General features: G+C 69.1%; 54 protein-coding genes and 2 pseudogenes (1 of these 56 cut by a window edge). 28 read left to right on the top strand and 28 right to left on the bottom strand.

What is annotated here, in order from left to right:
* The 7 genes and pseudogenes from GVY64_RS29330 to GVY64_RS29300 form a co-directional block, all read left to right on the top strand.
* Positions 1-742, top strand: a pseudogene (locus tag GVY64_RS29330) (lytic transglycosylase); the annotation flags it as partial.
* 113 nt (positions 743-855) lie between these two features.
* On the top strand, positions 856-1,719 hold the full coding sequence (locus tag GVY64_RS29325; protein ID WP_159848399.1) for a lytic transglycosylase domain-containing protein: 864 nt from the start codon (positions 856-858) through the stop codon (positions 1,717-1,719).
* Between the two features lie 19 nt (positions 1,720-1,738).
* Positions 1,739-2,875, top strand: a complete 1,137-nt coding sequence (locus GVY64_RS29320) for an Mrp/NBP35 family ATP-binding protein (protein ID WP_063024056.1) — start codon at positions 1,739-1,741, stop codon at positions 2,873-2,875.
* 19 nt (positions 2,876-2,894) lie between these two features.
* Positions 2,895-3,215, top strand: coding sequence for a DivIVA domain-containing protein (locus GVY64_RS29315; protein WP_063024054.1), 321 nt, complete (start codon positions 2,895-2,897; stop codon positions 3,213-3,215).
* The gene (locus GVY64_RS29310; protein ID WP_442939644.1) at positions 3,182-3,805 is read left to right on the top strand and encodes a DNA-3-methyladenine glycosylase I; all 624 of its coding nucleotides are present in this window, start codon (positions 3,182-3,184) and stop codon (positions 3,803-3,805) included. The genes GVY64_RS29315 and GVY64_RS29310 overlap by 34 nt, the downstream gene beginning before the upstream one ends.
* A 141-nt stretch (positions 3,806-3,946) precedes the next feature.
* Positions 3,947-4,114 carry a DUF3117 domain-containing protein gene (locus tag GVY64_RS29305; RefSeq protein ID WP_011211259.1) on the top strand — a complete coding sequence of 56 codons (168 nt, stop codon included), beginning with the start codon at positions 3,947-3,949 and terminating at the stop codon, positions 4,112-4,114.
* A complete protein-coding gene (locus GVY64_RS29300; RefSeq protein WP_236567325.1) occupies positions 4,115-5,005 on the top strand; it encodes a putative RNA methyltransferase in 891 nt (296 codons plus the stop codon).
* Here GVY64_RS29300 and glgA read toward each other — a convergent pair.
* On the bottom strand, positions 4,992-6,146 hold the full coding sequence (gene glgA / locus GVY64_RS29295) for a glycogen synthase (RefSeq protein WP_159848441.1): 1,155 nt from the start codon (positions 6,144-6,146) through the stop codon (positions 4,992-4,994). The two genes, GVY64_RS29300 and glgA, sit on opposite strands and share 14 nt — an antisense overlap.
* 137 nt (positions 6,147-6,283) lie before the next feature.
* Here glgA and glgC point away from each other — a divergent pair, with 137 nt between their 5' ends.
* Positions 6,284-7,498 (top strand): glucose-1-phosphate adenylyltransferase, encoded by a 1,215-nt coding sequence (gene glgC, locus GVY64_RS29290; RefSeq protein ID WP_159848396.1) that lies wholly within the window; start codon positions 6,284-6,286, stop codon positions 7,496-7,498.
* A gap of 10 nt (positions 7,499-7,508) precedes the next feature.
* On the opposite strand, the gene GVY64_RS29285 is transcribed toward glgC, so the two are convergent.
* From GVY64_RS29285 to GVY64_RS29275, 3 genes are all read right to left on the bottom strand, one after another.
* The gene (locus GVY64_RS29285; protein WP_159848393.1) at positions 7,509-7,739 is read right to left on the bottom strand and encodes a hypothetical protein; all 231 of its coding nucleotides are present in this window, start codon (positions 7,737-7,739) and stop codon (positions 7,509-7,511) included.
* A gap of 234 nt (positions 7,740-7,973) precedes the next feature.
* A complete protein-coding gene (locus GVY64_RS29280) occupies positions 7,974-8,207 on the bottom strand; it encodes a hypothetical protein (RefSeq protein ID WP_159848390.1) in 234 nt (77 codons plus the stop codon).
* A 76-nt stretch (positions 8,208-8,283) separates the two neighbouring features.
* Positions 8,284-8,916 carry an O-methyltransferase gene (locus GVY64_RS29275; RefSeq protein WP_416382904.1) on the bottom strand — a complete coding sequence of 211 codons (633 nt, stop codon included), beginning with the start codon at positions 8,914-8,916 and terminating at the stop codon, positions 8,284-8,286.
* A gap of 284 nt (positions 8,917-9,200) precedes the next feature.
* On the opposite strand from GVY64_RS29275, the gene sigE reads away from it, so the two are divergent.
* The 9 genes from sigE to GVY64_RS29230 all read left to right on the top strand — a co-directional run bounded on the left by sigE (position 9,201) and on the right by GVY64_RS29230 (position 16,367).
* Positions 9,201-9,860, top strand: coding sequence for an RNA polymerase sigma factor SigE (gene sigE, locus GVY64_RS29270; protein ID WP_228829790.1), 660 nt, complete (start codon positions 9,201-9,203; stop codon positions 9,858-9,860).
* A 61-nt stretch (positions 9,861-9,921) separates the two neighbouring features.
* Positions 9,922-10,320: a hypothetical protein gene (locus GVY64_RS29265; RefSeq protein ID WP_159848387.1), complete on the top strand. Its 399-nt coding sequence runs from the start codon at positions 9,922-9,924 to the stop codon at positions 10,318-10,320.
* A gap of 10 nt (positions 10,321-10,330) precedes the next feature.
* A complete protein-coding gene (locus GVY64_RS29260) occupies positions 10,331-11,869 on the top strand; it encodes a trypsin-like peptidase domain-containing protein (RefSeq protein WP_159848384.1) in 1,539 nt (512 codons plus the stop codon).
* Positions 11,870-11,902: 33 nt separating this feature from the next.
* Positions 11,903-12,319, top strand: a complete 417-nt coding sequence (gene tatB, locus GVY64_RS29255) for a Sec-independent protein translocase protein TatB (RefSeq protein WP_159848381.1) — start codon at positions 11,903-11,905, stop codon at positions 12,317-12,319.
* A gap of 52 nt (positions 12,320-12,371) precedes the next feature.
* Entirely contained in the window at positions 12,372-13,229 is an 858-nt protein-coding gene (locus GVY64_RS29250; RefSeq protein WP_159848378.1) for a hypothetical protein, read from the top strand.
* Between the two features lie 503 nt (positions 13,230-13,732).
* A complete protein-coding gene (locus GVY64_RS29245; RefSeq protein WP_159848375.1) occupies positions 13,733-14,275 on the top strand; it encodes a hypothetical protein in 543 nt (180 codons plus the stop codon).
* 22 nt (positions 14,276-14,297) lie between these two features.
* Positions 14,298-14,648, top strand: coding sequence for a hypothetical protein (locus tag GVY64_RS29240; protein ID WP_159848372.1), 351 nt, complete (start codon positions 14,298-14,300; stop codon positions 14,646-14,648).
* An 85-nt stretch (positions 14,649-14,733) separates the two neighbouring features.
* Entirely contained in the window at positions 14,734-15,807 is a 1,074-nt protein-coding gene (locus tag GVY64_RS29235) for an XdhC family protein (protein WP_159848370.1), read from the top strand.
* A gap of 224 nt (positions 15,808-16,031) precedes the next feature.
* Entirely contained in the window at positions 16,032-16,367 is a 336-nt protein-coding gene (locus GVY64_RS29230) for a hypothetical protein (protein WP_159848367.1), read from the top strand.
* 31 nt (positions 16,368-16,398) lie between these two features.
* Here GVY64_RS29230 and GVY64_RS29225 read toward each other — a convergent pair whose 3' ends face one another.
* The 6 genes from GVY64_RS29225 to dapE all read right to left on the bottom strand — a co-directional run bounded on the left by GVY64_RS29225 (position 16,399) and on the right by dapE (position 22,913).
* Entirely contained in the window at positions 16,399-17,337 is a 939-nt protein-coding gene (locus tag GVY64_RS29225) for a glucosyl-3-phosphoglycerate synthase (protein WP_159848364.1), read from the bottom strand.
* The gene (gene folP, locus GVY64_RS29220) at positions 17,334-18,218 is read right to left on the bottom strand and encodes a dihydropteroate synthase (RefSeq protein WP_159848361.1); all 885 of its coding nucleotides are present in this window, start codon (positions 18,216-18,218) and stop codon (positions 17,334-17,336) included. Before folP ends, GVY64_RS29225 begins: the two co-directional genes overlap by 4 nt.
* 156 nt (positions 18,219-18,374) lie before the next feature.
* Positions 18,375-20,144, bottom strand: a complete 1,770-nt coding sequence (locus tag GVY64_RS29215) for a long-chain-acyl-CoA synthetase (protein ID WP_159848358.1) — start codon at positions 20,142-20,144, stop codon at positions 18,375-18,377.
* Positions 20,145-20,158: 14 nt separating this feature from the next.
* Positions 20,159-20,719, bottom strand: coding sequence for a TIGR00730 family Rossman fold protein (locus GVY64_RS29210; RefSeq protein ID WP_442939643.1), 561 nt, complete (start codon positions 20,717-20,719; stop codon positions 20,159-20,161).
* Positions 20,713-21,522: a TIGR00730 family Rossman fold protein gene (locus tag GVY64_RS29205; RefSeq protein ID WP_159848352.1), complete on the bottom strand. Its 810-nt coding sequence runs from the start codon at positions 21,520-21,522 to the stop codon at positions 20,713-20,715. The genes GVY64_RS29210 and GVY64_RS29205 overlap by 7 nt, the downstream gene beginning before the upstream one ends.
* A gap of 287 nt (positions 21,523-21,809) precedes the next feature.
* Complete coding sequence (gene dapE / locus GVY64_RS29200; RefSeq protein WP_159848349.1) at positions 21,810-22,913, bottom strand: succinyl-diaminopimelate desuccinylase; 1,104 nt, start codon at positions 22,911-22,913, stop codon at positions 21,810-21,812.
* A gap of 344 nt (positions 22,914-23,257) precedes the next feature.
* Between dapE and dapD the strand changes: the two genes are divergently transcribed.
* Positions 23,258-24,205, top strand: a complete 948-nt coding sequence (gene dapD / locus GVY64_RS29195; protein WP_159848344.1) for a 2,3,4,5-tetrahydropyridine-2,6-dicarboxylate N-succinyltransferase — start codon at positions 23,258-23,260, stop codon at positions 24,203-24,205.
* A 96-nt stretch (positions 24,206-24,301) separates the two neighbouring features.
* Here the strand turns inward: dapD and GVY64_RS29190 are convergent, their stop codons facing one another.
* The 4 genes from GVY64_RS29190 to GVY64_RS29175 all read right to left on the bottom strand — a co-directional run bounded on the left by GVY64_RS29190 (position 24,302) and on the right by GVY64_RS29175 (position 26,777).
* The gene (locus tag GVY64_RS29190; protein WP_159848341.1) at positions 24,302-24,514 is read right to left on the bottom strand and encodes a hypothetical protein; all 213 of its coding nucleotides are present in this window, start codon (positions 24,512-24,514) and stop codon (positions 24,302-24,304) included.
* A gap of 56 nt (positions 24,515-24,570) precedes the next feature.
* The gene (locus tag GVY64_RS29185; RefSeq protein WP_159848338.1) at positions 24,571-24,798 is read right to left on the bottom strand and encodes a hypothetical protein; all 228 of its coding nucleotides are present in this window, start codon (positions 24,796-24,798) and stop codon (positions 24,571-24,573) included.
* A 121-nt stretch (positions 24,799-24,919) separates the two neighbouring features.
* On the bottom strand, positions 24,920-25,312 hold the full coding sequence (locus tag GVY64_RS29180; RefSeq protein ID WP_159848335.1) for a PPOX class F420-dependent oxidoreductase: 393 nt from the start codon (positions 25,310-25,312) through the stop codon (positions 24,920-24,922).
* Between the two features lie 46 nt (positions 25,313-25,358).
* The gene (locus tag GVY64_RS29175; protein ID WP_159848332.1) at positions 25,359-26,777 is read right to left on the bottom strand and encodes an acyl-CoA synthetase; all 1,419 of its coding nucleotides are present in this window, start codon (positions 26,775-26,777) and stop codon (positions 25,359-25,361) included.
* Positions 26,778-26,913: 136 nt separating this feature from the next.
* Here GVY64_RS29175 and GVY64_RS29170 point away from each other — a divergent pair, with 136 nt between their 5' ends.
* On the top strand, positions 26,914-27,765 hold the full coding sequence (locus GVY64_RS29170; protein WP_159848329.1) for an oxygenase MpaB family protein: 852 nt from the start codon (positions 26,914-26,916) through the stop codon (positions 27,763-27,765).
* Positions 27,766-27,873: 108 nt separating this feature from the next.
* Positions 27,874-28,581, top strand: coding sequence for a hypothetical protein (locus tag GVY64_RS29165; protein ID WP_236567324.1), 708 nt, complete (start codon positions 27,874-27,876; stop codon positions 28,579-28,581).
* Positions 28,582-28,588: 7 nt separating this feature from the next.
* On the opposite strand, the gene GVY64_RS29160 is transcribed toward GVY64_RS29165, so the two are convergent.
* Entirely contained in the window at positions 28,589-29,221 is a 633-nt protein-coding gene (locus tag GVY64_RS29160) for a TetR/AcrR family transcriptional regulator (RefSeq protein WP_159848323.1), read from the bottom strand.
* A 166-nt stretch (positions 29,222-29,387) separates the two neighbouring features.
* On the opposite strand from GVY64_RS29160, the gene GVY64_RS29155 reads away from it, so the two are divergent.
* Positions 29,388-30,251 (top strand): oxygenase MpaB family protein, encoded by an 864-nt coding sequence (locus GVY64_RS29155; protein ID WP_159848320.1) that lies wholly within the window; start codon positions 29,388-29,390, stop codon positions 30,249-30,251.
* On the opposite strand, the gene pruA is transcribed toward GVY64_RS29155, so the two are convergent.
* The 4 genes from pruA to GVY64_RS29135 form a co-directional block, all read right to left on the bottom strand.
* Positions 30,252-31,883, bottom strand: a complete 1,632-nt coding sequence (pruA, locus tag GVY64_RS29150) for an L-glutamate gamma-semialdehyde dehydrogenase (protein WP_159848317.1) — start codon at positions 31,881-31,883, stop codon at positions 30,252-30,254. It abuts the gene before it with no gap.
* Between the two features lie 103 nt (positions 31,884-31,986).
* Positions 31,987-33,075, bottom strand: a complete 1,089-nt coding sequence (gene dapC, locus GVY64_RS29145) for a succinyldiaminopimelate transaminase (RefSeq protein ID WP_236567323.1) — start codon at positions 33,073-33,075, stop codon at positions 31,987-31,989.
* Positions 33,076-33,101: 26 nt separating this feature from the next.
* A complete protein-coding gene (gene fdxA / locus GVY64_RS29140; RefSeq protein ID WP_014987978.1) occupies positions 33,102-33,425 on the bottom strand; it encodes a ferredoxin in 324 nt (107 codons plus the stop codon).
* Positions 33,426-33,743: 318 nt separating this feature from the next.
* Positions 33,744-36,359: a bifunctional FO biosynthesis protein CofGH gene (locus GVY64_RS29135; RefSeq protein ID WP_159848314.1), complete on the bottom strand. Its 2,616-nt coding sequence runs from the start codon at positions 36,357-36,359 to the stop codon at positions 33,744-33,746.
* Between the two features lie 269 nt (positions 36,360-36,628).
* On the opposite strand from GVY64_RS29135, the gene GVY64_RS29130 reads away from it, so the two are divergent.
* The 3 genes and pseudogenes from GVY64_RS29130 to GVY64_RS38115 form a co-directional block, all read left to right on the top strand.
* Complete coding sequence (locus tag GVY64_RS29130; protein ID WP_159848311.1) at positions 36,629-37,126, top strand: PH domain-containing protein; 498 nt, start codon at positions 36,629-36,631, stop codon at positions 37,124-37,126.
* Positions 37,123-38,736 carry a PH domain-containing protein gene (locus tag GVY64_RS29125; protein WP_159848308.1) on the top strand — a complete coding sequence of 538 codons (1,614 nt, stop codon included), beginning with the start codon at positions 37,123-37,125 and terminating at the stop codon, positions 38,734-38,736. The genes GVY64_RS29130 and GVY64_RS29125 overlap by 4 nt, the downstream gene beginning before the upstream one ends.
* A 45-nt stretch (positions 38,737-38,781) precedes the next feature.
* A pseudogene (locus tag GVY64_RS38115) lies at positions 38,782-39,486 on the top strand (amino acid permease); the annotation flags it as partial.
* 97 nt (positions 39,487-39,583) lie between these two features.
* Here the strand turns inward: GVY64_RS38115 and GVY64_RS29115 are convergent.
* The 6 genes from GVY64_RS29115 to typA all read right to left on the bottom strand — a co-directional run bounded on the left by GVY64_RS29115 (position 39,584) and on the right by typA (position 47,187).
* Positions 39,584-40,021 carry a hypothetical protein gene (locus tag GVY64_RS29115; protein WP_159848304.1) on the bottom strand — a complete coding sequence of 146 codons (438 nt, stop codon included), beginning with the start codon at positions 40,019-40,021 and terminating at the stop codon, positions 39,584-39,586.
* Entirely contained in the window at positions 40,018-40,176 is a 159-nt protein-coding gene (locus tag GVY64_RS37385) for a hypothetical protein (protein ID WP_195085919.1), read from the bottom strand. The genes GVY64_RS29115 and GVY64_RS37385 overlap by 4 nt, the downstream gene beginning before the upstream one ends.
* A 36-nt stretch (positions 40,177-40,212) precedes the next feature.
* Positions 40,213-41,682, bottom strand: coding sequence for an amino acid permease (locus GVY64_RS29110; RefSeq protein WP_159848301.1), 1,470 nt, complete (start codon positions 41,680-41,682; stop codon positions 40,213-40,215).
* A 102-nt stretch (positions 41,683-41,784) separates the two neighbouring features.
* Entirely contained in the window at positions 41,785-42,669 is an 885-nt protein-coding gene (gene mshB / locus GVY64_RS29105; protein WP_159848298.1) for an N-acetyl-1-D-myo-inositol-2-amino-2-deoxy-alpha-D-glucopyranoside deacetylase, read from the bottom strand.
* A complete protein-coding gene (locus GVY64_RS29100) occupies positions 42,666-44,444 on the bottom strand; it encodes an ABC transporter family substrate-binding protein (RefSeq protein WP_442939642.1) in 1,779 nt (592 codons plus the stop codon). Before GVY64_RS29100 ends, mshB begins: the two co-directional genes overlap by 4 nt.
* Before the next feature lie 844 nt (positions 44,445-45,288).
* Positions 45,289-47,187 carry a translational GTPase TypA gene (typA, locus tag GVY64_RS29095; RefSeq protein WP_159848292.1) on the bottom strand — a complete coding sequence of 633 codons (1,899 nt, stop codon included), beginning with the start codon at positions 47,185-47,187 and terminating at the stop codon, positions 45,289-45,291.
* A 231-nt stretch (positions 47,188-47,418) separates the two neighbouring features.
* Between typA and GVY64_RS37380 the strand changes: the two genes are divergently transcribed.
* Together GVY64_RS37380 and GVY64_RS29090 are read left to right on the top strand one after the other, a co-directional pair.
* Positions 47,419-47,595 (top strand): hypothetical protein, encoded by a 177-nt coding sequence (locus tag GVY64_RS37380; protein WP_085997124.1) that lies wholly within the window; start codon positions 47,419-47,421, stop codon positions 47,593-47,595.
* 50 nt (positions 47,596-47,645) lie between these two features.
* The gene (locus tag GVY64_RS29090) at positions 47,646-47,933 is read left to right on the top strand and encodes a 4a-hydroxytetrahydrobiopterin dehydratase (protein ID WP_159848289.1); all 288 of its coding nucleotides are present in this window, start codon (positions 47,646-47,648) and stop codon (positions 47,931-47,933) included.
* Between the two features lie 373 nt (positions 47,934-48,306).
* Here GVY64_RS29090 and GVY64_RS29085 read toward each other — a convergent pair whose 3' ends face one another.
* Positions 48,307-49,536, bottom strand: a complete 1,230-nt coding sequence (locus GVY64_RS29085) for a mannosyltransferase (RefSeq protein WP_236567322.1) — start codon at positions 49,534-49,536, stop codon at positions 48,307-48,309.
* A 321-nt stretch (positions 49,537-49,857) separates the two neighbouring features.
* Between GVY64_RS29085 and GVY64_RS29080 the strand changes: the two genes are divergently transcribed.
* Complete coding sequence (locus tag GVY64_RS29080; protein ID WP_159848285.1) at positions 49,858-50,658, top strand: Rv1157c family protein; 801 nt, start codon at positions 49,858-49,860, stop codon at positions 50,656-50,658.
* Positions 50,659-50,787: 129 nt separating this feature from the next.
* The gene (locus GVY64_RS29075; RefSeq protein ID WP_159848283.1) at positions 50,788-51,147 is read left to right on the top strand and encodes a hypothetical protein; all 360 of its coding nucleotides are present in this window, start codon (positions 50,788-50,790) and stop codon (positions 51,145-51,147) included.
* Positions 51,148-51,876: 729 nt separating this feature from the next.
* Here the strand turns inward: GVY64_RS29075 and GVY64_RS29070 are convergent.
* Both GVY64_RS29070 and GVY64_RS29065 read right to left on the bottom strand, forming a co-directional pair.
* Positions 51,877-52,590 (bottom strand): DUF1906 domain-containing protein, encoded by a 714-nt coding sequence (locus GVY64_RS29070; RefSeq protein ID WP_159848281.1) that lies wholly within the window; start codon positions 52,588-52,590, stop codon positions 51,877-51,879.
* Between the two features lie 180 nt (positions 52,591-52,770).
* Positions 52,771-53,625 carry the 3' portion of a hypothetical protein gene (locus GVY64_RS29065; protein WP_159848279.1) on the bottom strand. Its footprint extends 273 nt past the window's final position, so the window shows 855 of its 1,128 coding nt (coding positions 274-1,128); the start codon falls outside the window, past its right edge; its stop codon occupies positions 52,771-52,773.

The following is a 53,625-nucleotide window of genomic DNA, read 5'->3' as shown; positions in this document are numbered from 1 at the left end:
GCGGTACAACAACTCGATGGCGTACGCGGCGAATGTGCTGAGTTGGTCGGCGGCGTATCGGACGGGGGGTTCGCCGACGCAGGTGCGGATCTCGCCGGATCTGGTGGCACCGGGCACGCTCTCGCCGAGTCCGGACATGAGCGCGGTGCGTACCCAGACGCCGGCCATCGATCCGGACGAGCAGGCGCGGGCGGCGGGCCTGGCTCCGAGGCCGCGGCCGCGGCCTGCGCCGACCACGGTGATGATCACGATCCCGGGCCTGCCGCCGATCCCGTGCGGAATCTTCTGCCCGCCTCCACCGGTCGATCCGTGTGTGGGACAGGCGATTCCCGCACCGATGCCGTTCCCCGACCTACCAGGGACAGCGCGCGTACCACTAGCCCCGCAGCAGCCCTATGGCGCCGCACCGGCCCAGCCACCCGGCCCGGCCGGATCCGGCCCTGGAGCCAAGCCCGCCGATACCGGAACCGCCGGTCAGCCGGGCGCTCCGGACCAGGCGGCCGCCCGATGCGCACAGCCCGACACCACGCTCGCCACGACCGAATCCGTCCCGCTCCCTGGCGATCAGCCCGCTCCCGATGCCGCACCCCGGGGCGATACCGCGCCCGCCACCACCACACCGCCCACGCCGGAACCGGAACCGGTGCCCGACGCCGCGCCCACGCCCACGCCGCAACCCGGGATCACCCTGCCGTTCGGCATCGTCATCCCGCTTCCCGCCCCACCGGCTCCCCAGCAGTGATTCAAACCTGGTATCAGATCACGAAGCAGTAACAAAAAGATCTCGGATGCGGTAGCCTCTCCCCTGGTCCGTAACAAACGGCTCACAGCGAGTCATGGGAGGGTCACCACACCGTGGGGCGTCATCGAAAACAACCGCCTGCCACCGCCAGACGGAGTTCCGTCATCGCGTTGACCGGACTGGTTCCCGCCGGGCTGGTATCCGTCACGGCAGCCTCCGAGGTCGGCGACGCCGTACCCCTCGCAGCCGCGGTCCAGACGCCGGATGACCAGAGTGTCCAGGGCGCCCGGCCGCAGGCGGCCGCCGAGCCCGTCGCCGCGGCCGAATTCGTCGCACACGCCATGGCCAAGGCCGCGCCCACCGCGACACCGCTGGTGAAAACCGTTGCGCTGCCGAATGGCAGGCAACCGGCCGCGATGCCGGCCGGGCCGCTGGGCGTCCCCGGTGTGGCCGTCGCGGCGTACCAGAACGCGGAACGCGTCCTGGCGGCCGAGAACCCGGTGTGCGGCATGCCGTGGTCGCTGCTGGCCGGCATCGGACGGGTGGAGTCCACACACGCGTTCGGCGGCAAAGCCGACGCCGACGGCAATCCGCTGAGCCCGGTCTACGGCCCCGTGCTGGACGGCTCGCTCACCGGCAACCACGTCGTCCGGGACTCCGACGACGGCGCGCTCGACGGCCTGGACGGCTACGACCGCGCGATCGGGCCGATGCAGTTCCTGCCCGACACCTGGAAGCGCTACGCGGCCGACGGCAACGGCGACGGCATCGCCGATCCGCAGAACCTGTTCGACGCCGCTCTGACGGCCGGAAAGTACCTGTGCGACGGCGGCCTGAACATGCGCGACCTGGCGCAACAGTCCAAGGCGATCCTGCGGTACAACCACTCGATGGCGTACGTCGCGAACGTCATGGCCTGGGAGACTTCCTACAGCACGGGGGTCGCACCCCGGGCCGCGGACTTGCCCAAAATTTGACACGCCTAAAATTCCTGCCATGCCAGTCGTTACGGAATCGGATGTGCGGGGTGCCCTCGCGAAGGTCGACGACCCGGAGATCCGCAAGCCGATCACCGAGCTGGGCATGGTGAAAAGCGTCGTGATCGGCGCCGACAGCGATGTCCATGTAGAGATCTATCTGACGACGGCGGGATGCCCCCTGCGCACCGAGATCACGCAGCGGGTCTCCAAGGCCGTCGCCGACGTGCCCGGCGTGGGCGCCATCACCGTCGACCTCGATGTGATGGACGACGAGCAACGCACCGCACTGCGCAAGCAGCTGCGCGGCGACTCGGCCGATCCGGTCATCCCGTTCGCCCAGCCCGGCTCCCTGACCAGGGTCTACGCGGTCGCTTCCGGCAAGGGCGGCGTCGGCAAGTCCAGCGTCACGGTGAACCTGGCCGCCGCGATGGCCGCGCGCGGCCTGTCGGTCGGCGTGCTGGACGCGGACATCTACGGCCATTCCATCCCGCGGATGCTCGGCACCGACGCCAGGCCCACCCAGGTCGAGCGGATGATCATGCCGCCGATCGCGCACGACGTGAAGATGATCTCCATCGCGCAGTTCACCCAGGGCAACACGCCCGTGGTGTGGCGCGGCCCGATGCTGCACCGGGCGCTGCAACAGTTCCTCGCCGACGTGTTCTGGGGCGACCTCGACATCCTGCTGCTCGACCTGCCGCCGGGCACCGGCGATGTCGCGATCTCCATCGCGCAGCTGATCCCGAACGCCGAGATCCTGGTGGTCACCACCCCGCAGCCGGCGGCAGCGGAGGTCGCCGAACGGGCGGGCGCGATCGCGCTGCAGACCCGCCAGCGCATCGCGGGCGTGGTGGAGAACATGTCCTGGCTGGACCTGCCGGACGGCACCCGGATGGACCTGTACGGCTCCGGCGGCGGCCAGGCCGTCGCCGACCGGCTCACTCGCGCCGTGGGCGCCACCGTGCCGCTGCTCGGCCAGATCCCCATCGAACAGGCTCTGCGCGAAGCCGGCGACGAAGGCACCCCCATCGTGCTGCGCGATCCGGAGAACTCCGCCGCCAAGGCGCTGCTCGAAGTCGCCGACAAACTCGCCGTTCGCCGCCGCGGCCTGGCGGGCATGTCACTCGGCATCGACACCACCCGACACCTGTAACCCCGCATAAGCTCGTGCCATGCTCACCATGCTGCTGTACGTGCTGATCGTCGGCTTGGTCGCCGCGGTGCTGTTCCTGCTCGCCAGTGCGGTGTTCGGGCGGTCGGAGGAGCTCGGGCCGCTACCGGAGGGGACGACGGCCACCGTGTTGCCGGTGGACGGGATCACGGGGGCGGACGTGCGCGCGTTGCGTTTCCAGCAAGTGGTGCGCGGCTACAAAGCCGGAGAGGTGGATTGGGCGCTGGCGCGACTGGCCGCGCGGATCGATGAACTCCAGCACCAACTGGCCGAGGCGCAGGCCGCGCGGTGGCAGACACCGATCGCGCCGGAGTCGAAGTGAGCGCCCCCGCCGACGACGGGCTGATCCGCTGCGCTTGGCCACTGGACTCGCAGCTTTACCGGGACTACCACGACCACGAGTGGGGCAAGCCCCTGCACGGTGACGACGCCTTGTTCGAGCGCCTCTGCCTGGAGGCCTTCCAATCCGGCCTGTCGTGGCTGACCATCCTGCGCAAACGTCCGGCCTTCCGCGCGGCTTTCGCCGGCTTCTCCATCGAGCGCGTCGCGGAGTTCGGCGACGACGACGTAGCCCGGCTGCTGGCCGACGCGGGCATCGTCCGCAACCGCAGCAAGATCGACGCGGCGATCGCCAACGCCCGTGTCGCCCGCGATCTCGACGTCGGCTTGGACGAGTTGCTCTGGTCGTTCGCCCCGCCGCCGCGCCCACGCCCGCGCTCCGGCGCCGACGTGCCCGCGACCACCCCCGAATCCGTCGCGCTGGCAAAAGAATTGAAACGGCGCGGATTCCGGTTCGTCGGCCCCACCACGGCGTATGCGCTGATGCAGGCGACCGGAATGGTCGACGACCACCTGGCCGATTGCTGGGTGGGCAGCGACTCGCTCGACACGGGCCGACCGGTCACTTTTTGAACTCAGCTATCCGTCCACATCGGCGATAGGGAAGAATGGGACGGGTGTAGCTCGCCAAACGCCGGCGAGCTCACTGGTTGGTGACAACTGGAGTTCCAAGAAAGTGCGCAGCAGACCGCGCAGATCTGGAGGGAGCAGAGGATGGCGGCCATGAAGCCCCGCACCGGGGACGGTCCCCTCGAGGCAACCAAAGAAGGGCGTGGAATCGTGATGCGGGTTCCACTCGAGGGTGGCGGGCGTCTGGTCGTCGAACTCACGCCGGACGAGGCAGCGGCGCTCGGTGACGAACTGAAGAGCGTCACGAGCTGAGTGGCCCCGGCTGAGCACTCGGCTCTCGCCGTCGCGGCCGACGTCCTGGCTTGCCCGGAATGTTTGCGGGCACACCAGGACGCCGCGCCGCTCGCGCTCGAACCGCGAGATCGAGCACTGCGCTGCGGTAGCGGTCACAGCTTCGACATCGCCCGGCAAGGCTATGTCAGCCTGCTGACCGGTGCGTCGACCAAGATGACCGGCGACACCGCGGCCATGCTCGACGCGCGCGCCGCCTTTCAGAGCGAAGGCCACTTCGCGCCGATCGCCGACGCGGTGACGCACGCCGCCACGGCGCGCCGCTGCGACGGCCCGATGCTGGAGATCGGCGCGGGTACCGGCTACTACCTCGCCCGTGCGCTCGACGCCGCTCCCCCGGCGGTCGGCATCGGACTGGACGTGGCCAAACCCGCCGTCCGGCGGTGCGCGCGCTCCCACCCGCGCGCGGCGGCGGTGCTGGCCGATGCCTGGCGCGGGTTGCCGATCCGAGACGGCGCGCTGGCCTGCGTGCTCTCCGTCTTCGCCCCGCGCAATCCCGGCGAGATCGCCAGGGTGCTCGCGGCGGACGGCTGCTTCGTCGTCGTCACTCCCACCGAGCGCCATCTCGGAGAGCTGATCGAGCCGTTGGACATGGTCCGGGTCGATCCCGACAAGGACCGCAGGCTCGACGCCGCGATGGCGGGGCACTTCGAGCCGGTCGACCGGACGCTGGTGGAGTATCCGATGACGCTCACCGGAACCGATGTCGCGCACGTGGTCGGCATGGGCCCCTCCGCGCATCACGCGGCCGCGGGAGGTGAGCGTCTGGCGCCGCGGCCGGAGTCCGTCGAGGTGACCGCGTCCGTCGTCGTCGGCACCTACCGCCTGATCGCCGGATTCAGCCTTTCCTGACCGCGTCGTAGACGGCGACCGTGCGCGCGGCGATGCGCGACCAGTCGAATTCCGAGATCGCCCGCTCCCGCCCCGCGGCCCCCAGCCGCGCGGCCAGTTCCGGGGCGCCCGCCACCTCGTTCACGGCGGCGGCCAGCCCGTGTTCGTAGTCCTCCGCAGCGCCCGCGTCGTAGTGCACGAGCCGTCCGTTGCGGGCGTCGACCACCTCGGGAATGCCGCCCACGTCGGAGGCGACCACGGCGGTGGCGCAGGCCATCGCCTCCAGGTTGACGATGCCCAGCGGTTCGTACACCGACGGGCACACGAACAGCGACGCGGCGGCGAGGATCTGCCGGATCTGCTCGGTCGGCAGCATCTCGCGCACCCAGAACACGTCACCGCGCCGCTGCCGCAGCTCTTGGACCGCCGCGGTGACCTCCTGCGCCAGCTCGGGCGTGTCCGGCGCGCCCGCGCACAGCACGAGCTGGATGCCGGGGTCGAAGTGGCGGGCGGCGGCCAAGAGGTGGCCGACGCCTTTCTGGCGGGTGATGCGCCCGACGAAGGCGACGATGGGAAGATCCGCCCGCACGCCCAGCCGGTCGAGTACCGACGGCTCGTCACCGGTGACCGGGCCCGGATGCCAGACCGCGCCGTCGATGCCGTTGTGCACCACGTGGACCCGGTCGGGATCCACCGCGGGGTAGGCGTCGAGCACGTCGCGGCGCATGCCCTCGCTCACGGCGATGACGGCGTCGGCGTGCTCGACGGCGTTGCGCTCCGACCAGGACGACAGCCGGTAGCCGCCGCCGAGCTGCTCGGCCTTCCACGGCCTGCGCGGCTCCAGGGAATGCGCGGTGAGCACGTGCGGGACGCCGTAGAGCGTCGCGGCCAGATGCCCGGCCAAGCCGCTGTACCAGGTGTGCGAGTGCACCACGTCCACATCGCCCACCGCGTCGGCCATGCGGAGCTGGGCGGACATCATCTGCAGCGCGGCGTTGGCGGCGTAGAGCGACGGATCCGGTTGGTGGACCACGGCGTCGGCGCGGTCGACCCCCATGCAGTGCACGGTCACCTCGCACAGATGACGCAAATGCGCCGTCAGCTGCGTGACGTGCACCCCCGCGCCGCCGTACACCTCGGGGGGATACTCGCGGGTCAGCATCGCGACGCGAAGCCGGTCCCGCTCGTCGGAATCCACCGCCGAACGTCCGCCATCCGTGCCGAAACTCACCGGTTCAAAGTAGACGTTCGGCTCCGCGGCGGCCACTCACAGGCGTTCCACCCGGTAGTTTGGCAGGTGTGAGGAGCCAGCCGCACGTACTCGGGATCGTGCTCGCCGGTGGCGAGGGCAAGCGACTCTTTCCACTCACGGCCGACCGCGCCAAGCCCGCCGTCCCGTTCGGCGGCGCCTACCGCCTCATCGACTTCGTCCTCAGCAACCTGGTCAACGCGGGCTTCCTGCGGCTGTGCGTACTGACCCAGTACAAGTCGCACTCGCTCGACCGGCACATCTCGCAGACCTGGCGGCTGTCCGGTTTCGCGGGCGAGTACATCACCCCGGTGCCCGCCCAGCAGCGGCTCGGGCCGCGCTGGTACACCGGCAGCGCGGACGCGATCATGCAGTCGCTGAACTTGATCTACGACGAGGACCCGGACTACATCGTCGTTTTCGGCGCGGATCACGTCTACCGGATGGATCCGGAGCAGATGGTGCGCCACCACATCGATTCCGGCGCGGGCGTGACCGTGGCGGGGATCCGGGTGCCGCGCAGCGAGGCGAGCGCGTTCGGCTGCATCGACAGCGACGATTCCGGCCGCATCACGCAGTTCCTGGAGAAACCCGCGCATCCGCCCGGCACCCCGGACGACCCCAACGTCACGTTCGCGTCCATGGGCAACTACGTCTTCACCACCAAGGTGCTGGTGGACTCGATTCGGGCCGACGCGGACAACGCCGATTCCGACCACGACATGGGCGGCGACATCATCCCGGCCCTGGTCGCGTCCGGGCAGGCAGGCGTCTACGACTTCGCCGACAACGAGGTGCCCGGCGCCACCGACCGCGACCGTGGTTATTGGCGCGATGTCGGGACCATCGACGCGTTCTACGACGCGCACATGGACCTGGTCTCGGTGCACCCCGTGTTCAACCTCTACAACCGTCACTGGCCGATCCGCGGGGCGGCCGAGAACCTGCCTCCCGCGAAGTTCGCTCAGGGCGGGCTTGCGCAGGAATGCATCGTGGGCGCGGGCAGCATCCTGTCCGCCGCGACCGTCCGCAACTCGGTGCTCAGCGCCAACGTCGTGGTCGACGACGGCGCCACCGTGGAAGGGTGCGTGCTCATGCCCGGCGTGCGGATCGGGCGCGGCGCGGTGGTGCGGCGCGCGATTCTGGACAAGAACGTGGTCGTCGGCGAGGGCGAGATCATCGGAGTGGACCTGGCGCGCGACCGCACCCGCTTCGCCGTGAGCAACGGCGGGGTAGTTGCGGTCGGCAAAGGCGTTTGGGTGTAGTCGCGCGGTCTCAGGGCCCGCCCGGCTCGGGTGCGGGAGAGCCGATGCAGAACGGCGCGCAGGGGCCGGGTGTGCGCGGCACGGTCGTTTTCGAGTCCTTGCCGAAATCGGCGGTGCTCACCAAATAGACCATCAGCACGGCGAACAACAGCACCCCGGCGAAAGCGATCATGGTCCGGCCCCAATGGATCGGCTTGGGGCGACGCTCGTCTTCGTCCCAGAGGAACATCATCATCACCACGTCGCACCCGCTTCCGGATCCACTCGGAACATGCCTTCACCAGTATCGGTGATCATCGGCGTTTCGCTGCGCCTTGCGCCGAACCGTGGCTTTTCGGTGGCTTTTTCGCGAAGTCGGCCCGTCGCTCGCGGAGGGCACGTGTGCGATGAGAAGTGAGCGCGGCGGCTCGAATTCCGGAAAAACTTCGGCGCCAGGCCCATTCGGCCGCACCGGGAGCCGCTGTCGGCGGCGGGATTACTGCGCGGGCGGGGCGACGTTCTGGGTGCAGAACGGTTCGCAGGGTCCCGGGGGCGGAGTGGTCTTCTCGGGGCCGGTGTCGAAATCGGTGTTGCTCACCACCACCATCACCAGCACGGCGCCCAGAATCACGAACAGCAGGGCCAACATCGTCGGCCGCAACCAACTCGTTCGCCGTTCGGTCACCACGTCCCCCATGACCGCTACTTCGATGGGAGTCAATTCACGCATAACTGTTTTCCTCACTGAGTTCTTTCTCAGCGCATACCCCGGATTCCGGGGTGGAATCAGACTCGCGCGCGAATCCCTAACCTCGTGAGGCACACAGCAATCCGTCTCCGACCGGAATCAGCACACAGGTGAGTTCGGGGTTCTCCGCGATGGCGCGGGTCGCCGCGCGCACCGCCTGGGTAGCCGGATCACGTTGCGCCGGGTCGGGTACCCGTCCGCCCAGCAGCGCGTTGTGCAGGAGAATCGCGCCTCCGTCGCGCAGCAGACGCACCGCTTGGGCGACGTACTCGGGGTGCTCCAGCGGCGCGGCGTCGATGAAGACCAGGTCGTAGGCGCCGTCGGCAAGCCGGGGCAGTACGTCGAGCGCGCGCCCGTTGATCAGCCGGGTGCGGGCCGGCGGGATGTCGGCGGCGCGGAACGCCTCCTTGGCCGCGCGCTGATGTTCCGGCTCGGAATCGATGGTGGTCAGCGTGCCGTCCTCGCGCATGCCGTCGAGCAGCCACAAGCCGCTGATGCCCGCGCCGGTGCCGACCTCGACCACCGCCCGCGCGCCGAGCAGTTGCGCGTACATGCTCAGCAGCGCGCCCACCGAGGGCGGCACGGGTACCGCGCCGAGTTCGGTGGCCCGTTCCCGCGCGCTGACGAGGATTTCGTCTTCCACGACGGATTCCTCCACGTAGGCGAGATTCCGCTCCAGATTCGATGCCACGGGTATGAGGCTAACGCCGGGCGGGTGATCTCGGCGTTCCGGACAACACGCGCCGCCCGCCATTTCCGCCGCCGGTTTTCTCAGGTGACCCTCAGGATCTCCATAACCCGGCCATATCAGGACCAGAAAGAGTATGGGCAACGCAAGACCACCGACCGTGTTTACACGGGACGCGGGAACAACGACATACCAGTTGTCGGTTGTATCCCTACGTCACGGTCCGCAGACCCGGGCCGAGCGAGTCCCGACGTTTGCGGTCCCTAGTAGGAGGTAGCCCCATCCACATGGTCGATGCGGCGCGCGAATACGCCACCCTGCCCGAGCAGATCCTGCCGGTCGAAGCCGACTCCGTCGAGGACGCGGCCGAGCTGACCGGTACCGCTGCCTTCGATGCCACCGGTGACCGGTCGGCGATGCCCACCTGGGACGAACTCGTGCGCGAGCACGCCGACCGGGTCTATCGCCTGGCCTACCGCCTGTCCGGCGACGCACAGGACGCGGAGGACCTCACCCAGGAGACCTTCATCCGGGTCTTCCGTTCGCTGTCGAACTACCAGCCGGGCACCTTCGAGGGGTGGCTGCACCGCATCACCACCAACCTGTTCCTGGACATGGTTCGCCGCCGCAACCGGATCAGGATGGAAGCGCTGCCCGAGGACTACGACCGGGTCCCCGCGGAGGGTCCCGGGCCGGAGCAGGCCTACCACGACGCCCGGCTGGATCCGGACCTGCAATCGGCTCTGGATTCGCTCGCGCCGGAGTTCCGCGCGGCCGTGGTCCTGTGTGACATCGAGGGGCTGTCCTACGAGGAGATCGGCGCTACGCTCGGCGTGAAACTGGGCACTGTGCGCAGTCGGATCCACCGTGGACGCCAGGCCCTGCGCGACTACCTTGCGCATAATGGAAGTGAGCAGCGGTTCGCCGCTGACGCGAACATAGGGTGATTCGTCGGACGCCGGCATCGCCCGAACATCGGTCGATGTCGGTTGAAAGGGTGAGCACCGAATGAGTGGCGACTCCAGCACGTCCGGTCGTCGTCCGCCCCGTTTTCGCCCCACCGAGCATTTGGCGAGTGAGGCGGTCGCGGCGTACGTGGACGGTGAGCTGCGGATGAACGCCTATCTGCGTGCCGCTCAGCACCTCTCGCTTTGCCCCGAGTGCGCGGCGGAGGTCGACGCCCAGCAACAGGCGCGCATCGCGTTGCGGCACGCGGGTCAGGTCGCGATTCCGACCGGACTACACGACAGCTTGACCAGAATTCCGCTCGCGGAACTGCCGGGCGGCGCCTCCAGCGGCACAACGCCCTCGTCGGCCTCCGGCCAGTCCGGGCGCAACGAGGCGGTTTTCGGGTTTCTCACCGATTCGTTCACCGCGACCCGGTGGACCACGTGGTGGCGCAAGTAGAGTTTTCCGAGTGACCACCGAATCGACGAATTCCGGATCGGCCGACACCTCGGATTCGGCGGCCGACCGCGGGAATCTCCGTCCTCCGGACGCACCCGTGCTCGGTCCGCGCCCGGTCTACCGGCCGCATGTCGACACGCACACCGCGCGCGCCTTCCGCAGGCCGTCCGGCCTCTCCGGTTCGTTCGCCGAGCCGCTGCCGCTCCGCAAGTCCGGTTCGGCGTCGCAATCCGGGCCCGAACTGCAGAATCGTCCGCCCGACGCGGTGCTGGCCGAGGCCTTCGGCCGCCCGGAAGGCTCCAGCGAACTGCTCCAGCGCGATCCCGACGCGGCCGGCGGCCCGGCCCCGGTGGCCGGACCGGCCGATCCCTGGCGTGATCCCGAGGCGGTCGCGCGCCTGGGCGCCCCCGCGGTGCCCACACCCAAGCAGCAGACGTTTCCGCAGGCCGCCAAGCTGAGCGCCCGCGAAGTGCTGTTCGGCTCCCGGGTCGCCCCCAAGGCGCTGGCCCTGCTGGCGCTCGTCGCCGTCGTCATCGGCTTGCTCGGCGGTCTGGTCGGGCGATTGACCGCGGAAACCGCCTCGACCCTCACCTCGCGCAAGGTGACGCTGGAGCAGAGTGGTGACGGCACCCGCCCGCACGGCCTCATCGCGCAGGTCGCCAACGCCGTGCTGCCCTCGGTCGTCTCCATCCGGGTCACCGTCGGCGACAACGGCGCCACCGGCTCCGGCGTGGTGATCGACGGCGGCGGCTACGTGGTCACCAACAACCACGTCGTCTCGATGGCCGCCCAGGACAAGTCCAACCGGTCCGCGATCCAGGTGCAGTTCTCCGACGGCACCCGGGTGCCCGCCCAGATCGTCGGCCGCGACCCGAAGACCGACCTGGCCGTGCTGAAGGTCGATGTGAAGAATCTCACGGTCGCCCAGCTCGGCAAGTCCGGCAACGTGCAGGTCGGTGACGACGTGCTGGCCATCGGTTCGCCGCTCGGCCTGAGCAAGACGGTCACCTCCGGCATCGTCAGCGCCCTGCACCGGCCGGTGAAACTGGAGGGCGAGGGCAGCGACACCAAGGCCGTGATCGACGCCGTGCAGACCGACGCGTCGATCAACCCGGGTAACTCCGGCGGCGCGCTGGTGGACATGGACGGCCGGGTCATCGGCATCAACACCGCCATCCGCAGCGAGACCGGCGGCTCGGTCGGTCTCGGCTTCGCGATCCCGGTGGACAAGATGATCGAGGTCGCGCAGACCTTGATCCGCGACGGTGTCATGCACCACCCGACCATCGGCCTGAGCGCGCGCACCAAGCAGGTGGCCAACGAGGTGATGAGCGGCGCGGCGGTGGCGGACGTCGTGGCGGGCGGCCCGGCGGCGCGGGCCGGGATCGTGGAGGGCGACGTGATCGTGAAGGTCGGCGATCGCGAGGTCACCGGTCCGGACGAACTGGTCGTCGCGGTGCAGTCGCGCAAGATCGGCGAGACGGTGAACGTGCAGTTGATCCGCGATGGCAGGCAGGTGGACGTGCCGGTGACCCTGGAATCCGACTGAACCGCAGGTCGGATCGCCAGGTAGCCTGGTTACGTGTTCAGCAACATCGGCTGGAGCGAGATGGTCATCCTGCTCGTCGCCGCCCTCGTGATCCTCGGCCCGGAGCGCTTGCCCGGTGCCGTGCGCTGGACCACGCGCAGCCTGCGGCAGGTGCGCGATTACGCGAGTGGCGCCACCTCGCAGCTGCGTGAGGAGCTCGGGCCGGAGTTCGAAGACTTGCGCAAGCCGCTGGCCGACCTGAACGAACTGCGCGGTATGACACCACGGGCGATGGTGACCAAACACCTTCTCAACGGCGACGATTCGCTGCTCCGGAATTTGGACAGCGCGCTGCCCGATCCGAAGGACCTGTACAGCACCAACAGCGGGATGCCGGACTATCCGATGCCCAAGCTGGATAAGCCGTTGGACCGCAACGAACGTCCCCCGATCGACACCGATGCCACCTGAGCCGTCAAGAAGACTAGACGCATTGCGCTGTTCAGCTGTCTAGACTTCGCACATGTCGGCCGATGACGTGGCGCGCGTGTTCGCGATCGAGGACAAGGTCGAGCGACTGAAAGCGGCCACCGACGGGGTGGCGGCGGCCCAGCAGACCATCAACGAACTGACCAGGATTCGGCGTGCCGTGATCCGGGAGCTCCATGCCGAAGGCTGGACGTTCGCGAGAATCGGTGCGGCGGCGGGCCTTTCCCGGGCCCGCATCCACCAGGTGAGTACGCAGGGACCAGCGCCGGAGGGGCTGTTCTTCGGGCACGGTTCGCTCACCGTGCTCGTTCCCGAGGTGCGCGCCGGGCGGGTGATCGGGGCGCCCGATCCCGCGGCGCCGCAGCGATTGGCCGAACTCCTACGCGAACTCGGCTTCAGTGTGGCGGTCGAGCATTTCCTACCGGGCCGCCCGATCGACCTGCGGCGGGATGGTCTGATCGTGCTCGGCGGCCCGGAACTGTCACCCAGTCTGCGTCAGCTGGTCGCCGCCGATCCGCGATTGCGCCGCGCGGTGGCGAGGATGGGTGACGCGCGGCGGGGAATCGAGGACCGGGCGGCCCGGCGGGTGTACCGGCCGGGCGGACCCGAACCGCACGACATCGCTTATCTGGGCAGGCTTCCCCGGCCCGACGGGCGCGGCAGCGTGTTGATGATCGATGGCATGCATCCGCCCGGCTCGCTGGGCGCGATCCGGCTGCTCGCCACCCGGTTGGCCACGCTGCACGAGCGGGCGAGCAATCACCTGTTCTCGGTGCTGATCGCCTGTCGCTTCGACCGCGCCACGGGCGAACCCCTGGAGGCCGAACTGCTCACGCCGGTCTATCGGCACGACCCCGAAAACAGGTCGCCCGCAACGGGTGTGCGCCGCTGAGCTTCGGCTCCTACGAGGAACCCCGCACACGCCGCGGCATCGGTTCACGCGGATCGCGTGTCGCGGGTGGCGGACAACCGGTTCCCCGTGCGGCATAGGCAACGCGACCGGTGCCCAGTGTTTCGCTCGTCCGAGCCGCTGATCCTTCGGTCGTCCGCTCCGGCCCTATCGAGCAGCGGGATTCGACCGCCAGCGCGGTCGATTATTCATGGACGTGTCGACCGCACGGGCGCAACGAGATTCAGCAAATGATCGGACACCGTAAGGAGCGGGTGCACCACCGCGGGGTAACGCTGCGCTTATCGCGCGAGCCGTCCAATGGAGAAGCCACCTCACCGGCCGATAAAGCTGATCACAAAGGGTGAACCACGTCAGCCGCGCGGCCGTACACCTATGTGTCCCAGATCACCACACCTCGCGCAAGCGGGTTCATACACAGATGATTGAATAGCTGGACGATAACCGCATGTGATAGGTGAACTCTGATGCGTGATCGAAAGTCGATGTCTGCGAGTTCCGTGTCCCTTCTCTCCGTATTCCGGCACCGGCCGCACGGCCGCGCGGCCCGAACCGGTAACCCGGCGGTGACCACCCACCGGGTGACCTACAGCGACCGGTTGCGCGTCTTCGTCGGCCGCGACGAGGCCATCGACAGCTTTCTGCGCCCGCTGGGCAGGCTGGACGGCTTCCACCGCTACTCGATGAACATGACCCGGCTCGCCGAGCCGATGCGGCCCGCCGACATCGACCCGGCGCTCAGCTCGGCGCCAGGGCGGGAGTATCTACAGTGCACCGGCTCGGCGGACGCGCTGACCCTGGAAGTGCGCACCGCCGTCGACGGCAGGTCGCACCGCTTCACCGTGGGCCTGCGTGGCGACCGACTCGGCCCGCCCGAGGTCGACGTGCCGGTCCCGTCCTGCGTGCCCACCCCGCGCGTCTATCCCGACGAGCTGTTCACCGCCGAGCAGGCGGCCGAGATCTTCACGGCGTACTTCGAGACCGACGCCGTCCCGTCCCATCTACAACTCCGCGAAACGGACGCGTGAGGTGTCCGGCTAGGAGGAAATCGTGAATCCGCTATTGCTCATCGGCGGCGCCGTTCTGGCGTTGGGCCTGCTCGGACTGCTCCTCAGCGTGCTGCTGCGGCCGGCGGGATCGAAGGCTCATCTGACCGTCGCCGACCTGCAGGCCCGGCTCGCCGACGAAGAATCGGCCACCTCGCCCGAGGCGGACGACGAGCCGAAGCCAGAGGAGCCACCCGCCGACCGCGCCGAGGCGGCGGATTCCGCGGGTCCGGATGTCGAGCAAACCCACCCCGAGAGCGACGACACCCGGGAGGAGGGGGCCTCCGACGACGACGGAACCGGACGTGGCGCGGCCCCTGCGTCGTCGTTGCCGCGCCGAAAAGTCTTCAAGTAACTAGGCTGACGGTACGGCGGGGATCCGCCGACTGTCTCGGGCCCGATGCGCTGTGGCCGGACCCTTCGGGAAAGGACCGGTTCCGGTGCGCGCGATCCTCGGGCAATTGCTCACCCTGCTGCCGCACGGCCCGGTCGCACTGGCCCGCGTGGTGGACACGACCGGCCCCAGTCCTCGGGAACCGGGAGCGGCGATGATCGTCACCGAGTCCGGCGAGGTCCACGGCTCGCTGTCCGGCGGGTGCGTCGAGGCCGCCGTCGTCGCGTCGGCGCGGGAGGTGTTGGACGGCGGCTACGCGGTGATCGATCGGTTCGGGTACGCCGACTCCGACGGACCCGCGGTGGGCTTGACCTGCGGCGGTGAGATCGAAGTGTTCGTCGAGCGCGTCTCGGGCGAGCGGCTCCCGCTGCTCGCGGCGCTACGGCAGCGAATCCGGGAAGGCTCTCCCGTCGCCGTGGCGACCACCTTGGACGGCGCACCCGAATGGAAGTTGCTCACCCCCGGCGATCGCGAACCCTGGCACGGCGTCGACCGCGACGCGCGGGCGCTGCTCGACGCGGGCGGCTGCGGTGTGGTGGGCGCCGACGAATGCGCGGCGGACAGCCCACCGCGACCCCGGACGTTCGTCCAGGTCTTCGCCGCCCCGGCGCGGATGATCCTGGCGGGCGCGAACGATTTCGTGCGTGCGCTCAGCCGCACCGGCCGTTCGCTCGGCTACCGGGTGACCGTCGTGGACGCCCGCGAGACCTTCGCCACCTCCGCCCGGTTCCCCGCCCACGAGGTCGTCGTTGCTTGGCCGCACCGGTATCTGGCCGAGGAGCAGCAGTCGGGCCGGATCGACCAGCGAACCGTGGTCTGCGTGCTCACCCATGACGCCAAATTCGACGTGCCCGCACTGCTGACGGCGCTGTCGTGCCCGCGCATCGGCTTCGTCGGCGCCCTCGGATCCCGCCGGACGCACGCCGAGCGCGTCGAGCGACTGCGGGCCGCCGGCGTCACGGAAGACCAGCTCGAACGGCTGCGCAGTCCGGTGGGGCTCGACCTCGACGCGCGGACGCCGGACGAGACGGCCATCTCCATCGCCGCGCAGATCCTGGCCGAGCGCGGCGGCGCTTCCGGTCTTCCACTCGACCGTATCGATGGCCCCATCCACCGCTGATTGCTCGAAGTTATCCTGCCAAGCGGATTGGACCATCGACCGACGGGAATACCTGGCCACAGAGCCGCAAATCCGATGGCACCACCGCATTTTTCCCTTGCACGGAGCGCCACTGCGGCCCACACTTGATTTGCTGAAAATTAACCACGAGTAGGTGACGGTGCGTTCGCGCTTCGGCCCCGCCACGCTGCGCCCGGCCCGTACCACCGAGAGGAGAAAGCGCCGTGACCGCCACCCAGATCGCCGTCCTCTGCTCGCTCGCCGGCGCAGCGAGCCTGGTCGCCACCATCGGGTTGCTGTATGGACCGGCGAACCGGAGACGCCGGGTCGGTGTCGCCCAGCAAGCGCTCGTGGAGCGGATGCCCGCGCCCCTGCTGCCGACCTGCCCGATCGGCCGGCCACAGCACGTGCCCGTCGAGCCGCTGACCGTGGCGGAGGCCCACGAACTCATGCAGCGCCACCGGATCTGCGAACCCTCCGAATGCGTCTACAAGTACGCGGCCTTCCGCACGCTGATCGAGGCCGGCTACATGCGCGATCCGCATCCCGAAGGGGCCTGACCGGAGCCGCGCATCCCGGCGATGGCGCGGTTCAGGCCGCCGCGCATGCGGGCCGCAGCGTGCTCATCGGCGGGCGGTCCGCCAGAGAAACCTCGGTGCGGTGGGCGGTGAACTCGTCGCCGATCAAGGGGAACTGGGTCAGCGCCGCACCGGAGTCCTCGATGCCGCTGCGGCCGAGGACGGTGCCGAGAATCTGGCGGCTCATCACGCCGAGGTCGGCCAGCGGCCGATTGCGATGCGTCCGCACGCCCAGGTTGACCTGCGCGATCGCGGACATGCCCAGCCGGTCGTAGGTGTCCAGCAGCAGCCCGATCTCCACGCCGTAGCCCGGCGCGAACGGCACCGAGGTGAGCAGTTCGCGGGTGCCCGCGTACTCGCCGCCGAGCGGCTGCAACACCTGCGAGAGTTCCGGCCGCAGCGCGGCCAGCAGGGGGCGGGCGACCAATTCGGTGACGCGGCCGCCGCCGTGCGCGTCCACCGCACCGCCCTGCCGCAGCGGCCTGCGGTAATAGGCCTTGGCCAGATGCATGTCATCGACCGTGAGCAGCGGCCCGAGCAATTTCGGAACGAAGGCGGGATCCGGGTCGATCAAGTCGGAGTCGACGAAGGCGATCAGATCACCGCTGGTCACCGCGAGCGAGCGCCACAGCACCTCACCCTTGCCGGGGACCGGTTCCAGTTCCGGCACCGCCTGCTCGCGACTGACCACTTCGGCGCCCGCGGCGCGCGCCCGTTCCGCGGTGGCGTCGGTGGACCCCGAGTCGAGCACGATCAGCTCGTCGACCAATGTCCCGAGCAGCGGCCGGATACTGGCCACCACATCGGCCACGGTTCGTTCCTCGTTCAGCGCGGGCAGCACCACCGACACGGTGCGCCCGGCTTTGGCGGCGACGAGTTCGTCCACTCGCCAGTCCGGAGTATCCCAGGTATTGGTCGTCGCCCAAGCGGGCTCACGGTGTTGAAATGTCATGCCAGACCTCGCAAGGTTCGTGCGGGGGGCCGGATGCCCTGGATCGCGGCGATCATGTCCACGACCCGCCGAGTCGCGGCGACCTCGTGAACACGGAAGACTCGGGCGCCTGCCGCCGCCGACCACGCTGTCGCCGCCAATGTGCCCTCCAGCCGTTCGGAAAGACCGACACCTAGAGTCTCCCCGATGAAATCCTTGTTGCTCAGCGCCATCAAGACTGGCCATCCGGTTTTTACAAGAACGTCGACTCCGCGCAACAGTTCGAGACCGTGATAAGTGTTCTTGCCGAAATCGTGGGTCGGATCGATCAGAATCGAGTCCCGGCGCACCCCGGCCGCGAGGGCGTTCTCCGCGGCGCGCACCAGTGTCTCGGTGACCTCGTCCACCACGTCGGCGTAGCGGACGCGATGCGGCCTGGTGCGTGGCACCGCGCCACCGGTATGACTGCACACCACACCCGCGCCGTGCGCGGCGGCCACCGAGACGAGATCGGGATCGGCGCCGGCCCAGGTGTCGTTGATCAGGTCCGCCCCCTCGCCCACCGCCGCCTGCGCCACCTCCGACCGCCACGTGTCGATGCTGATCAGTAGCTCCGGGTACTTCGCGCGAATGGCCGCCACGAACGGCACCACTCGGCGCGTCTCCTCCGCCGCGTCCACCGCATCGCCCGGACCGGCTTTCACGCCGCCGATGTCCACGAGATCGGCGCCCTCGTCCACCGCGCGCGCCACCGCGTCCATGGCCGCCGCGTCGGTGAAGGTGGCGCCTCGGTCGTAGAACGAGTCGGGCGTGCGATTCACGATCGCCATCACCAGCGCTCGATCCGTCGCCACCGGCCGCCCGCACAGCGTGGGAAGCGGCGCCGCGGTCGAGCTGAACATGTCGCTGTCCCGCCTCTCCGCGAATTCCGGCCCTACAGATCAGGAGACAGGGATCTGCGTCGGCTTCCCGCATCTCCTAATTCCCAGACCGTACCAGTCCGGTCACGCGGGATCAGTGCGCAGTCCTGCGCCCGAACCCTCCCGGCGGATGGCCCGTCAGCTCTTCGGCGCACGACCCGCGGCCACGTCGGCGGCATAGTCGTCGTAGGCGGGGACGTAGCCCTCGGTGCGGCCCGCGAGTACGTACAACGTGCTGTCGGGGTCCGGGGTGTAGCCCTGCTTGCGCAGTTCGACCTTGCGGCTCTTGAACGTCGAGGTCTGCTCCAGTTCGTCGACGATGCGGACGAACAGCGGGACGGCATACCCGGGCAACTGCTCGTAGGCGAGCTTCGCCACCGCCGCCCCGTCGAATTCCACGCCGGGACGCAGCGTCACCGCGGCCATGCCCGCCTTGCCGTCGGCGCCGGGGATGTCCACGCCGTAGACCACCGCTTGGGCGATCGACTCCGCCTTGCTCAGCGCGCCCTCCACCTCGGTGGTCGCCACGTTCTCCCCCTTCCAGCGGAACGTGTCGCCCAGCCGGTCCACGAACGCGATGTGATGCCAGCCCTGCTCACGGACCAGATCCCCGGTGTCGAACCAGACGTCCCCGCGCTGGAAGCCGTCGCGGACCAGTTTGGCCTCGGAGGCGGCCTTGTCGGTGTAACCGTCGAACGGCGAGCGGTCGGTCACCTTGGCCAGCAGGAGCCCGACACCACCGGCACCGACCCGGCGCAGGCGTCCGTCCTTGTCGCGCTTGGCCTTTCCGGTCTCCTCGTCGTACTCCACGACGGCATACGGCAGCGGACCGAAGCCCGCCGTGCGGTCGACGCCGAAGGCATTGACGAACGCTATGTTCGCCTCGCTCGCACCGTAGAACTCCACGATCCGCTCGATGCCGAACCGGGACTTGAACTCGTCCCACAGTTCCGGGCGCAGCCCGTTGCCGACGGCGAGCCGGACCGAGTGCTGCCGATCGGTCGGCTTGGCCGGTTGGTTCACCAGATAGCGGCACAACTCGCCGATGTAGATGAACGCCGTCGCCCGCTCGCGGATGACCTCGTCCCAGAAGCGGGACGCGGAGAAGACCCGGCCGAGGGCGAGCGTGCCGCCGGAGGCCAGGACGGCGGACAACGCGACGGTGAGCGCGTTGTTGTGATACAGCGGCAGGCAGCAGTACAGGGTGTCGCCGGCGCGCAGGCGGATTCCGAGGCCGCCCAGTCCGGCCATGCTCTTGGTCCAGCGCAGATGAGTCATCACACTCGCCTTCGGCAATCCCGTGGTGCCGGAGGTGAAGATGAGGAAAGCCCGCTCGCGCGCGGTGACTTCCGCGCAGCTCGGCGGGTCGGCATCGTCGGCGTCGCGAGCCGCCCGATCGAGTTCGTCGGCGGCGAGGACATCGGCGGGCGGCTCGGGCAGCGAGTCGACCGCGTCGGAGCATTCTGCGCCGACCACGTTCAGCACGCTGTCGAGCAAACCCAAGCTGTGCGCCAGCACCTGGTCGCGCTGATGGTGATTGAGCAGACCCACGGTGGCCCCGAGCTTGACCGTCGCCAACACGACGAACAGCGTCTCCGGCCGGTTGGTCATCAGCACGCCCACCACGTCGCCGCGCCGCACCCCGCGCGCCGCGAGCACGCTCGCATACCGGTTCACCTGCGCGTTGACCGCCCCGTAGGTGTAGGTCGCGCCCTCGAAACGCAGGAACAAGCGCTCCGGATGCCGGTGGGCGTTGCGCTGGAAATACAACCCCACCGAGCTTTTGGCATCCGGCGTCACCAACATGCTCAGGGCATTGCGAAGCATGCCGGGCGCGTCCAGGGCCATCGCGGGAAGGCTGCGGGCAAGGTCGAACAAACTCACCGTCGAGCGGGCGTCGGTGCTCACGTCTTCAGCTCTCCTCACTGGGTCGGCGGCGCCTCCAGTGCCGCGAAGGCGGACGGGAGATCGGTCACCACGGTAATGCGGGACAAGGCTGTCTGGGGCACGAACTTCCGCTCGTACAACTCGTCCAGCCAGAAGAACAAACCGCGAAAGAAACCGTTGGGATCCAGCACAACGACGGGTTTCTCGTGCTGTCCCAGATAGCCGCCGGTCCAGGTCTCGAAGAACTCCTCCAGCGTGCCGATGCCGCCGGGCAGGGTGAGGAACGCGTCGGCGCGGTCCTCCATGACCTGCTTGCGCTGGCGCATCGTGTCGGTGACGACGAGCTCGTCGGCGTCGACGTCGGCGACCTCCCGATGCACCAGGTGCTTCGGGATCACGCCGATGGTGTTCGCCCCGCCCGCACGCGCCGCGGTGGCCACCGCGCCCATCATCGAGACGTGCCCGCCGCCGGACACCAGCTGCCAACCGCGCCGGGCGATCTCGGTGCCCACCCGGGCGGCCAGCGAGAGGTAGTCCTGGTCGGTCGTGCTCGCCGAGCAGTAGACGCAGACGGCGAAAGGCCGATCGCTCACCACTGATCCTCCGTCCCGATCGCGTCCTCGGCGCCGCCCGCCTCCGCGGCGGCCTGGATGATGTGCACGACCTCCTCCACGCTGTCGGTCACATGCAGCAGGCCGAGGTCGCCCGGGGAGATCTTGCCGGAGCCGCCGAGCGAATCGCGCAACCAATCGACCAGCCCCGACCAGTACCTGGTACCGAACAGGATGATGGGGAATCGGGTGATCTTGCGCGTCTGCACCAGCGTCAGCGCCTCGAACAACTCGTCGAGCGTGCCGAAACCGCCGGGCAGGCAGATGAACGCCTGCGAGTACTTCACGAACATCGTCTTGCGGACGAAGAAGTACCGGAAATTGATGCCCAGATCCACCCAGTCGTTGAGGCTCTGCTCGAACGGCAGCTCGATGCCGAGGCCGATCGAGTAGCCGCCCGCCTCGCAGGCGCCACGGTTGGCCGCCTCCATCGCGCCTGGACCGCCACCGGTGATGACCGCGAAGCCCGCCCGCGCCAGCGCGGCGCCGATGGCGAGGCCGGCCTGGTACTCCGGATGGTCGGCCGACGTGCGCGCGGAACCGAAGACGGTCACCGCCCGCGGCACCTCGGCCAGCGCGCCGAAGCCTTCGACGAACTCGGCTTGGATCCGCAGCACGCGCCACGGATCGGTGTGCACCCAGTCGGTGTCGCCACGCTTGTCCAGCAAGTTCCGGTCGGCGGTGCTCACACCGTCCGCGCGATCGCGGCGAAACATGATCGGCCCGCGGAACTTCGGTGTCGACTTCGGCTTGTGGGTGACCTCACGGTCCGCGGCGTCGGTGGACATGCGTTCCACGCTACCGTCCGGCAAGGGGGACTCACGGGCTGGATGGGAGAAGTCGTCCCACGTTCAGCCAGGGGAAGGAAGAACGAGACGCGGTCGAAATCTCGGTGGTCGGCGCGCACGTCGCGGCTCGGATCCGCGGGCAGCGCGGCGAGGACGGCACGCGCGATCTCGTCGGTCGACGCGGAGGCGGCGGCATGGACGACGCGACGGCGCACCGACTCGGATCGTTCTGGACCCGGCCGCATCGAATACGGCGACCCTGCCCGCGCGTATCCGCGCCGAGCCGCTCAGTCCGGAGTGCCGCTCAAGTAGCTACGCAGCATGGCGGTGACGGCAGTGATCTGTTCCACGGGAACGTGCTCGTCGCGCTTGTGTGCGAGGTTGGGGTCGCCGGGCCCGAAGTTGACGGCGGGGATGCCGCGGGCCGCGAAACGCGAGACGTCGGTCCAGCCGTACTTCGCGCGCACACCACCGCCGCCGTGACTCTGTACCGAGGCGATGAGATCCTTGGCGGCCGGAGCCGTCAGCCCGGGCAGTGCGCCCGGCGCCGAATCGATCACCTCGAACGAGAGCTCGAGCCCGGCGAAGACCTCGCGCACGTGCTCCACGGCCTGGTCGACGGTGCGGTCGGGAGCGAAACGGAAGTTGACCTCCAACTCGGCGGCATCCGGTACGACGTTGCCCGCCACGCCGCCCTCGACCCGGACCGCGGACAGGCCCTCGCGATAGACGCAGCCGTCGATGTCGACTTCCCTGGCGCGGTAGTCGGCCAGCCGCTGCAGCATCGGGGCCAGCCGGTGAATCGCGTTGTCGCCCAGCCAGGCACGCGCCGAGTGCGCGCGCACGCCCGCGGTGCGCAAACCGATGCGCAGCACGCCTTGGCAACCGGCCTCGATCCAGCCCGCGGACGGTTCGCCGAGGACGGCGAGATCTCCGGTGAGCCACTCGGGCAGATCGCGCTCGATGTGCCCGAGGCCGTTGAACTCGGCGGCGATCTCCTCACCGTCGTAGAAGATCAGGGTCAGATCGTGCACCGGGTCGGCGATCGTCGCGGCCAGGTGCAGGAAGACCGCGTCGCCGGACTTCATGTCCACCGAGCCGCAGCCGTAGAGGACCCGCTCACCCGCCGCGCCGACCTCGAACCGGCCGGGCACGTTGTCGGCGATGGGCACGGTGTCCAGATGCCCCGCCAAGATCACCCGGGTCGGCAGCCCGCGGTGGGTGCGGGCCAGCACCACGTTCCCGTGCCGCAGGATCTCGAACCCCGTCGTCTGCTCCCGCAGCGCCCGCTCCACCACGTCGGTGATGGCCGCCTCGTCACGCGAGACGCTCGGGATGTCGACGAGTGCGGCGGTCAGTGTGATCGGGTCGGCATGCAGGTCGATGGTCACGCGCTTCACCCTACGACCGCCGCTTCCCGCAGGGCGGTACCGGTGTGCCTCGGCAGCGCCCACCACCGGGCACCCGTACGCCGCAGGAGCGTCCACCGACCAGTACAGGCGTGCTGCGGCAGCTCCTGTCCGGACGGCGCGCCGTGCGCGCGTTATTCGCTACGGCCCGCGTCGCGGGTGGAACCCGATGCCGTCCTCGTCGGTCGCCCGCGGCGATGCCGCGGTCGTACTCGGCCGGACGCTGCTCAGGGGGAAGGCGCGTGAAGTGGCGCAGGCCGGAGACGTGAGGGCGGTCTCCGGAGCAGCCGCACCGTCGCCCGGCGCGGGTCGGTAACCTCTAGGCCGTGAGCATCCAGGGAGCAGCAGCAATCGGTATCGCCAACGTGACCGCCGACGGGACCGTGCTGGACACGTGGTACCCGAACCCGCAGCTCGGCGAGTTCGCGGAGACCGGCACCAAGCGCCTGGACGAGGCGCCCGCCGAGTACGCGGCGCTGCTCGGCTTCGACGACGCGCGCGGGGTCGACGTGATCGCGGTGCACACCACGATCGCCGACCTGTCCGCCGCACCGGTCGACGCGCACGACGTCTACCTCCGCCTGCACCTGCTCTCGCATCGCCTGGTCAAGCCGCACGAGGTGAGCCTGGACGGCCAGTTCGGCCTGCTGACCAACGTGGTGTGGACCAACCACGGTCCCGCCGCGGTGGAGGGCTTCGAGACCACCCGCGCCAAGCTGCGCGCCCGCGGCCCGGTCACGGTGTACAGCGTGGACAAGTTCCCGCGCATGGTCGACTACGTGCTGCCCTCCGGTGTCCGCATCGGCGACGCCGACCGGGTCCGGCTCGGCGCGCACCTGGCCTCCGGCACCACCGTCATGCACGAAGGTTTCGTGAACTTCAACGCCGGCACCCTCGGCGCGTCCATGGTCGAGGGCCGGATCTCCGCGGGCGTCGTGGTGGGCGACGGCTCCGACATCGGCGGCGGCGCGTCCACCATGGGCACCCTGTCCGGCGGCGGCACGACCGTCATCTCCATCGGCGAGCGGTCGCTGCTCGGCGCGAATTCCGGCCTTGGCATCCCCCTCGGCAACGACTGCGTGGTGGAGGCGGGCCTCTACCTCACCGCGGGCACCAAGGTCACCACGCCGGACGGCACCCTGGTCAAGGCAGCCGAACTGGCCGGCCGCGACAACCTCCTGTTCCGCCGCAACTCCACCACCGGCGCCGTCGAGGTCGTCCCCCGCAAGGGCACCGGCATCGAACTCAACGCCGACCTGCACGCCAACGACTAGAACTTCCGCGAGCGGCACATGGTGAAGCGGTTTCGTACGCAGCCATGTGCCGCTCGCGAGGTTTTCCGGCATTGACCGGGTGCCGGTAACGGCCCGTCAGAGCGCATCAACGAGGACGACTTGGATGATTATCTGGACCAACAGCGGGCCGGTTTCGATCAAGTTGTAGAAGATCGTCACGCCGCCGATGTCCCACTCGTACGCGTCCGGTATCTCGTCGCCATCGGCACGAAATGGGATGGCCCCTTTCGCAAGCGGCAGCGGATCGTCCAAGAGGTCGAGCAATGCGGAGCGCATCTTGAAGCGCAATTTCTCCGGCAGTTCGTATATCTGTTTCGGCTCGCGGACCGACTTCGATGAGGACCCTACGGCCGATCAAAGACGTCCGGCCGCAGCAGATCTTCCCGAGTCAAGGTGCGAAAGGCGTCCGGGTCGGCCTCGAACTGGGCTATTCCGTCGCGCATCTGCGCCGCAATCGCGCTGCGAGTCCGTTCTCGGCGAAGATGACGAAGCTCCTCACGCGCCTTTTCGAGCTGCTGGTACTCGTTCAAGCTGACGATGACTTCGACGACGCCCTCTGGTCCGGTGATCACACGGTGCGGGTCGCCGGCAGGCCGAGGACTCGCGGGGGGCATTGCCCGATCATAGGTGATATGTCTTCGAGGCGGCCTCTGCCGATTCCGGATCCGCTCGGACTTCGACAGGTCGGGTGGATCAGGTGCGGGCGGGTTGTTCGTCGGAGAGACCGAAGGCGATGACTCGGTGGGGGTGGATGCGGATCATTTCGCGGGAGACGCCGGAGATGTAGGGGTCGACGTCGGTGAGTGCTTCGGCGGTGCCGCGGATCTCCAGGCAGCGGACGCGCCAGGGCTGGACCGAGGCGACGTCGTCGACGACGAACGCGACGCGGTCGTTGGTGGCGAGGTTGCGGAATTTCCACGACGCGCCCATGTTCCAACCCGCGATGTCGATGGTGCCGAGGTCGGCGTTGTAGCGGAAGCCGACCGGGTTGTTCTGCGGGGTGCCGTCGGGGCGCACGGTGGCCAGCCTGCCCAGGCGCTGGGTGTGTAGGTAGTCGATCTGTTCGGACGTCAGGGTGGAAGTCATGCGCCGACCGTAGAACCTCTACCTAGCTCGAGGTCAATCCCCGCGGTCAGCTCAGCTTCTTCTTCTGCACCTTGCCCATGGCGTTGCGCGGCAGCGCGTCGACCACCCGGATCTCGCGCGGGCGTTTGTGCACCGAAAGCTCCGCCGCCACATGGTCGATCAGTTCGCGCTCGGTCGCGGCTCCGCGCAGCACGACGAAGGCGGTGATGCGCTGGCCGAGGTCGTCGTCGGGCAGGCCGACCACCGCGGCCTCCGCGACCGCGGGATGACCGAGCAGCACCGTCTCGACCTCGCCCGCGCCGACCCGGTAGCCGCCGGACTTGATCAGGTCCACCGACTCCCGGCCGACGATACGGTGGAAGCCCTCTTCATCGATGGCGGCGACGTCGCCGGTCCGGAACCACCCGTCGGCGGTCCAGGTCTGCGCGGTTTCCTCCGGGCGGTTCAGGTAGCCGTCGAAGAGCATGGGCCCGGAGACCTGGAGGCCGCCGATGCTCTCGCCGTCGTGCGGGACCGGCGCGCCGGACTCGTCGCGCAGCCGGGTGCGTACCCCGCGCACCGGCGTGCCGACCCAGCCGGGCCTGCGCTCACCGTCGGCCCGGGTGGACAGCGTGATCATGGTCTCGCTCATGCCGTAACGCTCGACCGGCGCGTGCCCGGTCAGCTCGCGCAGTCGTTCGAACACCGGCACGGGAAGCGGCGCGCTCCCGGAGACGAGCAACCGCGCGTCGGCCAACTGCTTCGCCGAGTCCGGGTCCTCGACCACCCGAGACCAGACGGTGGGCACACCGAAGTACAGCGACCCCTTGGCCGCCGCGTACGCCTGCGGCGTCGGCTTGCCGGTGTGGATCAGCGGACTGCCCACGCGCAGCGGGCCCAGCACGCCGAGGATCAGCCCGTGCACGTGGAACAACGGAAGTCCGTGCACCAGAGTGTCGCTCGCGGTCCACGCCCATGCCTCGGCGAGGGCGTCCAGACCGGCGGCGATCGCGCCCCGGCTGAGCAGCACCCCCTTGGGCAAGCCCGTGGTGCCGGAGGTGTACAGCACGAAAGCCGTGGCGGCGGGGTCCGGTTCGGGATAGGTGTGCCACGACCTGGCATGTCGCCGCACCGGCACCACGGGTAGGCCGGCGCCCTCCGGCGCCTTGCCCAGCCACGCCTGGGCGCCCGAGTCCGCGAGGATGTGCGCCCGCTCCGCCGTGCCGGAGTCCGGGGGCACCGGCACGACCGTGACGCCCGCGATGAGGCAGCCGACCACCGCGAGCACGGTCTCCACGGTCGGCTCGGCCAGCACCGCCACGCGCTCCGCACGCGCGACGCGTTCGGCCACCGAAGTGGCCGCGCCGAGCAGGTCACTGCGCGACAGAGTGGTTCCGTCGATGGTGACGGCGTCGGGGATGTCCGCTCCACCTGCGTCGGCGAGCGGGTTCAGGGAGCTGAGCAGCAGCGGCGGACCGAACGGCATTCGCTCACGCTACTTCGCGGGTCCGCGGCGAAGTAGCGGCGTCCTGCCCGAACCGGGCACGAATGTGACGGTTGACACTCCCACTGACGTGGTGAGACCGTTGTCGCATAGCTCTCTCAGTACTGCGAGGTCGACGATGACCAGGTCACTTCCCGCGACGCATCGCCCCAAACCGCCGGACTCCTTCGACATCGGGCAGTACATCGACGGCGTCGCCGGCCTGTTCGGAGGCGTGGCCAACGTCGTCATGCAACTGAGCACTCCGCCGGTCGGCTACGGCGTGCTGGAAAGCACGGTGCACAGCGGAAACGTCATGCTGCACCCGGTCAAACGGCTGCGCACCACGCTGACCTACCTCTCCGTGGCGATGCTCGGCACCGACGAGGAGCGCGCCGCCTACCGGGAAGCGGTGAACGTCTCGCATCGCCCGGTCCGCTCGACCGCTTCGAGTCCGGTGCGCTACAACGCCTTCGACCCCGAGCTGCAACTCTGGGTCGCGGCTTGCCTGCATTGGGGGGCGCGGGATCTCTACGAGCGGATGCACGGCCCGATGGACGATGCCACCGCCGATGCGTTCTACCACCTCGGCGCCCGGCTGGGCACCACCCTCCAGATGCCCGAAACGATGTGGCCCGCCGACCGTCGGGCCTTCGACGAGTACTGGGCCGCGAACCTCGCGAAGACCAGCATCGACCCCACGATCCGCGCCTATTTCGACGACCTCATCGATCTGCGCATGCTCCCGCGACCCGCGCAGCTGGCGTTCGGGCGCCTGCACCGCTTCTTCGTGACCGGCTTGCTGCCCCCGCACCTGCGCGAGGAAATGGGCATGACCTGGACCGATCGCGACGAGCGCGCGCTCGCCCGCATCCTGCACGCGGTCGGGGCGACAGAGTCCCGGCTGCCGCGCCCGGTCCGCGCTTTCCCCCTCAACGCCTGCCTCCTCGACATGCGCGTCCGGCGGCTGCTCGGTCTGCGCCTGGTGTGAGCGAACGCGCGCGCCGTTTCGCAGAGCAATCTCTGGGCAATCGGATCTCATCCACCCGATCGACGGACCGTCGCCGCCGCGAGCCAGGAGGAGAAGATGCGCTGTCGAATGACGACGACCGCCCTCGTCGCGGGAGCGTTCCTGGCCCTGGCCGCGCCGGTCGCCTGCGCAGAGCCCCCGGCAGAGACCGAGGTAGCCGCGATTCCGCCGCGCACGGCTCTCTCGGTCCGCACGTCGGTCGGCATCGGCTGGGGCACGGCGAACGAACACGAGTCGCGCGCGAGCCTGTCGTTGGCCAAACTGTTCTTGGCCGATTACGCCTTGCGCCACGGCGACGGCTCGCCTGAGGACCGCATGCTCAGCGAGCAAATGATTCGCTATTCCGATGATGGAGCGGCGACCGTGATGGAGGCGAAGTATCCCCAGGCGATCGCCGCCATCGCCGCCGAATACGGCTTGCACGAGACGGCGCCCGGGCCGAACTGGGGCGCGGGAGCCACCAGCGCCGCGGATGTGTCGGACTTCCTCGCCACCAAACTGCGCACGGACCCGGGATCGCCGATCTTCGAATGGATGGCCGCGGCGGGATCGACAGCCCGAGACGGCACCGAACAGGACTGGGGCACCGCGCGCTGGCCGTTCGTGCAGGGCACCAAATGGGGCTGGTCGGATGCCGGGGAGCCGGAGGTGGCCTCGGCGTCCTACGGCCCCGGTTTCGCGGTGACCGCGCACACCCGCGGCACGGCGGCCGAGCAGACCGCGGACGTCATGGCCGCGCTCGGAGCGATGATCCTGGGATTCGCCCAGCCTCGCTGAGCCCGGTTCAGCGCACCCGGAACGACACCACGACGTGGTCGCGCGCGAACTGCCGTATCGACGCGTCGTCACCGAGCGGGATGACGGTCTGCGGCGTCAGCGCCAACGACAGCGCGGTGCGAGCGATCATCTCGGCCAAGGGCTCCGGATCGTATTCCGGCAGTTTGCCTTCCCGCTGCAAGCGCGTGATGAACTCGGCGAGGTAGTCCCGGCCGAGTTCGATGACCGGGGCCCCCTGGGTGGTGAGGTAGGGCAGCACCAATTCGGGCTCGGTGGCCAGCAGTCGGTGGATCAGCTGATTTCCGCGCAAGCCGTTGATGAACGCGGCGAACAGTTCGACGATCTGGTCCTGCGCGCTCGCGTTCCGGTCCACCTGGCGCTGGAGCGCGGCGTCGACCTCCTCGATGAAATCGCGAGTCTGCCGCAGCCCGACGGCCCTGATCAGATCGGACTTGCTCGCGAAGCGGCGATAGAGCGTGGCCAGGGACAATCCGCCGCGGCGCGCCACCTCCACCATGCTGGTGCGCTTGATGCCGAAGTCGAGGAACGCCAGCAGCGCCGCGTCCAATACCCGCGCCTGGTTGCGATCCTCGGGTGCAGCGCTGCGCACCAGCGGCAGCAGTCTGGTCAGCCTGGCCATGGCTCAACCCTATCGCGATAGCGAAACGATGACACTTTCAGCATCGCATACCGTCACCGCCGTTACGTGTCATTGACAGGTGTGCGAGTCGATGAGAATGTTAGGGCATAATCTTCTCATCGACCGATTCTCCGGGATCGGGCGGACAGGAAAGACGAGGTCGACGATGACCGCGCCGCTGCGCACCGCCGAACACGAGCCGGACCCGAGCCCGGCTCTCACCCCGGAGACCGTCACCGAGTACGTGGACGGCATCGCCGCCTTCCTCGGCGGCGCCGCCAACGTCATCATGCAGCTGAGCCTGCGCCCGGTGGGCCGCGGCGTCCTGGAGAGCACCGTCGACAGCGGCAAGGTCACGCTGCATCCGATCAAACGGCTGCGCACCACACTGACCTACATAGCCGTCGCGCTGCTGGGATCGGACGACGAACGCGACGCCTACCGCGAGGCCGTCAACGTGTCGCACCGGTCGGTGCGCTCCACGGCGACGAGCCCGGTGAAGTACAACGCTTTCGATCCGAACCTCCAACTGTGGGTCGCCGCCTGCCTGTACTGGGGCATCGATGACCTCTACACCCGCATGCACGGCCCGATGGACCCCGCCACCGCCGACGCCTTCTACGCTTACGCCGCGCGGCTGGGCACCACCCTGCAGATGCGGCCGGAGATGTGGCCTGCCGATCGCGCGGCGTTCCAGCGGTACTGGGACGAGAACCTGAAGCTGCGCGGGATCGAGCCGGAGCTGCGGGAGTACTTCAACGGGCTGATCGATCTGAAGATGATGCCGCGCCCGGTGCAGGTGGCCTTCGCCGGACTGCAGCGTTTCATCGTCACCGGGCTGCTTCCCCAGCACCTGCGAAACGAGATGGGCATGACCTGGAGCGACCGCGACCAGCGTCGCTTGGACCGGCTGCTGCGGGCCATCGGCGCGGTGCACCGGCGACTGCCGAAGCCGGCCCGGATGTTCCCGCTCAACGCCTACCACTTCGACCTGCGCAGGCGGCTGCGGCAGGGCAAGCCGCTGATTTAGTCACCCCATGTGCGGGTAGCGGTACTCGACCGGCGGCACGAAGGTCTCCTTGATCGTCCGCGGCGCGACCCAGCGCAAGAGGTTCAACGGCGAGCCCGCCTTGTCGTCGGTGCCCGAGGCGCGTGCCCCGCCGAACGGCTGCTGCCCCACCACCGCACCCGTGGGCTTGTCGTTGACATAGAAGTTGCCCGCCGCGAATCGCAGCGCGGCGTCGGCCTCTTCGATCGCGTACCGGTCTTGTGCGAACACCGCGCCGGTCAGCGCGTAGGGCGCCGCCGCCTCGACTTCGGCCAATATCGCGCTGTAGGCGCCTGGTTCGCTGTCGTCGTAGACGTACACCGACAGGATCGGCCCGAAGTACTCGGTGCAGAACGATTCGTCGTGTGGATTGTCCGCCAGGAGAACGGTCGGCCGGACGAACCAGCCCTCGGTGTCGTCGTAGGTTCCGCCGACCGGGACGGTGACGCCCGCGTCGACCGCGCGCCGGATGGCCGCCACATTCTTGTCGTATGCGCGCCGATCGATCAGCGCCCCACCGAAATTCGACAGATCAGCGACGTCGCCGTAACTCAGTTCGCCGGTGTCGTGCAGGAATTCGTCGGCCATCGCGCGCCAGACCGACCGCGCGATGTAGGCGCGCGAGGCCGCCGAGCACTTCTGGCCCTGATACTCGTAGGCTCCGCGGACCAAGGCGGTGCGCAGCGCGGCAGGGTCGGCCGAGGAGTGCGCGACGATGAAGTCCTTACCGCCGGTCTCCCCGACCAGGCGCGGATAGCCGTGGTAGCGACCGACATTCGCGCCGACCTGCTGCCAGAGATACTGGAATGTCTTGGTGGAACCGGTGAAATGGATCCCGGCCAGCCGTGGATCGGCCAACGCCACCTCCGACAGTTGCACCCCGTCACCGGTGACCAGGTTGATCACGCCGGGCGGCAGGCCCGCCGCCTCCAGCAACCGCATCGTGTGGAAAGCCGACAGCGTCTGCGTCGGCGAGGGCTTCCACACCACGGTGTTGCCCATCAGCGCGGGCGCGGTCGGCAGATTCCCGGCGATCGCGGTGAAGTTGAACGGCGTGATCGCGTAGACGAATCCTTCCAGCGGCCGATAGTCCATCCGGTTCCACACTCCGGCGCTGGACTGCGGCTGTTGTTCCAGGATTCCCCGCGCGAATGCGACATTGAAGCGCCAGAAGTCGACCAGCTCGCACGGCGCGTCGATCTCCGCCTGCTGAGCCGATTTCGACTGCCCGAGCATGGTGGCGGCCGCGACGGTTTCCCGCCACGGTCCGGCCAGCAGGTCGGCGGCGCGCAGCAGTACCGCGGCGCGCTCCTCGAACGGCAGGGCCCGCCATCCCGGGGCGGCCGTCATCGCGGCGTCGATGGCCGCGTGCGCTTCCGAATGCGTGGTATCGGTGTAGGTCCCCAGCACGTGGCGACGTCGGTGCGGTGCGACGATGTCGTGCCGTTCACCGATGCCGGGGCGATGCTTGCCGCCGATCACCAGCGGCACCTCGACGGGCTCGGCGGACAGTTCGGCGAGTTTGCCAAGCAATAGCTCCCGCTCCGGACTTCCCGGCGCGTAGGAGTGCACCGGTTCGTTGCCGGGCGTGGGGACAACCGTGACAGCGTCCATACCTCAGGCTAGCTCGCGCGCGCAGGCGCGCACGGGTGCCGACACACCCGGAATCAGGGAGGCCGCCGATCGAGCGAGCTGGCCTGCGTCGCAGCGCTGCCGGTCAGCCGGCCAGGCGTTCGGCCGCCGCCGCGATCCGCTCGTCCGTCGCGGTGAGCGCGATCCGCACGTGCTCGCTCGCGCCGGGGCCGTAGAAGTCGCCCGGAGCGGCGAGGATGCCGCGTTCGGCCAGCCAGTCCAGGGTGGTCCGGCAGGACTCGCCGCGGGTGGACCACAGATACAGGCCCGCCTCGGAGTGATCGATCCGGAAACCCGCGCCTTCCAGCGCCTTCCGCAACACGTCACGGCGCGCGCGATACCGCTCGCGCTGGCGCGCCTCGTGCGCGTCGTCGCTGAGCGCGGCGGTCATCGCGGCCTGGATCGGGAACGGCACCATCATGCCCGCGTGCTTGCGCACTTCGAGCAGCTCGGCGATCAGCGCGGGGTCGCCCGTCACGAAACCGGCGCGATAGCTGGCCAGATTGGAGGTCTTGGACAGCGAGTGCACGGCCAGCAGGTTGGTGTGGTCGCCCTCGCACACCTCCGGGTCGAGCAAGGAGACCGCGCGGCCCTCCCACGCCAGTCCCAGGTAGCACTCGTCGGACGCGACGATCGCGCCGCGCTCCCTGGCGAAGGCGACCACCTTGCGCAGATGCTCCACGCCGAGCACCCGGCCGGTCGGGTTGGACGGCGAGTTGACGTAGATCAACGCCGGGTTCTGCGGACCGAGCCTGGTCAGCCCATCGGCGCGCAACACCTGCGCGCCCGCCAGCAGCGCGCCGACCTCATAGGTGGGATAGGCGACCTCGGGGATGACGACGAGGTCGCCCGCACCGAGCCCGAGCAGCCGGGGCAGGCCCGCGATCAGCTCTTTGGTGCCGATCGCGGGCAACACGGCCGCGGTCTGGAGGCCGGTGATCCCGTAACGCCGCTTCAGCGCGTCGACCGCGGCCGCGCGGAGTTCGGGGGTGCCGTGCGTGGTCGGGTAGCCGGGCACCTCGGCGACGGAGTTCAGCGCCGTCCGGATCAGCGGGTCGACCGGGTCGACCGGAGTGCCGACGGACAGATCGACGATCCCGCCGGGGTGGGCGGCCGCTCGAACCTTCACCGAAGCGATGGTGTCCCAGGGGAAATCGGGTAGCAGGCTGCTCACCCGGCCACGCGGTGACACGTCAGATCTCACTCACTCGCCATCGGAGGCAGTTCCTTGATGAACGGCGGGTCGTAGTCGACCTTGCCGACCTTGGTGGCGCCACCGGGCGAGCCCAGCTCGTCGAAGAAATCGACGTTGGCGTTCACGTATCCGCTCCACTGGTCCGGGGTGTCGTCTTCGTAGAAGATCGCCTCCACCGGGCACACCGGCTCACATGCACCACAGTCCACGCACTCGTCGGGATGGATGTACAGCATGCGGCCGCCCTCGTAGATGCAGTCCACGGGGCATTCCTCGATGCATGCCTTGTCCTTCACGTCAACGCACGGTTCAGCGATGATGTACGGCACTGCCGCTCTCCTAGTCTGTCCTCGCCTGCGGGATGGTCCGCCCGGCGAAACCCTATCCCGGCACCCCACGTTACTACTGGTCAGCCTGCCCTAACTTCCGGCCGTGCGCACGACGGCGCGAGGGACGAAATCGACTCCGCCACCCGCCGTGCGCGGTGCGGACCTCGAAGTCCGAGGTAACGACGGAGTGCGCCGCGACCGATCGGTCATTGCGCCGGTCTCGGTCGCCTGCGGCGGACCCGAGAACCGATCGCACCGGGGTGACGCCTATCGCCTATCGGTGGCTCGCCGTCGTCGACGAGCGAGCCACCCCACGAGTCACTCCACCAGCACGGCCTGCAGTCCCGAGGCAGCGGAGAGCCTCTTGTGCTCGGGCACGCCGTAGGTCGTCGTCCGTTCCCGGGCCGGTCGCCCGATGCCCGCGGCGATCTCCACGAGTTCGGCGACGGTCTTCGCCGAACCGTGCTGCGAGCCCGCCATCCGGGAGATGGTCTCCTCCATCAACGTGCCGCCCAGATCGTTGGCCCCGCTCTCGAGCATCACCCGGGTCCCGGTGGTGCCGAGCTTGACCCAGCTGGTCTGGATGTTACGGATCCGGCCGTGCAGCATGATCCTGGCCAGCGCGTGCGCGGCGCGGTTGTCCCGGTTGGTCGGCCCGGGACGGGCGGCGCCCGCCAGGTACAGCGGCGCGCTCTGATGCACGAACGGCAGCAGCACGAATTCGGTGAAGCCGCCGGTCTCGTCCTGGATTCCGCGCAGCACGCGCAGATGCCCGACCCAGTGCTTCGGATTGTCCACGTGGCCGTACATCATGGTGGAGCTGGACCGGATGCCGATCCGGTGCGCGGTGGTGATCACGTCGATCCACGCCGAGGTGGGCAATTTGCCCTTGGTGAGCACCCAGCGCACCTCGTCGTCCAGGATCTCCGCGGCGGTGCCCGGAATGGTGTCCAGGCCCGCTTCCTTCAGCGCGACCAGCCAGTCCCGCACGCTCTGACCGCCGCGCGAGGCGCCGTTGACGATCTCCATCGGGCTGAAGGCGTGCACATGCATCGACGGCACCCGCCGTTTGACCGCCCGCACCAGATCCGCATACCCGGTGACCGGCAGGTCGGGGTCGATGCCGCCCTGCATGCACACCTCGGTGGCACCGTCGACGTGCGCCTCCCAGGCGCGGTCGGCGACCTCCTCCGTGCTCAGGGTGAACGCGTCCGCGTCCCCCTTGCGCTGGGCGAACGCGCAGAACCGGCACCCGGTATAGCAGATGTTCGTGAAGTTGATGTTCCGGTTCACCACGTAGGTGACGTCGTCGCCGACGGTGTCGCGGCGCAGCCGGTCGGCCAGCGCGGCGACCGCGTCCAGCTCCGCGCCGTCCGCCGTGGCCAGCGCGAGGTATTCGGCGTCGCTGAGCCCCGCCGGGTCGCGTTCGGCGGCGCGCAGCGCAGCGAGCACGTCGGCGTCCAGCCGCTGCGGCGCCGTGACGGCGAGGTCGCGCGCCTGTTCGCGGATGGTGTCCCAGTCGCCGAAGGCGCCGACGATGTCCTGTCCCAGCGCCGCGTCGCTGCGGGCCTCGGTGTTGCGGCCCTGGGTGTCGATGGCGGTGTTCAGGTCGACGCGTCCGGCCGACTCCCAGGACTCCTCCGGTTCCTGCCAGGGCAGCCCGGCGGGGATCGCGTCCGGCTTCGCCAGCCCGGTCACCGGGTCGGTGAGCGCCGCGACGTGCGCGCCGATTCGCGGGTCGACCCACGGGTTACCCGCCCGCACATATTTGGGGTGCGCGGAGGTCCGCTCGACCAGCTGATAGCCCGCAGCCTCGGTGATCTCCCGCAGGGTGTCCAGGTTCGGCCACGGCCGCTCCGGGTTCACGTGGTCGGGCGTCACCGGCGAGACGCCGCCCCAGTCGTCGATGCCCGCCTCGATCAGCGCGCGGCACTCGGCATGCGAGACGAGGTTCGGTGGCGCCTGCACCGGCACGTCCGGCCCGAGCAGGACGCGGGTGACGGCGATGGTGGCGAGAAATTCCTCCAGGCCCGCGTCCGGGACGTCGCGCATGGCGGTGTCGTCCTTGGCGCGGAAGTTCTGCACGATGACTTCCTGGATGTGCCCGAACGCCTTGTGCTGCTTGCGAATCGCCATGATCGACTCGGCCCGCTCGGCCATCGTCTCGCCGATGCCGACGAGGATGCCCGTGGTGTAGGGCACCGAGAGCCTGCCCGCGTCGGTGATGGCCCGCAGCCGGACGGCCGGGTCCTTGTCGGGGCTGCCGTAATGGCAGTTGCCCTTCTCGGTGAACAACCGGGTGGAGGTGGTCTCCAGCATCATGCCCATGGACTGCGCCACCGGCTTGAGCCGCGCGATCTCCTCCCAGGACATCACGCCGGGGTTGAGGTGCGGCAGCAGGCCCGTCTCCTCCAGCACCATGATCGACACGGCGCGCAGGTAGTCCAGCGTGGAGTCGTAGCCGCGCTCGTCCAGCCACTGCGCGGCCTCCGGCCAGCGATCCTCCGGCCGGTCGCCCAGCGTGAACAGCGCCTCCTTGCAGCCGAGCGCGGCGCCGCGGCGAGCGATGTCGAGCACCTCGTCGGGTTCGAGGAACATGCCCTTGCCCTCGGCGCGCAACTTGCCCGGCACCGTGACGAAGGTGCAGTAGTGGCATTTGTCCCGGCACAGCCGGGTCAGCGGAATGAAGACGTTGCGGGAATAACTGATCGTGTTCGGACGCCCGGCGGACGCCAGCCCGGCATCGCGCACCCGCGCGGCGCTGCGACAGAGGTCGGCGAGATCGTCGCCGGTCGCGTGCAACAGCACCGCGGCCTCGTCCACGTTCAACGTGACACCGTCGCGGGCCCTGCGCAACGCCCGGCGCATGGCCGATGGACTGGGCGGAGCGGATGGGACGCTCGGGTTCGGTAGGTCGGTCACGCCCTCGATCATGCGCTACACATCCGGAACTGTCTCCCTCCAGTGCTGGTTGCGGCGAAGCGGACACGCCACGACTCCGCTCGCCACGGAGCCCACGCGGGGACGTGGACACCGTTGAGCGTTGACAACTGTGCGGTGGCCGAGGCTATTCCAGGGCGACGCCGGCGCTGAGTTCTCGATGGCGGCCCGGTGAGCGCCGCCGGATCCACCGTTCCCATGCGCGCTGCTCCCCCGACGATCGACGGGGACAGCGGACGCTCGGGCGTGCAACGATTGGCAGCATGTCGCAGCCGCGCACGATCATGGCCGACCCGGCCTGGCGCCCCAGTCCGAAGGCGAAGCTCCTGTGGACCGTGCAGGCCGCCCTGGCCTGGGTGATTCCGTTCGCGGCGCTGCTGGTGTGGGCGTTGCTCGACTCCGCGCATCGAGGCTGGCAGCTCGGATTCCTCCTGGTCGCGCTCGGGCCTGCCGCCGTGAACATCGGGGTGTCGCCGTGGTGGCGCTACGCCGTGCACCGCTGGGAGGTCACCGACGAGGCGGTCTACACCCGGGTCGGCTGGCTCACCCAGGAAAGCCGGGTGGCGCCGATATCCAGGGTGCAGACCGTCGACACCGAACGCGGGCCGCTCGAGCGCCTGCTCGGCCTGGCCACGGTCACCGTCACCACCGCGTCCTCCGCGGGCGCTGTCGAGATCACCGCGCTGGACCTCCCGGTCGCCGAGGAGACCGTGACGCGGTTGACCGGCATCGCCGCCCAGCACCGCGGCGATGCGACATGACCGCCGAGCCCGCGGCGGACGCGGCGGACGCGGCGCAGGCCGAACAGCCGTGGCAGCGGCTGGACAAGCGGATGCTGCTGGTGCATCCGATCACCGAGGTGGTGAAATTCGTCCCGGTGCTGATCGGCTCGGTGATCCTCGGCACCAGCAGCGGCAACCACCTGTGGAGCGTCATCCCGATCGTGCTGATCGTCGGATTCGCGCTGACCCGCTGGTTCACCACGACCTACCGGGTCGGGCCCACCCACGTCGAACTGCGGACCGGGCTGCTGCAACGCAAGAAACTCTCGGTCCCGCGGTCGCGGATCCGCTCGGTGGACATCGAAGCGGACCTGCTGCACCGCGTGCTCGGACTCGCGGTGCTGGCGATCGGGACCGGCCAGCAGGCCGATACGGGCGAGCAGTTCAAGCTCGACGCCTTGGACGCACGGGGAGTACCGCCGTTGCGCACCGCGCTGCTCGCCCACACGGCGGGCCGGGCGGAACCGAGTGCGGATCGAGAAGATCCGCGCGAGAACGCATCCGGTGACATATCCGCCGCGCGCACTCGGCCGCGCGAGATCGGGCATTGGCGCCCGGCGTGGGTGCGCTACGCCCCGCTGTCGCTGACCGGGTTCGCCATCATCGCGCCGATCGTCGGCTTCGCGCTGCAGTACGGGCTCGGCGAGGTCGTCTTCCGGTCGGACGCGGTGCACGACGTCGAAGACGGCGGCGGGCTCGTCCTGGCGCTGGCCGGGGCCGCACTGCTGTGCGCCATCGTGTTCGTGGTCAGCGCTGCCGCGTGCGGGCACTATCTGACCACCTATTTCGGGCTTCGGGTCCGCGACGACGGCAAGACCTTGCAGCTGCGCCACGGCCTGTTCACCACCCGCCAGATCACTCTCGACCGGGCCCGGTTGCGCGGAGCTACGGTCAACGAACCGTTGCTGCTGCGCTTGGCGGGCGGCGCCGAACTGGAAGCGATCATGACCGGGGAGAAGCCTCGGCAGAAAATCCTCCCGCAGGCTCCGCGCAGCGCCGTCGAGCACACTCTCGGCCACCTGCTCGCCCCGGAGGAGATACGGGACGACCTTCCCGTCCGGCCGGCCCCGGCACCCACCGGCGCGGGCGCATCGGACCCGCACGTCGTCCCGGAGCCGGGCAGCGCCCCCCTGACCGCGCACGGACCCGCCGCGCGGCGGCGCAGATACACCCGCACGCTCACGCCGGTGGTGCTCATCGCCGCCCTGATGGCCGGTATCGAGCTTGCGGGAGAGCACTATTCGCCGTGGTGGTGGCTGGTGCCGGGCCTCATGTTGCCGGTGGCCCTTGCCCTCGCGGAGGACCGTTACCGTGGCCTCGGGCACGCAATACTGCCCCGCACGGCCAGCACCCCGACTTGGCTGATCACCCGAGCCGGGTCGCTCGACCGGGACCGCGACTGCCTGGAAGCCCCGGGCGTGATCGGCTGGACGGTGCGGCGGACCTTCTTCCAGCGGCGCGCCGGGGTCGCCACAGTCGTCGCGGCCACCGCGGCGGGCAAGAAGCGCTACACGGTGGTCGACCTGCCTGTCGACGAGGCGTGGCGGCTCATCGAAACCGTCACACCGGGGCTGCCCGGCGCGCGGTGACCCGCCTGGTGTCGCTGATCGGTTGCCGGGCGACGGCGGAGTTCAATGGACGCCGTGGTGACCAAGACCCAGCCGCCGTCGTCGGAGCCGGGGATCGCCGATCGCCGGTTCCGGCAGCTGCAGCGGGCGGACAAGTTCCGGCTGACCGCGGTGGGCGGGCTCGCCGCGCTCTCCCTGGACGCACTGTCCAGCGTGACCTACGGACCCGAGGCGATCGTGCTGGTGCTGGTCGCGGCGGGCGCGGCGGCCGTCGCCTGGACACTGCCGGTGTCTGCGCGATCGCCGCGCTGTTGCTGGTGCTGGTGCTCTCCTACCGCCAGGTGATCGCGGTGCACCCGGACGGCGGCGGCGCCTACGCGGTCGCCGAGAAGCAGCTCGGCAGGCCCGCCGCCCTGCCGGCGGCCGCCAGCCTGGTCGTGGACTATGTGCTGACCGTCGCGGTGAGCCTCGCCGCGGGCGCGGCCAGCCTGGCCAGCGCCTTTCCCGCACTGGCCGACGAACTGCTGCCGATGACGCTGGCCGGGCCGGCCGTGTTGACGGTGATCAACCTGATCGGGTGGCGGAATCGACTCGGGTCCTGATGGGGCCCGCGATCCTGTTCGTCGTGCTGATCGCGGGGGTCATCGTCGTGGGACTGCTGCGGCCGGACCCGGTCGCGGTGATCGGCGCCGACCGCGGCCCGATCGAGCCGATCGAAGCGCTCGGGATCGTTCTGCTGCTCGAGCATTTGCCGCGGGATGCTCCTCGCTTGCGCAATCCGCGCGGACCGGTGCTGACCGCCGCACTGCGCGCCCGCACCGACGCCGTGATCGCGACCCTCGCGGTCGGGCTCGCGTGACCGCCGCGTTCAGCGACGGCCGAAGACGCTCGCGTTCGCCTGAATGTAGAGGTAGGCCAGCGGCGGGAGCAGCCCGGCGAACAGCAGCAGCGCCGTTCGCCAATCACTGCCCAGCAGAACGTCACCACCCGGCCCGGCACTCGCGCACACCAGGAAGCCGAATGCCCAGGCGACCAACGGAAGGCCGAGGACGGCGGGCCGCCGGGAGATCGAGCGCGCCCCCGCGACGAGCAGCACGTTGACCACGCCCGCCACCACGGCGGACACCGGGAAGGCGACGGAGCCCAGATAGATCGGCAGGTACAACACCTCGAGCGCCAAGGTGAGCAGGGCGTTCAGAACCAGCAGCACGAGGATCGCCACTCCCACGACGCCCATCGGGCGGGTGGTGGCGCCGGCTGCCACGGGAGCGCGGTCGCCCGCGTGGTCGTCGATTTTCGTCGTCACGGCACCGGCGGATAGCCGAGGAGGGTCAACAGGTGACTCTGCATGTCGGCGAACGCGTACAGCACCGTCAGATACAAGTCGTGCTGCTCCTGCCAATGCGGCCGCATGCTGTCGACGAACGCCGCGATCGCGTTCTGGAGCTCCCAGTTGTACATACTGCCGAGTCTATTCCGGCGCTTCCGGGCGCATGATCAATTCTCCCGGTCGGCAGGCAGGGCGGCGACCACCGGGAATTCAGCGGGCGGGCCGCCGCGCTCCGCGGCGATCGCCAGCACCCGCTTACGCGCGGCAAACCAGCCGATGATCAGTGCGGGGACGATCAAGGCGATGGTCGCGACGGTCCAGGTGCCCACCGGGTAGTCGAACCCGGTCAGGACGACGACGAAGAACAGGAACACCAGCGTGAGCAGCCCGGTGTAAGGCGCGCCGAACAGACGGAACGCGGGCCGCTCAACGCGTCCCTGCCTGGACCAGCGCCACAGCTGCAGCTGGCACAACACAATGGTGGCCCAGGAGGCGACGATGCCCAGCGACGCCATGTTCAGCACGATCTCGAACGCCCGGTCCGGGACGATCCCGTTGAGCGCGATGCCGACCAGCGCGATCAAGCTGGTGAGCAGGATGCCGCCGTAGGGTACGCCGTTGCTGCCCATCACGCCGGTGAACTTCGGCGCGCTGCCGTTCATCGACATCGAACGCAGGATGCGCCCGGTCGAGTACAGCCCGGCGTTCAAGCTGGAGAACGCCGCGGTGAGCACCACGAGATTCATCACGCTACCGATACCGGGGACGCCGAGCATGGTGAAGAAGGTGACGAACGGGCTCTCGTCGGCCGTGTACCGCGTGTACGGCAGCAACAATCCGAGCAGGACCAGTGAACCGACGTAGAAGACGGCGATCCGGGCGATCACCGAATTGATCGCCCGCGGCATGATCTTCTCCGGCTGCTCCGTCTCGCCGGCCGCCGTACCGACCAATTCGACGGCGGCGTAGGCGAAGACGACACCGGAGACCACGACGACCAGCGGCATGAGGCCGGTCGGGAACAACCCGCCGTGCTCGGTGATCACGCTCGGTCCGGTCGCGTCACCTTGCACGGTGAAGCGGCCGAGCAGGAAGATCGTGCCGACGATGAGGAAGGCGCTGAGCGCGAAGACCTTCACCAGCGCGGCCCAGAATTCCATCTCGCCGAACCACTTGACCGAGATCAGATTGACGCTCAGCACGAGGACCAAGGCGATCAGGGCGAGCACCCATTGCGGGACGGCGGCGAACCCGGACCAGTAGTGGAAGTACTGCGCGATCGCGGTGGTGTCCGCGATGCCGGTCATCGACCAGTTCAAGAAGTACATCCAGCCGGCGACGAAGGCGGCCTTCTCCCCGAAGAACTCGCGCGCGTAGGAGACGAACGACCCTGAGGAGGGCCGGTGCAGCACGAGTTCACCCAGCGCGCGCAAGATGAGGAAGGCGAAGAACCCGCACACCCCGTAGACCAGGAACAATCCGGGTCCGGCACTGGCCAGCCGCCCGCCCGCGCCGAGGAACAGGCCGGTGCCGATGGCCCCGCCGATCGCGATCATCTGCAGCTGCCGCGGCTTCAGACTCTTGTGGTACCCGTGGTCCTCGATGGTGAGGTGATCGGTGTCGCCGCGCGCCGTCATGAAACGCCGGATCCTCCCTTTCGATGTCGCGAGATCCCGCCGAACGGTACCCGCCGCGCCGATACCGCTCGATGGCAACCCTCGGGCAAAGCGGACTCCGCGTCACTCCAGTCCGGCGAACAGATCGTGTTCCCGCCCATCCGGGCCGAGCGGGCCGAGCCGTCCGCGCACCAGGATGAAGTGCTCTTCGGGCAGCACCGGCTGAGCGACATTGTTCGACAGCGCGAACTCGCGGCCGGACGGCGCGACGGTGACCTGGGTGGCGTGCGCGCGCAGCGCGGCGCGCTTGGCCGTCAGCACCTCGGAGACGTCGATCGTGGTGGTCACCGCATCGCTGGGCACGCTCGCGAGCTCGCCCTCGGCGGGCAGCCGCCAGCCGGGCGGCAGCGCGCCGGGCAGGCCCGCGGCCGTGCGCCGGGCCAGCGCGGCGGTGTGCAGCCGCAGCATGTCGGCGTCGGTGACGGTCCAGTAGAACTTCGGTGTGTCCCACCCCCGGCCCGCCGCGTCCTGCACCGCGGCCGTGGTGACCTCGTGGGCCCGGATGTGGTCGGGGTGGCCGTAGCCGCCGTTCGGGTCGTAGCCGACCACGACGCGTGGCCGCAGTTCGAGCAGCACGGCCGTGAGCGCCCGCACCGCCTCGTTCCCGGAGCGCACGAAGACCCGCGGTTGGTCCGCGGCGGGCGTGCCCGCCATGCCGGAGTCGCGCCAGCGTCCCGCGCCACCGAGGAAACGGGGCGGGCCCGCGTCCAGCGCCTCCAGCGCGCGGGCCAGCTCGCGAACGCGGTAGCCGCCGAGCTGGTCCGCGTGCTGCGCGGTGAGCAGCGCCCACTCCTCGCCGATCACCTCCCCCTCTTCGCCGAGGGTGCAAGTGACCACGGTGACGGGCACGCCGCGCCTGCGGTAGTGCGCGATCGTGCCTCCGGTGGTGATGGACTCGTCGTCCGGGTGGGCGTGGACCAGCAGCAACCCGCCCGTCGCCGCCGTCACGGGATCCTGCGCCACATGGACGCGTCACCGAAGATGCCGACCTGGATCGCGCCGCTGAGCGAGGCGCCGTCCAGCCGGGGACCGGCCGCGGCGACGGCGTTGTCCTGCACGATCGGCAGCACCGTCGCCATGGCCCAGAGTTTGGGCTCCGCTTCGGCGAGCACCCGTCCCACGTCACCGCCGCGCAAGGCTTCCTCGATCGCCGGTTGCAGAGCCGGATCGCACACTCCGGACAGGTTGCTCGGAGCCCGTTGCGCCGCTTCCGCGATGGCCTGCGCCGGGCCGGTGACCCCGGGCAGCGCGGGCGGTGGGCAGCCGTAGCGGGACGCCAGCACGGTCGCGGGATCGGACCCGGCCACCTCCCAGCCGACGATCGCGTCCACCGTGCCCTCGAGCAGTTCCTTGCCGTACAACTCGTCGGCGGCGACACTGCGCACCGTCGCGTCGATGCCGGCGCTGCGCAGCTGGTCGGCGGCGGTATTGGCCACGGCCAAGGCGGTGGCGTCCCGGTCGACCGCGCCGATGCGCACGACCAGCGGCTTGCCGTCCTTGCCCACAGTGCGCGGCTGCGGGGCGGGCGAGGTCGGGGAGGTCGCGTGCGGCGGTTCCGGCGCGCGGCCGTACCCCACGGCGGCGAGTAGCGCGAACGCCTCCTCCGCCGACGGCCGCGGCGGAGCGGTCGGGGCGTAACCGGGGTCGGACGGCGCGAGCACCTGCGCGCGAGCAGGCTCCACCCAATTGCCGGTCTGCGCGCCCACGGTGGCCAGCAGCGCCGGATCGAGCAGGGCCAGCACACCCGAGCGGACCCTGGGATCGCTCAAGTCGCCTTTGCGCCCGTTCAGCACCATCTGCAGCACCCGCGACTGCGGCATGATCGCCGTCCGCACGGAGGGAATCGCCCCCAGTTGCGCCTGGGTCGCCACACCGCCGTGGACCAGCGCCGTCTGGACGTCGCCGGTGCGCAACGAGCCCGCCAGTTGCGCGGGCGTGCCGCCGCGGCGCAACAGGATCTGGCCCGGCATCGCCGGTGTGCCCCAGAAGCGGTCGTTGCGTTCCAGCAGCATCTCGTCCCGGCCGGGGTCCGCCGAACGGATCCCGAACGGGCCCCCGGACACCCGGACGCCGTTGACCTGGCCGTTCATGCCCCGGGCGAACCCGCCGGGCGCGTCCTTCAGCAGGTGCGACGGGAGCAGATCGGTGAACAATTCGCGCCAGCCAGGGTAGGGCTGCGACATGACGACGGTGACCGTCTTGCCACCCGCCGACGAGTTCACGTCCGAAATCATCCGGTATCCGGCCGGATCGACGACCCCAGGTTCGGAGATCATCTCCTGCCACAGGTAACGGAAGTCCTCGGCCGCGATCGGCGCCCCGTCCGACCAGGACGCTTCGTTGCGCAGCTTGTAGGTGATCGTGAACGGCTCCTGCGCGGTCACCTCGGCGGAGACCAGCAACGACGAATCCGGCACCCAGGCCGTCGCCCCGGGCCGCGCCGGATCGAGCACCGGCCGGAACGGGCTCGGCAACACCAGTGACGCGATCGCGGACGTGGCGGCGGACTGGTCCGAGCGCAGATGCGGATTGAAAGCGGTACCGATGGTGTCCAGGGCGACCACCACGGTCGTCTCCGCGGGCTTGACCGGTGTCGTCTTCGGGCTGTCGGTGCTCTCGATGAGCGGCGGCGGATTCGCCGCACAGCTACTGATCAAGGTCAGCACTGCCACGGCCGGCAACAACGTGCGCCACGCTGCGCGTTTTCCTGCGCCCACTTTCACGCTCGGGAACTCTACCGTACGGTCGAGTCCGTTCCCAGATTCCTGCGGACGAGCGGAAAAACGACACGATCGCACGGATATCGACGCCGGCAGAAACACGAAGCTCGCCACATCGCCCGGCGCACCCCACGTGCATACCTGCCGAACATCCGCGATATTCGTCGTACACATCCGGAGGGGACGTACCTGCGCGACCATTCCATGCACGTTTCGGGCATTCACGCAACCGAGCGGAATGCATTCGCCCGTCGAAGTGAATCAACGCGACGACACGCCGAACAGAAATCGAATTCTTTGCTTCGCGGATCCAACCGCAGGTACCACGCCCCGCCACAAAGCCTCTGACAGCTGTACGGCAAGCGTCCAGCCGCCGGGGCGGCTCATCCCGACCAACCGCATGCGCGGGCATCGAAGCGATACGCGATAAAGCGGGCGGAATTTCGGGCGATGTCCACCGCATACGCGTGACTTCTATAGAGCGGTATCGTTACCGATCAACCCAGCTCCCCGGATGGAAGCACCCTTCGAGGCGATTCTGCGCGGGCGGATCACTTCGAGTCCGATTCGTACTGCCTCCGCCCGATAATTCCAGGACGGAAAATTGCCGGAAGCTGATTTTCTGCGGTGAGATGATCCGGTGCCGGACTATGCCGATATCACATCACGAAGCAGTTTCGGATATCGTCTCGCCGAGCGCAAATTTCTCCGTATCGAAATACCGACCGCACTCGGTACACACCCGATAACCTTCGCACGGCGAGAGCGTGGACGCCTTCGGGCTTCCCGCCCGACCGGCGAACGGGATTCGACAGCAGCGCCATCGAATCCCGTTCGTCGCGAACGATTACAGCGCCGCGCGGTCCCGCGCCTTGCGGCGGGACAGTTCCCGCGCCCGCTCGTTCTGCCCGAGGATCACTTTGCGGACCCGGACCACTTCCGGGGTGACCTCGACGCACTCGTCGGCGGCGCAGAACTCCATGGCGCCTTCCAGATCCAGCTGCAGCGGCTTGGCCAGGGTCTCGATCACGTCGGCGGTCGAGCTGCGCATGTTGGTCAGCTTCTTCTCGCGCGTGACGTTGATGTCGAGATCCTCCGCGCGCGGGTTGACGCCGACCACGTGACCCTCGTAGGTGTCCGCGCCGGGCTCCACGAAGAACTGGCCACGGTCGGCCAGCTGGATCATGGCGAACGGCGTCACCGTGCCCGACCGGTCGGAGACCAGCGAGCCGGTGTGCCTGGCCCGGATCTCGCCCGCCCACGGCGCGTAACCGTGCGAGACGGCGTTGGCGATGCCGGTGCCGCGGGTCTCGGTGAGGAAGTCGGTGCGGAAGCCGATCAGGCCACGCGAGGGAACGATGAACTCCATCCGCACCCAGCCCGCGGCATGGTTGCTCATCTGCACCATCTTGCCCTTGCGCGCGGCCAGCAGCTGCGTGATCGCGCCGAGGTACTCGTCGGGGCAGTCGATGGTCAGCTCTTCGTACGGCTCGTGCACCTTGCCGTCGACCTGCTTGGTGACCACCTGCGGCTTGCCGACGGTCAGCTCGAAGCCTTCCCGGCGCATGGTCTCGACCAGGATGGCCAGCGCCAGTTCACCGCGGCCCTGCACCTCCCAGGCGTCCGGGCGGCCGATGTCGAGCACGCGCAGCGACACGTTGCCGACCAGCTCCTGGTCCAGGCGCGCCTTCACCATGCGGGCGGTCAGCTTGTGGCCCTGCACCCGCCCGACCAGCGGTGAGGTGTTGGTGCCGATGGTGACCGAGATGGCAGGCTCGTCGACGGTGATGCGCGGCAGCGCGACCGGATCGTCGATGTCGGCCAGCGTGTCGCCGATCATGATGTCCGGGATGCCCGCGATGGCGACGATATCGCCCGCCACGGCCACTTCACCGGGCTGGCGCTCCACGCCGATCGTCTGCAGTAGCTCGGTGATCTTCACCTGCTTGACGCCGTCGGCGTGCATCCAGGCGACGTTCTGCCCCTTGCGCAGTTCCCCGTTGTGGATGCGGACCAGCGCGAGGCGACCGAGGAACGCCGAGGCGTCCAGGTTGGTGACGTGCGCCTGCAGCGGCGCGGTCGGATCACCCTTCGGCGCGGGAATGTGCTCCAGCAGCACGTCGAACAGCGCGTCGAGGTTCTCCGCGTCCGGGGCGTTGCCGTTCTCCGGACGTTCCTTGGACGCCTTGCCCTCGCGCCCCGAGGCGTACAGCACCGGCAGATCCAGCGCGAGTTCGGCGGCTTCGGCCGCGGCGTCGTCCAGATCGGAGGCCAGATCGAGCAGCAGATCATGGCTCTCCTCGACGACCTCTTCGATGCGGGCGTCGGGGCGGTCGGTCTTGTTCACCACCAGAATCACCGGCAGCGAAGCGGCCAACGCCTTGCGCAGCACGAACCGGGTCTGCGGCAGCGGCCCCTCGGACGCGTCCACCAGCAGCACCACACCGTCCACCATGGACAGGCCGCGCTCGACCTCGCCGCCGAAGTCGGCGTGGCCGGGGGTGTCGATGACATTGATGACGGTGACCGAGCCGTCCGGGTGGTGGCGGTGCACCGCCGTGTTCTTGGCGAGAATGGTGATGCCCTTCTCGCGTTCCAGGTCGCCGGAGTCCATCACGCGGTCGACGGGCTCGGCCCGCTCGGCGAAAGCGCCCGACTGGCGCAGCATGGCGTCGACCAGGGTCGTCTTGCCGTGGTCGACGTGGGCCACGATGGCGACGTTGCGAAAATCGCGTGCAGACGACACGCCTGAATCCTCCTGCTGTTCGGTGTGGGAGCCGACGGTGCTCGGCGTCCAGCCTGGACGGGACCCTACGTGGTTTACGCAGGCTGCCGCCTCCGGGTCCTGACGCTCCCGCCGGGCTCCTTGCAGACAGGTGGAGAATCGAAACTCACCGGGCATCGCGGCCAGCTACACCCTACCGGCAGTCCGTTCGCGCAACGTTTCAGGCTTTGTACTTAGGGTACGCTAACCGCCGTGGGCAAGGTCAAAGCGAAGAAGGTTTCCAGCCTGAAACCCAAGAAGAAGTGCTGTCGGAAGAAGACGCGCTGCTTGAAGTGCCCCGTGGTCATCATGCGGATGAAGAAGTGCGAAGCGGCCGGCATCACCGGCAAGGATCTGAAGAAGGCACTCAAACAGGCACGCGCCGCCTGACCCCGCCGCCACCTTTCCGGGGCGGCCCGTGGCGAGTAGTAAGGAGTGTTATGGCCCAGCAGACACTGCTCTCCGATACCGAGATCACCGAGGCCCTCACCGAACTGCCGGACTGGGCACGGTCAGGGAACGCCTTGGTCCGCACCGTCGAGGCGCCCACCTTCCCGGCGGGCATCGAACTCGTGCGCCGGGTCGCCGAAGTCGCGGAAGAAGCCGATCACCATCCGGACATCGACATCCGCTGGCGCAAAGTCACCTTCAGCTTGTCCACCCACTCCGCGGGCGGGCTCACGGCGCTCGACGTCGCGTTGGCGCACCAGATAGATCAGCTGTGTTGAATTTTCAGCGCCTGCGGCGCTGAGTGTTCGCGGCCCCTTATGGCTCCCCCCGGTGGCTCACGTTTGCGCGACCGCCGCTTGCTCCTTCGTCGCCTACGCGACGGCCACGCAAACGCGAGCCGGGCCGCGAACGGCGCATGCACGGTCTCGCTTCGCTCGAAAGACGTGGTTCGGTGAGCTGGGCGCGTCGATGACGAAGCCGCTACCAAGGTCTGCGGGTGGTGGTAGTGGGGCGCTGTCGGTCAGGACCGACCGCCGGCTCCTTCATCCTCTACGCGGCGGGCACGCCAACTGCTTGGTCTCGCTTCGCTCGAAACCGGTCGCCGAGCCTGGGCGTTGCGGTCGGATCCGACCCGCTTCGGCGGCCGCGCGACTACGTCGTGCGGGCGCGGCCCTCTGCGCTCTCACGCGTCGCTTCGGCGGGGTTCGCGCTCGCGAACCGGGGGCCGAGGCGGATCACCCAGAGGTAGAACGCCACGACGCCGAGCACGTCGACGGCGCCCAGCCAGGACAGCACGCCGGGGCGCGAGATGGTCCAGATCGAATCCTGGAAGAACGACAGCACCCACGGCACGCCGACGAGCATGGTCACCAGCCAGTACCCGGCCACGACGCGCGCACCGGGCGCCCGGCGCAGCGGCCCGTAGACCACCCACAGCACCGCGGGCAGCAGCCACACCCAGTGATGCGACCACGAGATGGGCGAGACCATCAGCCCGAACAGCTGTACCACGATGAGCGTGCCGAGCCGGTCGTCCGGGCCGAGCGCGCGCCAAGCCAGGAACGCCAGCACCGCGACAACGAGCACGGCCGCGATCCACCACGGCCCGGATTCCACGTCGTAGCCGAGAATCCGGCTCAACGTGCCGCGCAGCGACTGATTCCACACCGATCCCACCGGGCCGATCCGGTCGGCGTCACCGAGCAGGGTGCCGAAGTACCGGCGCGCTTCGACCGGCGCGATCAGGAAACTCACCCCCACCGTCGCGCCGAAGACCACCGCCGACCACGCCACGGTCGCCCAGCGCCTGCGCGCGACGAAATAGAGGCCGGTGATCGCGGGCGTGAGCTTGATGCCCGCGACGATCCCGACCAGGCCGCCGGAGATCCACCACCGCGAGCTGCGCACCGCGAGCATCCCGCCGAGCACCAGGAAGACGTTGACCTGGCCGTAATCCATCGTGGTTCGCACCGGTTCGAGCCATAGGCCCAGCGCGGTCCAGCCGACGGTCGCGGCCCGCCACTGCGGCGTCCGCAGCCGCTCCGCCCCGAAGATCAGCTCCAGGCTGATGTGCACCACCGCGTACAACGCCGCGGCGATGGCCAGCAGCCAAGCCACCGCGACCACGGTGAACGGCAGATAGTGCAGCGGGAAGAACACCAACGCCGCGAACGGCGGGTAGGTGAACGGCAACGGGAAGTCGGGCGTCTTCTCCGCGTAGGTGAAGTCGTAGAGCTGATCGGTCAGCAGCGCGGCCGACCCACCGACGTAGACGTGCAGATCGACCAGGTTCATCCCGTTCGGGGACAGCAGCATCCAGAGCAGCCGGGCCAGCACGGACAGGCCCAGCGCCGACAAAGCCCATCGGAGGTGACGATTCAAATCACTGGCTTTCGGCTCGAGTGCGGTGCGTCGGCGGGGCACGCCCGGACTTCGATGTTCAGGCGACAGCGCGGACGGCAACGATTAGATTAACCGCAGCGCGAATGCGGTCGGTCGCACCCTCGAACCACCGGTAACATTTGCATCAATTTTCACACCAGTAACATCGGGGCGCGGTATGTTCGGCTCACACTGATCGTCCACGGCGCCTTCCGGACGCCGCGGCTGTACACATAGCCGCAATGTCCCTAGAGTGACCCCCGAAACGATGGCTTTTAGCAATCGAACCCTGATGTACCCGAGGTAAGGACGGCCAGACCAGTGCTTCGCACCCGAGGATCGCGGATTGCATTGTCCGCACTCGCCATCGCGGCGAGTGCCACGCTTGCCGCGCCGACGACAGCAATCGCGGCCCCCGCGCCCGCCCCCGCGGCGCTTACGAACAGCGTTCCCATGGTTCCCGAAGGCGTACCGGTGGACGCGCTGGCCGCACTCGCCCCGGCCATCGTCGGCGCCGTCGCCGGCCCGGCGGATATCGCGAGCCCCGCAGGCGTCGCAGGCCCGCAATCGGCCATCCTGGATCAGGCGCGCAGGCTGCTGGCCACCCTGAACCTCCCGCCGCAGATCAAGTCGACGCTGGAACGGATCATCACCTTCCTCGACGGCAGCGGCGGCGGTGGTCCCGAGGTGCCGCAGGACGGTCCGGCGATCGCGCAGTTCCTCTACCCGACCATCGGCAAGGGCTGCATCGGCCCGAGCGCCGACTCGGTCGGCACCGCTCTCGCCGTGCCCGGCCCGGCCACGCTCCCGCCGCCCGGCCCGCAGGCGGGCCAGACCGGGTTCGTCTTCACCGCGCTCGGCACCAAGTCGCCGACTCCGGTGCAGAACCCGCCGATGACGGTGCAGTGGCTGAATCTGGACACCCGTCAGTCCGGCGTCCTGCCGCTGACCGACGAGGCCAAGATCAACCCGGACGGCCCAGCCACGCTGTCCGCGATCGCCGACACGGGCTTCGGCCGCGTGGTCGCCGTCGTGTCCGGCTCGCTGACCACCCAGTCCGCGGACGGGGAGGCTCGGACCTGCTCGTTCCTGCCGACGCTCGGGTTCTTCACCGTAGGCTGAGTTCTCGGTCGAGGGCGGCGACTCCATCGGGGTCGCCGCCCTCGGTCGTTCCGTGGGTCGGCACCGAAACCTCGGACGGATCCGCCGCGACGCCCCACGAGCCGTCCGGTCTGTGGTAGACCGCTAACTATGGCGACCATCGATCATTCGATACGCACGGCTCGTTCGATCCGCAGCAGGCGCTCGCACCGCTCGATCCTGTCCATCCGCTCGGAGGGGTCGATCCTGTCCATCGGGTCGGCCTACTCGATCCTGTCCATCGGCAGCGTGGGCTCGGTGCTGTCGATCGGGTCCGTGGGATCGTTCGGATCGGCGATCTCGTCGTTCTCGTTCGCCAGCCTCGGTTCCGCGTTCTCCGGCCTGTCCCGGTGGTCGATGTTCTCCTGGCTCGGCGACCACGAAGCCCCGGACAGCCGCCCCTCCCTGCGGGTCGTCCCGGACGACGAGCCCGACCTGCGCGTCACACCGATCAGCCACTGCCAGACGTGATTTTTTCCAGCGCCTGCGGCGCTGGGTGTGCTGTGTTGGTCTTTCCAGCGCCTGCGGCGCTGGGTGTTCGCGGCCCCTTTGTGGCTCGCGAACGGGCAATGCTCGATCTCGCTTCGCTCGAAAGACGCGGTTGCGGTGCGCCGGGCGCGTCGATAGCGAAGCTCACTGATCAAGCGCGTGCGCTAAATCGGCTCTGCCAGTTCAAGCGACCGCCGCTTGCTCCTTCATCACGTCCGCGACGGCCGCGCACACGCGAACCGGGCCCCGAACCCCGCAAGCTCGATCTCGCTTCGCTCGAGACGCGGTTGCGGTGCGCCGAGTACGTCGGAGGGTCGAAGCGATCTGAGCGCAGCTACCCCGTACAGCTGCCATCACCGAGTTCGATGCTTCCGCGCTTGATTCGGTCGCAGGCTTCGCGAGGTCCGCGAGGTTGGGGACGGCTCTGTTCCGCAAGGCACGCCCGGGGCTCACGATCATGTGCGTCGCCGGATGACCCTTGGAACACGCCGCCCGCGACCGGACGGTGGCGCGCAGTCGGGGTGCGTCGCGCCGGTGATCGCGTCGCCGACCAGCGCGTCGATGCCATTGTGGCGGCGTGCGGTCGATGGCATGATCGCCCGGGCCACCTCCACTGACACGGTGGCCCATTCGGGCGCCAGCCGGACTGCGGCCGCTCGGGCGTACAGGTAGTCGAGCGAGTCTGCGGGGAAGCGGATAGGGCGAGCCCCTTCACCACTGCCCGTATTCGGGTGTCAGCACGTTGTTCACATCGATCCCCACCCCGTCGATGGAGCGCTTGTCGATCTCGAATTGGTGCAGGTTGGCGGCCGGGTGCACGAAGCCCTTGGGCGTTCCCCAGTTGTGCTGCCAGTACCAGGAACACAGGCCCGCGGTGCGGGCCAGTTCGATGGTCGGGGTGTTCGCGTAGATGCCGGTGTTCTCCTTGCCGAGCACGGCCTGCCAGCCCAGCAGGTACGGCGCGATCATGGTGGCGAAGTCGACCGGGGAGGGATTGTCATCGATGGACGCGTAGATGGGGACGTTGTCTGGGCCACCGGCGGCGCGATGCAACGCGAGTCCGCGCTCGGCGTGCCGCTTGCCCGCCTCCAGCCCGCCGCGCCAGTCCGCGGTCGGCCCTTTCCCGAACTGGTAGCAGGAGACGATCTGCAGACCCGCCGCTTTGAGGTCGTCGACTTCCGGGGAGCGCAGTGGTTTTCCCGCCATCCACTCGGCGCCGGGCCTGCGATCGGACACGTAACGGATCACGCCGATATGTCCGGCATCGCGGATCGCCGCGGCTGAAGGGACGCCGCCGGCGTAATCGACCAGAGTCCCGAGCGCGGGCCGCGCTGAGGCGGGAGCTGGAGCGGCGGTCACGCCGACGACGGCCGCCGCGGCTGCGTAGGCGAACAGATCACGCCGGGATACCGAAATGGAACGCATCGTCGACTCCTTCGCGCAACCCCGACATGGATGGCAGCGTGCCCGGCGCACCTTCCCCATACCTTGTCGCGCGCCGGGAGCCTCGAACGTGAACTCATTTCACCACATTCACATTGGAACCGCTAGACCCAGGAGAAACATGTTTCACATTCGCCACACCGCACGCAGGGGTGACGGACGTCAGGCGATGCCGTCGATGCGCGCGGCGACGTCGATGGTGCGCATCGCCGGGTCGGCGAGTTCTTTGCGGATCACCGCCGCTACCTGGGCGATGACCTGCTTCTTTATCCCCGCGAGCGCACCGAGGGCGGCCGCGCGCGCACCGTGGGCGGTGAACTCCATCCGAATGTCGGCCGGGTCGGGCGGCGGCACGTCGATCACCACGCGCAAAGGGTCGGCGGCGCGGGCGGTGAGCACCAACGGCACCTCCACGTCGGCGCGATAGCGATTGGCTTTCAGTACGTCCACGGTGATGTCCAGGGTCACCGGCAGCGTCAGGTCGAAGGCGACCGGATTCGCCGACCGGTCCGTCAACCGTGGCATCCGGACCGCTCCGCGAACGGTGACGACGGCGCCGGCGCGCGGGCCCGTCCGCAGCGGACCGACTTCGATCGGCCTGCCCGCCAATCGTTCCACCACGTCGTGCACCCGGTCACGCGTCACGATGCGAGAGAAGAACCGGTGCCCGAACTCGTCGTAGCCGATCCAGTCGAACGCGCGCTTGTCCCGATACGCCGACCGTTTGCCCGCGACCATCGCTTCCACGTCGAACACCAGCCCCCGGCGGGTCTGCGGGTCGGCCAGCATGGCATTCACCCGCGAGGCGACCTCCCGCTGCACCACGCCGGCGATCGGGTCGAGCAGCCATTCCCATGCCGACTCGACCGCTTGGGCGCGCAGGACGAAGCTGATGTCCCGCTGGGTGATCGGCGGGATATCGATGATGATGAGCACGGGTTCGGCGGTGCGGGCGTGCAGGGTCAGATCGATCTCGACCCTGGCCTCCAGACGCAGTTTCCGGCCGCCGAGCAGCAC

Source organism: Nocardia sp. CY41 (assembly GCF_009829325.1).
Classification (GTDB): domain Bacteria; phylum Actinomycetota; class Actinomycetes; order Mycobacteriales; family Mycobacteriaceae; genus Nocardia.
This window is presented reverse-complemented; position numbering and strand designations above follow the sequence as displayed.

Bases quoted from the DNA above. Each gene is read 5' to 3' on its own strand.
- GVY64_RS29160 (WP_159848323.1), bottom strand. From the start codon at position 29,221: ATGGCCAGGCTGACCAGACTGCTGCCGCTGGTGCGCAGCGCTGCACCC.
- GVY64_RS29070 (WP_159848281.1), bottom strand. From the start codon at position 52,590: ATGCGTTCCATTTCGGTATCCCGGCGTGATCTGTTCGCCTACGCAGCC.
- GVY64_RS29110 (WP_159848301.1), bottom strand. From the start codon at position 41,682: ATGACGGCGCGCGGCGACACCGATCACCTCACCATCGAGGACCACGGG.
- GVY64_RS29305 (WP_011211259.1), top strand. From the start codon at position 3,947: ATGGCGGCCATGAAGCCCCGCACCGGGGACGGTCCCCTCGAGGCAACC.
- GVY64_RS29170 (WP_159848329.1), top strand. From the start codon at position 26,914: ATGACCAGGTCACTTCCCGCGACGCATCGCCCCAAACCGCCGGACTCC.
- GVY64_RS29225 (WP_159848364.1), bottom strand. From the start codon at position 17,337: ATGACATTTCAACACCGTGAGCCCGCTTGGGCGACGACCAATACCTGG.
- glgA (WP_159848441.1), bottom strand. From the start codon at position 6,146: ATGCTGACCCGCGAGTATCCCCCCGAGGTGTACGGCGGCGCGGGGGTG.
- GVY64_RS29075 (WP_159848283.1), top strand. From the start codon at position 50,788: ATGGCGACCATCGATCATTCGATACGCACGGCTCGTTCGATCCGCAGC.
- GVY64_RS29135 (WP_159848314.1), bottom strand. From the start codon at position 36,359: ATGATCGAGGGCGTGACCGACCTACCGAACCCGAGCGTCCCATCCGCT.
- GVY64_RS29205 (WP_159848352.1), bottom strand. From the start codon at position 21,522: ATGTCCACCGACGCCGCGGACCGTGAGGTCACCCACAAGCCGAAGTCG.
- GVY64_RS29165 (WP_236567324.1), top strand. From the start codon at position 27,874: ATGACGACGACCGCCCTCGTCGCGGGAGCGTTCCTGGCCCTGGCCGCG.
- GVY64_RS29125 (WP_159848308.1), top strand. From the start codon at position 37,123: ATGACCGCCGAGCCCGCGGCGGACGCGGCGGACGCGGCGCAGGCCGAA.
- GVY64_RS29250 (WP_159848378.1), top strand. From the start codon at position 12,372: ATGTCGGCCGATGACGTGGCGCGCGTGTTCGCGATCGAGGACAAGGTC.
- sigE (WP_228829790.1), top strand. From the start codon at position 9,201: ATGGTCGATGCGGCGCGCGAATACGCCACCCTGCCCGAGCAGATCCTG.
- folP (WP_159848361.1), bottom strand. From the start codon at position 18,218: ATGTTCAGCTCGACCGCGGCGCCGCTTCCCACGCTGTGCGGGCGGCCG.
- GVY64_RS29320 (WP_063024056.1), top strand. From the start codon at position 1,739: ATGCCAGTCGTTACGGAATCGGATGTGCGGGGTGCCCTCGCGAAGGTC.
- GVY64_RS29155 (WP_159848320.1), top strand. From the start codon at position 29,388: ATGACCGCGCCGCTGCGCACCGCCGAACACGAGCCGGACCCGAGCCCG.
- pruA (WP_159848317.1), bottom strand. From the start codon at position 31,883: ATGGACGCTGTCACGGTTGTCCCCACGCCCGGCAACGAACCGGTGCAC.
- GVY64_RS37385 (WP_195085919.1), bottom strand. From the start codon at position 40,176: ATGTACAACTGGGAGCTCCAGAACGCGATCGCGGCGTTCGTCGACAGC.
- GVY64_RS29245 (WP_159848375.1), top strand. From the start codon at position 13,733: ATGTCTGCGAGTTCCGTGTCCCTTCTCTCCGTATTCCGGCACCGGCCG.
- GVY64_RS29180 (WP_159848335.1), bottom strand. From the start codon at position 25,312: ATGACTTCCACCCTGACGTCCGAACAGATCGACTACCTACACACCCAG.
- GVY64_RS29315 (WP_063024054.1), top strand. From the start codon at position 2,895: ATGCTCACCATGCTGCTGTACGTGCTGATCGTCGGCTTGGTCGCCGCG.
- GVY64_RS29265 (WP_159848387.1), top strand. From the start codon at position 9,922: ATGAGTGGCGACTCCAGCACGTCCGGTCGTCGTCCGCCCCGTTTTCGC.
- GVY64_RS29090 (WP_159848289.1), top strand. From the start codon at position 47,646: ATGGCCCAGCAGACACTGCTCTCCGATACCGAGATCACCGAGGCCCTC.
- GVY64_RS29130 (WP_159848311.1), top strand. From the start codon at position 36,629: ATGTCGCAGCCGCGCACGATCATGGCCGACCCGGCCTGGCGCCCCAGT.
- GVY64_RS29175 (WP_159848332.1), bottom strand. From the start codon at position 26,777: ATGCCGTTCGGTCCGCCGCTGCTGCTCAGCTCCCTGAACCCGCTCGCC.
- GVY64_RS29280 (WP_159848390.1), bottom strand. From the start codon at position 8,207: ATGCGTGAATTGACTCCCATCGAAGTAGCGGTCATGGGGGACGTGGTG.